This window comes from Actimicrobium antarcticum, assembly GCF_039536745.1.
GTDB classification, from domain to species: Bacteria; Pseudomonadota; Gammaproteobacteria; order Burkholderiales; family Burkholderiaceae_D; genus Actimicrobium; species Actimicrobium antarcticum.
In genome coordinates this window covers 570129-627013 of record NZ_BAAAZE010000008.1, presented here as the reverse complement: position 1 = coordinate 627013, position 56885 = coordinate 570129, and the positions used below count along the sequence as shown (strand labels likewise).

The 56885-nt window shown below is 59.0% G+C and carries 55 protein-coding genes and 1 other RNA gene (1 of these 56 only partly in view); 16 read left to right on the top strand and 40 right to left on the bottom strand.

The annotated features are described in order from the left end of the window. The 9 genes in view from ABD720_RS10800 to ABD720_RS10760 are tightly spaced (at most 58 nt apart) and all read right to left on the bottom strand, a layout consistent with a single transcriptional unit that may run on beyond the window. On the bottom strand, nucleotides 1–307 hold the 5' end (the start) of the coding sequence (locus tag ABD720_RS10800; RefSeq protein WP_344763291.1) for a sigma-54-dependent transcriptional regulator. Its footprint begins 1106 nt before the window's first position; only the first 307 of its 1413 coding nucleotides appear in the window; it begins with the start codon at nucleotides 305–307; its stop codon lies beyond the left edge, outside the window. Between the two features lie 15 nt (nucleotides 308–322). Next, nucleotides 323–2056, bottom strand: a complete 1734-nt coding sequence (locus ABD720_RS10795) for a two-component system sensor histidine kinase NtrB (RefSeq protein ID WP_344763290.1) — start codon at nucleotides 2054–2056, stop codon at nucleotides 323–325. Beyond that, a complete protein-coding gene (locus tag ABD720_RS10790) occupies nucleotides 2056–2301 on the bottom strand; it encodes a PP0621 family protein (protein WP_344763288.1) in 246 nt (81 codons plus the stop codon). Before ABD720_RS10790 ends, ABD720_RS10795 begins: the two co-directional genes overlap by 1 nt. After that, on the bottom strand, nucleotides 2298–3116 hold the full coding sequence (locus tag ABD720_RS10785) for a cytochrome C assembly family protein (RefSeq protein ID WP_344763287.1): 819 nt from the start codon (nucleotides 3114–3116) through the stop codon (nucleotides 2298–2300). The genes ABD720_RS10790 and ABD720_RS10785 overlap by 4 nt, the downstream gene beginning before the upstream one ends. Before the next feature lie 58 nt (nucleotides 3117–3174). Continuing rightward, nucleotides 3175–4530, bottom strand: a complete 1356-nt coding sequence (locus ABD720_RS10780; RefSeq protein ID WP_344763286.1) for a sigma-54-dependent transcriptional regulator — start codon at nucleotides 4528–4530, stop codon at nucleotides 3175–3177. A 1-nt stretch (nucleotide 4531) separates the two neighbouring features. Further along, the gene (locus tag ABD720_RS10775; RefSeq protein WP_344763285.1) at nucleotides 4532–6343 is read right to left on the bottom strand and encodes a sensor histidine kinase; all 1812 of its coding nucleotides are present in this window, start codon (nucleotides 6341–6343) and stop codon (nucleotides 4532–4534) included. Further along, nucleotides 6343–7140, bottom strand: a complete 798-nt coding sequence (locus ABD720_RS10770; protein ID WP_344763284.1) for an ABC transporter ATP-binding protein — start codon at nucleotides 7138–7140, stop codon at nucleotides 6343–6345. Before ABD720_RS10770 ends, ABD720_RS10775 begins: the two co-directional genes overlap by 1 nt. Nucleotide 7141: 1 nt before the next feature. Next, complete coding sequence (locus tag ABD720_RS10765; RefSeq protein WP_344763283.1) at nucleotides 7142–7963, bottom strand: ABC transporter permease; 822 nt, start codon at nucleotides 7961–7963, stop codon at nucleotides 7142–7144. A gap of 10 nt (nucleotides 7964–7973) precedes the next feature. After that, nucleotides 7974–8951: an ABC transporter substrate-binding protein gene (locus ABD720_RS10760; RefSeq protein WP_344763282.1), complete on the bottom strand. Its 978-nt coding sequence runs from the start codon at nucleotides 8949–8951 to the stop codon at nucleotides 7974–7976. Between the two features lie 286 nt (nucleotides 8952–9237). Between ABD720_RS10760 and ffh the strand changes: the two genes are divergently transcribed. Then, entirely contained in the window at nucleotides 9238–10611 is a 1374-nt protein-coding gene (gene ffh, locus ABD720_RS10755) for a signal recognition particle protein (protein ID WP_344763280.1), read from the top strand. A gap of 296 nt (nucleotides 10612–10907) precedes the next feature. After that, the gene (locus ABD720_RS10750; RefSeq protein ID WP_344763278.1) at nucleotides 10908–11279 is read left to right on the top strand and encodes an SWIB/MDM2 domain-containing protein; all 372 of its coding nucleotides are present in this window, start codon (nucleotides 10908–10910) and stop codon (nucleotides 11277–11279) included. Between the two features lie 168 nt (nucleotides 11280–11447). Here ABD720_RS10750 and ABD720_RS10745 read toward each other — a convergent pair whose 3' ends face one another. Together ABD720_RS10745 and ABD720_RS10740 are read right to left on the bottom strand one after the other, a co-directional pair. Continuing rightward, on the bottom strand, nucleotides 11448–12074 hold the full coding sequence (locus tag ABD720_RS10745; RefSeq protein WP_344763277.1) for a lytic transglycosylase domain-containing protein: 627 nt from the start codon (nucleotides 12072–12074) through the stop codon (nucleotides 11448–11450). A gap of 110 nt (nucleotides 12075–12184) precedes the next feature. Continuing rightward, on the bottom strand, nucleotides 12185–13918 hold the full coding sequence (locus ABD720_RS10740; RefSeq protein WP_344763276.1) for a proline--tRNA ligase: 1734 nt from the start codon (nucleotides 13916–13918) through the stop codon (nucleotides 12185–12187). 207 nt (nucleotides 13919–14125) lie between these two features. Here ABD720_RS10740 and ABD720_RS10735 point away from each other — a divergent pair, with 207 nt between their 5' ends. Next, nucleotides 14126–14710, top strand: a complete 585-nt coding sequence (locus tag ABD720_RS10735; protein ID WP_344763275.1) for an RNA pyrophosphohydrolase — start codon at nucleotides 14126–14128, stop codon at nucleotides 14708–14710. 9 nt (nucleotides 14711–14719) lie between these two features. After that, complete coding sequence (locus ABD720_RS10730) at nucleotides 14720–15268, top strand: CNP1-like family protein (RefSeq protein WP_344763274.1); 549 nt, start codon at nucleotides 14720–14722, stop codon at nucleotides 15266–15268. Between the two features lie 20 nt (nucleotides 15269–15288). Here the strand turns inward: ABD720_RS10730 and proB are convergent, their stop codons facing one another. The 4 genes from proB to rplU form a co-directional block, all read right to left on the bottom strand. Continuing rightward, nucleotides 15289–16425 carry a glutamate 5-kinase gene (gene proB, locus ABD720_RS10725; protein WP_344763273.1) on the bottom strand — a complete coding sequence of 379 codons (1137 nt, stop codon included), beginning with the start codon at nucleotides 16423–16425 and terminating at the stop codon, nucleotides 15289–15291. Nucleotides 16426–16527: 102 nt separating this feature from the next. Continuing rightward, nucleotides 16528–17634 (bottom strand): Obg family GTPase CgtA, encoded by a 1107-nt coding sequence (gene cgtA / locus ABD720_RS10720; protein WP_344763272.1) that lies wholly within the window; start codon nucleotides 17632–17634, stop codon nucleotides 16528–16530. A gap of 108 nt (nucleotides 17635–17742) precedes the next feature. Beyond that, the gene (gene rpmA / locus ABD720_RS10715; RefSeq protein ID WP_322126292.1) at nucleotides 17743–18000 is read right to left on the bottom strand and encodes a 50S ribosomal protein L27; all 258 of its coding nucleotides are present in this window, start codon (nucleotides 17998–18000) and stop codon (nucleotides 17743–17745) included. Between the two features lie 48 nt (nucleotides 18001–18048). Further along, a complete protein-coding gene (rplU, locus tag ABD720_RS10710) occupies nucleotides 18049–18360 on the bottom strand; it encodes a 50S ribosomal protein L21 (protein ID WP_009665832.1) in 312 nt (103 codons plus the stop codon). Nucleotides 18361–18614: 254 nt separating this feature from the next. Between rplU and ispB the strand changes: the two genes are divergently transcribed. The 8 genes from ispB to yacG all read left to right on the top strand — a co-directional run bounded on the left by ispB (nucleotide 18615) and on the right by yacG (nucleotide 26774). Beyond that, nucleotides 18615–19604, top strand: coding sequence for an octaprenyl diphosphate synthase (ispB, locus tag ABD720_RS10705; protein WP_344763271.1), 990 nt, complete (start codon nucleotides 18615–18617; stop codon nucleotides 19602–19604). 158 nt (nucleotides 19605–19762) lie between these two features. Further along, nucleotides 19763–21061 carry an HlyC/CorC family transporter gene (locus ABD720_RS10700; RefSeq protein WP_344763270.1) on the top strand — a complete coding sequence of 433 codons (1299 nt, stop codon included), beginning with the start codon at nucleotides 19763–19765 and terminating at the stop codon, nucleotides 21059–21061. 179 nt (nucleotides 21062–21240) lie between these two features. Further along, nucleotides 21241–22965, top strand: a complete 1725-nt coding sequence (gene pilB / locus ABD720_RS10695) for a type IV-A pilus assembly ATPase PilB (RefSeq protein ID WP_344763269.1) — start codon at nucleotides 21241–21243, stop codon at nucleotides 22963–22965. Between the two features lie 12 nt (nucleotides 22966–22977). Beyond that, nucleotides 22978–24210 carry a type II secretion system F family protein gene (locus ABD720_RS10690; RefSeq protein ID WP_344763268.1) on the top strand — a complete coding sequence of 411 codons (1233 nt, stop codon included), beginning with the start codon at nucleotides 22978–22980 and terminating at the stop codon, nucleotides 24208–24210. A 23-nt stretch (nucleotides 24211–24233) separates the two neighbouring features. Then, on the top strand, nucleotides 24234–25100 hold the full coding sequence (locus ABD720_RS10685) for a prepilin peptidase (protein ID WP_344763681.1): 867 nt from the start codon (nucleotides 24234–24236) through the stop codon (nucleotides 25098–25100). Then, complete coding sequence (coaE, locus tag ABD720_RS10680) at nucleotides 25100–25741, top strand: dephospho-CoA kinase (protein WP_344763267.1); 642 nt, start codon at nucleotides 25100–25102, stop codon at nucleotides 25739–25741. The genes ABD720_RS10685 and coaE overlap by 1 nt, the downstream gene beginning before the upstream one ends. Nucleotides 25742–25805: 64 nt before the next feature. After that, nucleotides 25806–26561 carry a cell division protein ZapD gene (zapD, locus tag ABD720_RS10675; RefSeq protein ID WP_344763265.1) on the top strand — a complete coding sequence of 252 codons (756 nt, stop codon included), beginning with the start codon at nucleotides 25806–25808 and terminating at the stop codon, nucleotides 26559–26561. Between the two features lie 15 nt (nucleotides 26562–26576). Further along, complete coding sequence (gene yacG, locus ABD720_RS10670; RefSeq protein ID WP_344763264.1) at nucleotides 26577–26774, top strand: DNA gyrase inhibitor YacG; 198 nt, start codon at nucleotides 26577–26579, stop codon at nucleotides 26772–26774. Nucleotides 26775–26793: 19 nt separating this feature from the next. Here the strand turns inward: yacG and ABD720_RS10665 are convergent, their stop codons facing one another. The 5 genes from ABD720_RS10665 to ABD720_RS10645 form a co-directional block, all read right to left on the bottom strand. Further along, nucleotides 26794–27231, bottom strand: a complete 438-nt coding sequence (locus ABD720_RS10665) for an NUDIX domain-containing protein (RefSeq protein WP_344763263.1) — start codon at nucleotides 27229–27231, stop codon at nucleotides 26794–26796. Further along, complete coding sequence (locus ABD720_RS10660; RefSeq protein WP_344763680.1) at nucleotides 27224–28090, bottom strand: ATP-binding protein; 867 nt, start codon at nucleotides 28088–28090, stop codon at nucleotides 27224–27226. Before ABD720_RS10660 ends, ABD720_RS10665 begins: the two co-directional genes overlap by 8 nt. 13 nt (nucleotides 28091–28103) lie before the next feature. Further along, a complete protein-coding gene (gene argJ, locus ABD720_RS10655) occupies nucleotides 28104–29342 on the bottom strand; it encodes a bifunctional glutamate N-acetyltransferase/amino-acid acetyltransferase ArgJ (protein ID WP_344763262.1) in 1239 nt (412 codons plus the stop codon). A 156-nt stretch (nucleotides 29343–29498) separates the two neighbouring features. Beyond that, nucleotides 29499–32261 carry a preprotein translocase subunit SecA gene (gene secA / locus ABD720_RS10650; protein WP_344763261.1) on the bottom strand — a complete coding sequence of 921 codons (2763 nt, stop codon included), beginning with the start codon at nucleotides 32259–32261 and terminating at the stop codon, nucleotides 29499–29501. Nucleotides 32262–32418: 157 nt separating this feature from the next. Further along, nucleotides 32419–33381, bottom strand: coding sequence for a M23 family metallopeptidase (locus ABD720_RS10645; RefSeq protein ID WP_344763260.1), 963 nt, complete (start codon nucleotides 33379–33381; stop codon nucleotides 32419–32421). 106 nt (nucleotides 33382–33487) lie between these two features. Here ABD720_RS10645 and ABD720_RS10640 point away from each other — a divergent pair, with 106 nt between their 5' ends. Beyond that, nucleotides 33488–33979: a DciA family protein gene (locus tag ABD720_RS10640; RefSeq protein ID WP_344763259.1), complete on the top strand. Its 492-nt coding sequence runs from the start codon at nucleotides 33488–33490 to the stop codon at nucleotides 33977–33979. A gap of 83 nt (nucleotides 33980–34062) precedes the next feature. On the opposite strand, the gene lpxC is transcribed toward ABD720_RS10640, so the two are convergent. The 17 genes from lpxC to mraZ form a co-directional block, all read right to left on the bottom strand. Further along, a complete protein-coding gene (gene lpxC / locus ABD720_RS10635) occupies nucleotides 34063–34998 on the bottom strand; it encodes a UDP-3-O-acyl-N-acetylglucosamine deacetylase (RefSeq protein WP_344763258.1) in 936 nt (311 codons plus the stop codon). A gap of 198 nt (nucleotides 34999–35196) precedes the next feature. Then, on the bottom strand, nucleotides 35197–35703 hold the full coding sequence (locus ABD720_RS10630; protein WP_344763257.1) for a peroxiredoxin: 507 nt from the start codon (nucleotides 35701–35703) through the stop codon (nucleotides 35197–35199). A 234-nt stretch (nucleotides 35704–35937) separates the two neighbouring features. Then, nucleotides 35938–37155, bottom strand: coding sequence for a cell division protein FtsZ (gene ftsZ / locus ABD720_RS10625; protein WP_344763256.1), 1218 nt, complete (start codon nucleotides 37153–37155; stop codon nucleotides 35938–35940). A 203-nt stretch (nucleotides 37156–37358) separates the two neighbouring features. Next, nucleotides 37359–38591, bottom strand: coding sequence for a cell division protein FtsA (gene ftsA / locus ABD720_RS10620; protein ID WP_344763255.1), 1233 nt, complete (start codon nucleotides 38589–38591; stop codon nucleotides 37359–37361). 70 nt (nucleotides 38592–38661) lie between these two features. Then, on the bottom strand, nucleotides 38662–39441 hold the full coding sequence (locus tag ABD720_RS10615) for a cell division protein FtsQ/DivIB (RefSeq protein ID WP_344763253.1): 780 nt from the start codon (nucleotides 39439–39441) through the stop codon (nucleotides 38662–38664). A gap of 21 nt (nucleotides 39442–39462) precedes the next feature. After that, nucleotides 39463–40428 (bottom strand): D-alanine--D-alanine ligase, encoded by a 966-nt coding sequence (locus ABD720_RS10610; RefSeq protein WP_344763252.1) that lies wholly within the window; start codon nucleotides 40426–40428, stop codon nucleotides 39463–39465. Between the two features lie 32 nt (nucleotides 40429–40460). Continuing rightward, a complete protein-coding gene (gene murC, locus ABD720_RS10605; RefSeq protein WP_344763251.1) occupies nucleotides 40461–41876 on the bottom strand; it encodes a UDP-N-acetylmuramate--L-alanine ligase in 1416 nt (471 codons plus the stop codon). Next, a complete protein-coding gene (murG, locus tag ABD720_RS10600) occupies nucleotides 41873–42946 on the bottom strand; it encodes an undecaprenyldiphospho-muramoylpentapeptide beta-N-acetylglucosaminyltransferase (protein WP_344763250.1) in 1074 nt (357 codons plus the stop codon). Before murG ends, murC begins: the two co-directional genes overlap by 4 nt. Then, a complete protein-coding gene (gene ftsW / locus ABD720_RS10595; protein ID WP_344763249.1) occupies nucleotides 42943–44142 on the bottom strand; it encodes a putative lipid II flippase FtsW in 1200 nt (399 codons plus the stop codon). Before ftsW ends, murG begins: the two co-directional genes overlap by 4 nt. Continuing rightward, complete coding sequence (gene murD, locus ABD720_RS10590) at nucleotides 44139–45623, bottom strand: UDP-N-acetylmuramoyl-L-alanine--D-glutamate ligase (RefSeq protein ID WP_344763248.1); 1485 nt, start codon at nucleotides 45621–45623, stop codon at nucleotides 44139–44141. Before murD ends, ftsW begins: the two co-directional genes overlap by 4 nt. Nucleotides 45624–45648: 25 nt before the next feature. Further along, nucleotides 45649–46818: a phospho-N-acetylmuramoyl-pentapeptide-transferase gene (gene mraY, locus ABD720_RS10585; protein ID WP_344763247.1), complete on the bottom strand. Its 1170-nt coding sequence runs from the start codon at nucleotides 46816–46818 to the stop codon at nucleotides 45649–45651. A 1-nt stretch (nucleotide 46819) separates the two neighbouring features. Beyond that, complete coding sequence (locus ABD720_RS10580; RefSeq protein WP_344763679.1) at nucleotides 46820–48196, bottom strand: UDP-N-acetylmuramoyl-tripeptide--D-alanyl-D-alanine ligase; 1377 nt, start codon at nucleotides 48194–48196, stop codon at nucleotides 46820–46822. Next, a complete protein-coding gene (locus tag ABD720_RS10575) occupies nucleotides 48196–49728 on the bottom strand; it encodes a UDP-N-acetylmuramoyl-L-alanyl-D-glutamate--2,6-diaminopimelate ligase (protein ID WP_344763678.1) in 1533 nt (510 codons plus the stop codon). The genes ABD720_RS10580 and ABD720_RS10575 overlap by 1 nt, the downstream gene beginning before the upstream one ends. A gap of 14 nt (nucleotides 49729–49742) precedes the next feature. Continuing rightward, the gene (locus tag ABD720_RS10570; RefSeq protein WP_344763246.1) at nucleotides 49743–51524 is read right to left on the bottom strand and encodes a peptidoglycan D,D-transpeptidase FtsI family protein; all 1782 of its coding nucleotides are present in this window, start codon (nucleotides 51522–51524) and stop codon (nucleotides 49743–49745) included. Continuing rightward, a complete protein-coding gene (ftsL, locus tag ABD720_RS10565) occupies nucleotides 51521–51793 on the bottom strand; it encodes a cell division protein FtsL (RefSeq protein WP_344763245.1) in 273 nt (90 codons plus the stop codon). The genes ABD720_RS10570 and ftsL overlap by 4 nt, the downstream gene beginning before the upstream one ends. After that, a complete protein-coding gene (gene rsmH / locus ABD720_RS10560) occupies nucleotides 51790–52770 on the bottom strand; it encodes a 16S rRNA (cytosine(1402)-N(4))-methyltransferase RsmH (protein ID WP_344763677.1) in 981 nt (326 codons plus the stop codon). The genes ftsL and rsmH overlap by 4 nt, the downstream gene beginning before the upstream one ends. A gap of 14 nt (nucleotides 52771–52784) precedes the next feature. Then, a complete protein-coding gene (gene mraZ, locus ABD720_RS10555) occupies nucleotides 52785–53213 on the bottom strand; it encodes a division/cell wall cluster transcriptional repressor MraZ (protein ID WP_344763244.1) in 429 nt (142 codons plus the stop codon). A 658-nt stretch (nucleotides 53214–53871) separates the two neighbouring features. Here mraZ and ABD720_RS10550 point away from each other — a divergent pair. Further along, the gene (locus ABD720_RS10550; RefSeq protein WP_344763242.1) at nucleotides 53872–54168 is read left to right on the top strand and encodes a DUF4148 domain-containing protein; all 297 of its coding nucleotides are present in this window, start codon (nucleotides 53872–53874) and stop codon (nucleotides 54166–54168) included. 76 nt (nucleotides 54169–54244) lie between these two features. Here ABD720_RS10550 and ABD720_RS10545 read toward each other — a convergent pair whose 3' ends face one another. Together ABD720_RS10545 and rnpB are read right to left on the bottom strand one after the other, a co-directional pair. Beyond that, a complete protein-coding gene (locus tag ABD720_RS10545; protein ID WP_344763241.1) occupies nucleotides 54245–54397 on the bottom strand; it encodes a DUF3096 domain-containing protein in 153 nt (50 codons plus the stop codon). 297 nt (nucleotides 54398–54694) lie between these two features. Beyond that, nucleotides 54695–55028: RNase P RNA component class A (gene rnpB, locus ABD720_RS10540), an RNA gene on the bottom strand. 394 nt (nucleotides 55029–55422) lie between these two features. On the opposite strand from rnpB, the gene ABD720_RS10535 reads away from it, so the two are divergent. Next, nucleotides 55423–55896, top strand: coding sequence for a DUF4148 domain-containing protein (locus ABD720_RS10535; RefSeq protein ID WP_344763240.1), 474 nt, complete (start codon nucleotides 55423–55425; stop codon nucleotides 55894–55896). Between the two features lie 43 nt (nucleotides 55897–55939). On the opposite strand, the gene ABD720_RS10530 is transcribed toward ABD720_RS10535, so the two are convergent. Next, nucleotides 55940–56125, bottom strand: coding sequence for a hypothetical protein (locus ABD720_RS10530; RefSeq protein ID WP_344763239.1), 186 nt, complete (start codon nucleotides 56123–56125; stop codon nucleotides 55940–55942). Here ABD720_RS10530 and ABD720_RS10525 point away from each other — a divergent pair. Next, nucleotides 56124–56810, top strand: a complete 687-nt coding sequence (locus ABD720_RS10525) for a hypothetical protein (protein WP_344763238.1) — start codon at nucleotides 56124–56126, stop codon at nucleotides 56808–56810. The two genes, ABD720_RS10530 and ABD720_RS10525, sit on opposite strands and share 2 nt — an antisense overlap. Nucleotides 56811–56885 lie beyond the last annotated feature (75 nt).

Here is a 56885-nt window from a genome sequence, read left to right as displayed (position 1 = left end):
ACAGGTAATCGAAAGCGCCTGCCTTGAGTGCAGTGACTGCATTATCAGCGCTGCCGAACGCCGTGATGACTGCCACCGGAATAGCGCGTACGCCGGCCACGATTTCATGGACCAGTTCGATGCCGAAGCCGTCCGGCAAACGCATGTCGGTCAGCACCAGCGCATACTCGTGCGCCGCCAGCAGCCCGCGCGCCTGCGTCAGGCTATCGGCGCTATCGACATCGAGCCCCATTTTCAGCAGCGTGATTTCCAGCAGCTCGCGCAGGTCGGCTTCATCATCGACGACCAGGATTCGGGGTGAACTCATCAGGACTGACTCCGGCTAAAGAAGTTGTGCAGTGGCGAACACGATCACGAAGCGACCACTCGACTCGGTCACATGGTTCGCGTCGCCCGCCGCGTCGGCATCGATACGGCACTCGTAATCCAGCATGGCCTGGTTGTTCAGACACAGCTCGCGTGCCAGGTACAAGCCCAGCCCGGTGCCCTTGCTGGAGGTCGTGTAAAACGGCTCGAACAAATGTGCGCGCACCGCCGGCGTGATCGGTACGCCATCATCCCGGACATGCAGCTCGATACGGTTTGGTGCCGACGCGATCACCTCGACGCGAATACTGCCGGCGCCACCACTGGCATAGCGCACGGCGTTCGACAGCAGGTTCATGAGCACTTCGCGCAAATGCAGCGGATCGAAGTGCACCCGATGGCTACCTGCGCCCGAGAACTCGATGAGCAGTTCGGACAGTGCATTCATCGTGATGAACTCCGGCAGAATGTCGGCACAAAACAGCTCCAGCTGCAGCGGCTCGCCGAGCGGCTGCGCCTTGCGCGAGAGCTTCAGGATATCTTCGATCATGCGGTTCAGGCGGCCTACATTGTCATCGACGATACGCAGCAAGCGGGTCTGGGTCGGACTCGGGGATTCTTCTTCCAGCAACGACGAGGCATACGCAATCGCCGACAACGGATTGCGTACTTCGTGGGCAATGCTGGCGGTCAGGCGTCCCATCGATGCCAGCTTCAGCTCTTGCGCCCGGTTCTCGATCTCGCTGACATCCTGCAGAAAGATCACGGTGCGATCCTGCTGCAGGCCAGCTGCCTCGACATTGGCAAAACGCAGCTTCAGGTGGGCACCCAGGTCACGCCGGCCACCGCCGGCCGAGGGTGTCTCGTCACCGGGTTTGAGCATGACGTAACCGGCGTCGGCGTCGTCACCGCGCGCTCGTGCGACAGGACGCGCAGCCCATGCCAGGAATGCCTCGGCAATGGGCACCAGCGCCGTAGTCCCGCTCAGGCGATAGCCGGGTCCGTCAGCGCCCAAGGTCAGTCCCAGCATCAGTTCGGCAGCCGGGTTGCCGGTGACGATGGTGGTATCGCTATCGACCACCAGGATGCCGTCGCCCATGTCGGCAATAACCAGCCGATTGATCGCCTCCTGCAGTTGCAGCGCATTGCCGCGCTGCTCGGCCAGCGCTTCCTGCTTGAGTAACTTCGAGGCCAACCGGTTCAACAGCACGACTGCGGCAAAAAATGCCATGCCGTACAGCCCGGCCGCCGAAATCGAGACATCGGCCGCCAGACGCAACGACTGCCAGACACTGTCGAGCAACAGCAACAGCGACACCAGCGAGGTAAAAAACAGCGCCAGTACCAACGGCGCGAGGATGGCGCCGCCGGCCAGCGGGAACAGGAGCAGGATGGCCAGACCGCCACGGGCGCCGCCAGACAAGACGAATAGTGTCGACAGAATCAGCAGATCGACGGCGATCTGCGTCGACAACTGCAACAGGAAGCGCTCGCGCGACATCGCCGTCAACACCAGAAAAGAAAGTGCGGCCAGCAGGTAGACACTGCACAGCTGCAGATAGTGAATCGAGCTCTCCGACCCTGCCGCTTGAATCTGGTTGAGGCTGACATAGATTAGCAGCAGGACCGCCACCACGATGCGCGTGACGTTGAACGCCTGCAGCGTACGCCAGAGCGCGTTGCGCGATTCGGTCTGCGCCAGCATGCCGCCAGACTCGGCTGCGATGCGGTGATTGCGCAAACCAAACATCAGGAAGAAGCGTTCCGGGTGCGATGCTCCTCACTGCAAAAAACCCGACCACCCGGGCCGGGCAATGCCTCCGACACGGGGATATGGATGCCGCATTCTTCGCAGCGCACCATGGTCTCCCCGTCAAGCTCGGCCGGGCGTTCCTGACGCGCACCCCGCGCTTGCGCGTCGACGGCGTTGCGGATTTTTTTGCGCACGACGTAAATCACCAACACCAGTAGCACCAGCCACGGCAGTAATCTCATGCCAGCCCCCGATGCAACACCACTTCCAGCACAAAGCGGCTGCCGACATAAGCCAGCAACAAGGTAACGAATCCGGTCAGCGTAAAGGTCAGCGCAGTCTTGCCGCGCCAGCCGCGCCAGTGACGTCCGGCCAGCAGAACACCGAACAGCAACCACGACAGCAACGTGAAGATGGTCTTGTGATCCCAGGTCAGTGCCTTACCGAACAGCTGCTCGGAAAACACCAGCCCCGAGACCACCGTCAGCGTCAGCAGCGTGAAGCCCAGACCAATCATGCGAAACAGAATTTTTTCCATGGTCAGCAATGCCGGCAAGCGCGCAATGGCGATCGAGAACCAGCCACCCTTGCGTTCATTGATCATGCCGCGCAATGCGTGCAGATGGGATTCCTGCAATGCCATCAGGACCGCGTGGAAGGCAGCAATGGTCAGCGTGCTGTAGGCCAGCATGGCTACCGCGACATGCCACGGAAACAGCACGGTCTTGCCTTCCAGTGTGATCGCACTACCCGGAAAAGCAATCGGCAACAGCACCGCACAGGCCGCCACCGGCAGGACCAGCACACGCAGGCTATCGAGCGCCCGGTTGCGGTTGTCCAGCCAGTAAAATCCGACCGAAATCCAGAGCGCCGCCGACAGCATCACGGCAAAACCGAGCCGCAGCGAATCGGGCGCGACGACGTCGCCCCATAACGCCAGTCCGTGCAATGTCCAGCCAAGCGCGGTACCAATTGAGATCGCCAGATGCTGGCGCGAGGGCAAGAATGCGCAGATGGCGTAGAGCGCGGCTGCGGCAATGAAGAAGGAAGTTTGCATCGGGCGAGTTTACACCAACACGGCCCCGATCAACGCCATCAGTGGGCCTCATTGCGCCTCAGTCAGACGCCCGGCTGACTGCGATCCGGTATTTTTTCAATTTGTCGTAGAGGGTTTTTTTGGGCAAGCCGAGCCGCTCGGCCGCCAGCGCCACGCTGGCGTCACTGGCCTGCATCGCCGCCGTAATCAGGGTGCATTCGTAGACATCGAGCAGCGCCGGCAAATTACTTTCTGGCGCTGCCGCTGTTGCCGCTGCTGCCTCTGCCGGCGCGTCGTCGACAATCCCGAGCACCAGTCGCTCGGCAAAATTACGCAGTTCGCGCACATTGCCGGGCCAGTCGCGCGACTGCCATTGCGCCATCTGAGCGGCCGTCCAGGCGGGTCGCGCGCGCTGGAATCGCACTGCGGCAGACTGGACGAAATGCGCCAGCAGCAGCGCAATATCGTCGCGCCGCTGCGACAACCGGGGCAAGCCGATACTGACCACGCCAAGTCGGTAATACAGGTCTTCTCGAAAACTACCAGCAGCACTCAGCTGCAGCAAATCCACCTTGGTGGCAGCGATCACGCGGCAATCAAACGGCACTGCCTCGTTACCGCCGAGTCGTTCCAGCGTGCGCTCCTGCAGTACCCGCAACAGCTTGACTTGCAGGTTCAGCGGCATGCTTTCGATTTCATCCAGGAACAGCGTGCCGCCGTGCGCGTATTCGAGCTTGCCGATACGCCGTTTGAGCGCGCTGGTAAATGCGCCGGCTTCATGACCGAATATCTCGGATTCGAACACCGATTCCGGCAACGCGCCGCAATTGATCGCGACAAAATGGCCTTTGCGCCCGCTGGCGGCATGCAGGTGGCGTGCGACGACTTCCTTGCCGCTGCCGGTCTGGCCGTTGATCAGCACATCGACCGGCGCTGGTCCGAGCGAGGCGATCAGCGCACGCACCCGCTCGATTGCCGGCGATTGTCCGAGCAAGGGCGGCAAATCAGGATGCTGCGACCATGCCGCCAGCAAGCGCCGGTTGGCCAGAATCAGGCTGCGCTTTTCCTGCGCGCGCCGCACGGTGGCCAGCAGGCGCTCGGCGGCAAACGGCTTTTCAATGAAATCGTAGGCACCGGCGCGCATTGCCTCGACCGCCATCTCGACATCACCATGTCCGGTCACCACCACTACCGGCAAATCCGGGTCAAGCGCCGTCACTTGCGCCAGCAACTGCAAACCGGAGCGACCGGGCAAGCGCACGTCGGTCACCAGTACACCGGGATAGTCGATGTTCAGATAGGCCACTGCCGGTTCGGCGCTGGCGCATGCCTGCACCGTGAAGCCGCCCAGCTCCAGCGTCTGGCCGGTAGCGAGACGCAGCGCGGGTTCGTCCTCAACCAGCACCACCTGAGACACGCGCAGGGATTGGTTCATGTCATCTCTCGTTGGATTCTTTGGCCAGTGGCAAACGCAACTGGAATTCGGCACCGCCATCGGCATGGTTACTGGCCGACAATTGGCCGCGCATCGCCTGCACGATCGACGACGAAATCGCCAGTCCCAGCCCGAGTCCCTTGCCACTCGGCTTGGTCGTGAAAAACGGTTCGAACAATTGCGCCGCCACTTCCCCGGCGATGCCCGGACCCGAATCGCGTATGCGCACCAGTGCCTGGTCACCGTCGCGTTCAAGGCGCAGCCAGATCTGCCGTTGCGGCGTGTCTTCAACGGCATCGAGCGCGTTGCGCAGCAAATTAATCAGCACCTGCTCGGTCCGCACCGCGTCGCCGGTAATCTGCAACGCCGCATCGAGGTCGATCTGCAGGCTCACGCCATGGCGATCGAAGTCAGCCTGCAGCAATAGTGCCGATGCATGGATCGATCGTGTCAGGTCGACCACGGCGACCTTGCCCTGGCTCTTGCGGGCAAAGCCCTTGAGCTGGCCGATGATGATCCCCATGCGCGCGCTGGCATCGCTGATATGCAACAGGTTGGCGCTGGCCTGGTCGGCCTGGCCGCGCGCGAGGTAGGTCACGGCATTCTCGGCGAATGCCCGGATGGCTGCCAGCGGCTGGTTCAGTTCGTGCGTCACGCCCGCTGCCATCTGGCCCAGCATCGCCAGTTTGCCGGCCTGCACCAGCTCGTTCTGCGTCGAGCGCAACAGCTGTTCGGCATGTTCGAGGCGGGCATATTTGTCACCCAGATCCTGGTTCGCCTGTGTCAGCTCGCCGGTACGCAGGGTGATCTGGCGGTCGAGGTCGTCGGCTGCCTGCTGCAGCGCAGTGCGTGCTGCCTGCCGCTCTTCCAGACGACGGCGACGCTGGTGCCGCGCCCAGACCAGCAGCATCCCGCTCAGCAGCACCAGCGCAACCGCGCCGGACCAGAGCAGCGCAATCCGGGCAATCCGGGCCTGCGCCGGGAACAGCAGAATTTGCCAGCCGAGTCGACCGACCGCGCGCGCCACCGGCTGATCGTAGCCCCTGCGCGCTGCCGTCGGCAGACTGGCGATGGGCTCGACAATTTTGCCGACATATTGCAAGGTCGCCGCCATCCTGGCCCGTGTGGCAGAATCGACCGGCGCCAGACTGCGATATTGCCAGGCCGGGCGATTGCCGAGAAACACCACCCCATGTTGATCGACCAGCACGATCGGCTCGTCGCTGGTCGACCAGGTACGCTCGAATTCATTCAGGCTGATCTTGACGGCCAGCACACCCAGCGGTGTGCCGCCCTCCCGCTGCCCCGGCGCAAACACCGGTTGCGCAATGAAGTACCCGGGCTCGGCCGTGGTACTGCCGATGCCATAAAAGCGCCCTGCACTGCCATTGAGCGCATCACGGAAATACGGTCGAAAGCCGAAGTTGCGGCCGATGTAGTTTTGCGGTTCGTCCCAGTTGCTGGCGGCGATGGTCAGGCCCTGCCGGTCCATCAGGTAGATTGCCGCCACGCGGGCTTGTTGCTGGACGGTTTTGAGCGTCCGGTTGACGTTGCCAGCCAGCGCCGGCTGATCGGGTGCGCGTAGCGCCGCTGCCAGATCCGGATGAACCGACAGGGCAAACGGCAGCGTCTCGAATTTTTCCAGCATCGATTGCAGGTCGAGCGCGATGATCTGCAATTGCTGCTCGGCCTGCCGGTCGATATCGCTGCGTGCCTTGCGGGCCGCCAGCGCATAGGTCAGCGCGATCGCCATCACCAGCCCGACGGCAGCCAGCAGCAGGAACAAGCGGCGGCGATCGGACCCGCCCATCATCAGTCGACCGCAGCCATCCTGATTTCATCGTTGTGATGGCGCTGCTGCTCTTCCATCACCAGCTGGCCCAGTTCGCGCTTGAGCGCATTGAATTCGGCCGAGGCCGGATCGCGCAAGCGTGGCAGGTCGATGAGGATATCGCGCTTGACCGTGCCCGGCCGGTACGTCATGACGACGATGCGGTCGGCCAGATAGATCGCCTCTTCGATACTGTGCGTGACGAACAGGATGGTTTTTTTCAGGTCAGCCCAGATACGCAGCAACTCATCCTGCAGATTGCGGCGGGTCAGTGCATCGAGCGCACCGAACGGCTCATCCATCAACATGATCGGCGAATCCAGCGCCAACACTCGGGCAATTGCCACGCGCTGGCGCATGCCACCCGACAGGTCTTTTGGAAAGCGGCTGCGGAAATCCTTCAGGCCCAGCGTCTCCAGCAGGGCCAGCACGCGTGGCGCGATGGCGGCCTTGTCCATGCCCTTGATTTCGAGACCGAAAGCGACGTTCTGCTCGACGGTCATCCACGGGAACAGCGCATATTCCTGGAACACCATGCCGCGATCCGGACCGGGGCCCGTGACGGTCGCGCCGCCGGTGACGATGCTGCCCGAGGTCGGCAGCGCAAAGCCGGCTACGGCATTGAGCAGTGTCGACTTGCCGCAACCGGACGGCCCCAGCAGGCAGACGAACTGGCCGCTCGGAATCTCGATGTCGATGTCTTTCAGGGCGACCACCTCGCGCTCGCCGGTACTGAAGATCTTGTTGACGCCTTTGATGCTGATAGGGGATGCACTCATTTCAATTCTCCAGACCACGATGCCAGCGCAGCAAATGATTGTTCAGGCGCGTCACTGCCAGGTCGATGACCAGGCCCAGCATGCCGATACTGATCATGCCGGCGATAATTTTGTCGGACCAGAAATACTCGCGCGCTTCCAGGATACGGAAGCCAAGGCCGTTATTGACCGCAATCATTTCCGCCACGATCACGACGATGAACGAGGTACCGATACCGATCCGCACACCGGACAGGATGTACGGCACCGCGGCCGGCAACATCACGCGCAGGAATAACGTGCTCTGGCTGGCGCCGAGATTGCGCGCGGCACGCAGATAGATGCTGTCAACGTTGCGCACGCCGGCGATGGTATTGATCAGCACCGGGAAGAATGCGCCGATCGCGATCAGGAACACCGCTGGCGGATTGCCGAGGCCGAACCAGAGGATAGACAACGGGATGTAGGCGATCGGCGGAATCGGCCGCAACACCTGCATCAGCGGATTGAGCCACCGGTAGACCCGGTTGCTCGCACCCATCGACAGGCCCAGCGGCAAGGCCAGACCGGCCCCGACCGCAAACCCCACCACCACGCGGTACATGCTGTTGAAGGTATCGATGATCAACTCACCCGAAAACAGCCACGTCAGCCAGCTACCGGACTCCGGCGTGTAGGCCGTCAGCGGCATCAGGTATTCGAACCACTTGTGCATCACCGCGTACGGCGAAGGCAGCACCAGCGCGTTGACCCAGCCCATCGAGGAAAACGTTTGCCAGATCGCGATGGCCACGACGGGCACGATCAGCCCGGTGCCGGCTTGACGCCATTGGAAATGTGCCATGACGCTGCCCTTACTTGACGTTCAGGGATTTTTTGGCCAGATCGAGCAGGTCGGTCTTGACGAAATCCTTGGCCACCGGCGGCTTGGACATTTTGCCGACGCCGTACTTGAACATGGTGTCGGTGGTGATCTGGATATGCTCGGGCGTGATGTCGAACGAGTACGGCGAATTGCCGATCGCATCATTGAAATCGCTCTTGCTGATCTGGCCCTTGAAGATGGTTTCGGTCACGTATTTTTCGGCCGCACCCTTGGTGTCGATGAAAGTTTTGGTGGCTTGCACGAAGCAGCGCATGAACTTCTCGGCGAGAGGACGTTTCTCGTTGTAAAACTTTTCGGTCATCACCAGCGTGCGGATCGGCTCGCCGATCGGGGTGTCGTACGGCTTCATCACCGACACGCCAAAACCCTTGTTGACGGCCTGCGATGATTGCGGCTCGGTCTGCATGATGGCATCGAGGTTCTTGCCCAGTAGTGCCTGATTCAGGTCGGGATAGGCGAGGTAAATCAGTTGCACATCCTTGCCCGGCGAATCCGATGAGGTCAAACCGTTCTGTCCCAGCTCGGCTGCCAGCAGCACTTCCTGGATGCCGCCACGCGTCACGCCGACTTTCTTGCCCTTCAAATCCTTGACCGACTTGATGCCGGAGTCGGGCCGGGCAATCAGTTGCGCACCACCCTTGGCGAAACCGGCCACGATGTAAATCGGAGTGCCGTTGGCACGCCCCGAGATCGCCGCTTCGGAGGCGGTCGCGCCGACATCGAGTTCACCGGCAATGATCGCCTGCATCACATCGAGACCCTTGGCGAAGGTACGCTCTTCGATCTTGATGCCGCACTGGGGTGCGATTTCCTTGATGTAAGAAACAGCGCCAAAATGCGCCAGCTTGAGGTTGCCGAGACGGACCACTTCCTGTGCCTGGGCGGCGATGGACATACCGGCAAGGGCAACGGCGAGGCAGAGTTGGGGAACGATGTTTTTGGTCATGCTGGTCTCCTGATGGAAAAATATGTTGTTATGTGCCTGAGCTCTTATGCAGGCTTCGTGCCAGCACGGCGCCAACTACCGGGACGACGTCAGGGCGCTGATTCTGTGCCTGCTAGCATACGGGATGCGGGCTTGATTGCGCGAAAATCCGGACACACTGCGGATCCGGCTGCGAAAATCCGCACAAGCTATCGCTGCCGATGGCCACACCGCATCGGGTAAAATGCGACTACTCCACGCGATTGCCGCGCCCTTTCACCACACTCCTTTTTTCGATGGCTCTCCGATGCTAGACAATCTGACCCAACGCCTCGCCAAGGTCGTCAAGACCATGCGTGGCGAAGCCCGCCTGACGGAAACCAATACTGCCGAAATGCTGCGCGAAGTACGCCTGGCGCTACTCGAAGCCGACGTGGCGCTACCGGCCGTGCGCGACTTCATCGCCAAGGTCAAACAAAAAGCCATGGGCGAGGAAGTCCTCGCTGCGTTGTCACCAGGCCAGGCGCTGGTCGGCGTGGTCCAGCGCGAACTGGCAGCGATGATGGGTGGTGACCTCGGTCCGGAAGCCTCGTTGCTGAGTTTTGCAACGCAGCCGCCGGCAGTGATCCTGATGGCCGGTCTGCAAGGTGCCGGCAAGACCACCACAGTCGGCAAGCTGGCCAAATTCCTGAAAGAAAAGCACAAGAAAAAAGTCCTGACCGTGTCGGCAGACGTGTATCGTCCGGCCGCCATCGGGCAGTTGCAGACGGTGACGGCGCAAGTCGGCGCGGATTTTTTCCCGTCATTGCCGACCGACAAGCCGGTCGACATCGCGCTGGCAGCACTGGATTTTGCGAAGCGTCATTATCACGACGTACTGATCATCGACACCGCCGGTCGCCTTGGCATCGATGCCGACATGATGGCCGAGATCGCTGCGCTGCATGCGGCGGTCAAGCCGATCGAAACCCTGTTCGTGGTCGATGCGATGCTGGGGCAGGATGCGATCAATACCGCCAAGGCCTTCAATGACGCGCTGCCGCTGACCGGTATCGTGCTGACCAAGCTCGATGGCGATGCGCGCGGTGGCGCGGCGTTGTCGGTACGCCATATCACCGGCAAGCCGATCAAGTTTGCCGGCGTGGCCGAAAAACTCGATGGTCTGGAAGCCTTTGATCCACAGCGGATGGCCAACCGGATTCTCGGCATGGGCGACATCCTGGCGCTGGTCGAGGAAGCGCAAAAAGGCGTCGACATGGCGGCCGCGCAGGACATGGCACAGAAGATCAAATCAGGTGGTCGCTTCGACCTGAACGACTTCAAGGCCCAGCTCGGGCAAATGAAAAAAATGGGTGGCATGGCCAGCATGATGGACAAGCTGCCAGCGCAATTCCAGCAAGCCGCTACTGGCGCCAACATGGGCAATGCCGACAAGCAGGTGCGGCGCATGGAAGGCATGATCAACTCGATGACCAAACAGGAGCGCGCCAAGCCGGAACTGATCAAGGCCACGCGCAAGCGACGTATTGCTGCCGGCGCCGGTGTCCAGGTGCAGGAAGTCAACCGGATGCTGGCCCAGTTCGATCAGATGCAAACCATGATGAAGAAGCTCAAGGGCGGCGGCATGATGAAGATGATGCGCAGCATGAAGGGCATGATGCCCGGCGGCGGCATGCGCTGACCGGTCGCCCGATACCACGTTGTCAGTACCATCACAAAACACGACGCCGTTCTGCGCTGATCAGCCGGAACGGCGTGATAACTTGTGGTCACCCTGATTTCACGAAATTCAGGGCAATTGCAAGGGCTGACGTTTTCGAAAAGTGGCAAACACCCGCACTTTTCCCGTCGGGAACGGGGCAAAAAATAGCGCTACAAACACTCAAAAAAGGCTTGCATCGCTGGAAAATCCAAACCACTATAAGCGCTGCGTGATACGGCGCGATATCCGAACACTTTTGTGAAGGAGGTTTGAAGATGGCAATAGCAAAAAAACCCGCAGCCGCGAAACCGGCCGCAGTTGTCAAGGCAGCACCAGCAGCAAAGCCGGCGGCAAAAAAAGCCGCCGCGCCAGCAGCAGCAAAACCGGCAGCACCACGCAAGCCCAATGCAGCCTTCATGAAGCCCATGACACCGTCGGCTGTCCTGGCAGCAGTAATCGGCGCCGATCCGTTACCACGGACCGAAGTCACCAAAAAAGTATGGGAATACATCAAGAAGAATTCGCTGCAGGATGATGCCAATCGACGCATGATCAACGGCGATGCCAAACTAGTTGCCGTATTTGGCGGCAAAGCGCAAGTATCGATGTTCGAGATGACCAAGCTGATCTCTGACCATCTGAAATAACAGATAGAGATTGGCTACGCTGAGAACAAAAAACTGATATCGGGTTTTTCTGACAGTAACGCGAGATTGTGGTTGTATCCAGGAACGCCCGCAGATTGCGGGCTTTTTTGTTTTTGTGGCACTTGATGGAGCAATGTCCGAAGCGACGTCCAGCAGTCGCCATCACAGTCAGACCGTACTGAATTCCCAGCGTCGCCACGCAGACAGCACGGCATTGGGATACTCCGGCCGGCCGCGACTGCCGTTGTAGCGGCCCAGCGCCAGATACAGATCACCGCGCTCCATATCGATATACATGCGCAGAATCGCGCAGCCATAGCGCAAATTGGCCTGCATGTTGAACAGCTTGCTGCGATCACTATCGCCTATCACGCGCGACCAGAACGGCATGACCTGCATGTAGCCATGCGCTCCGACTGGTGACACTGCATATTTGCGGAAGGCCGATTCGACCTGGATCAACCCCAGCACGAGTGCCGGGTCGAGCCCCGCACGACGGGCCTCGTACCATGCCGTTTCAAGGAATTCGAGACGAACCTGAACGTCAGGCAGCTTTTTTTTCAGGCGCTCGGACATTTCACCGAGCCAGTACAGGTACTGGATGCGCTCCTGAATGTTGACGAACTTGACTTTGGGTGGACGCGATTCGCTGATGGCACGCGACAAGGCGATGCGCACCGAATCTGCCATCGCCTCCTCTTTCTGGTTGCCCGCCACGGCACTGCCACCGGCTACCAGCAACAGTGCGCACAGGCTGCATCGCAGTGCGATGGCGATCAGTGTCAGTCTGTTCATCACATGTCCGCCGTTTTCAGCATGGTCATACTCCCGTAGTTCGACAGCGAAGACATCCCCACGTCGTTAAGTGGCGCTCGACGACGACGGAGTTCCATGCACACGTCGCATCAGGCCGGCAGTCGTGCCCGGATAAACGCGATGATCCCGGTCAGGTCGACGGCAGTGGCCGCGGTTTCCTGACGGCCCTGATACTCCAGCTTGCCATCTTTCAGACCGCGGTCACCAATGACGATACGGTGCGGCACGCCGATCAGCTCCCAGTCTGCAAACATCGCCCCCGGCCGCTCGCCCCGGTCATCGAGGATCGCATCGACACCGGCCTCCAGCAACCCCGCCAGCAAATTGTCGGCAGCAGTCTTGACCGCCTCGTTGCGGTCATAGCCCATCGGGCACAGGACCACTTCAAACGGCGCAATCGAGACTGGCCAGACGATGCCTTTGGCGTCGAAGTTCTGTTCGATCGCCGCACCCAGGATGCGCGTAACACCAATGCCGTAGCAGCCCATCTGCAGTAACTGCGGTTTGCCATTTTCGTCGAGGAAGGTGGCTTTCATGTCTTCCGAATAACGGGTACCCAACTGGAACACGTGGCCAACCTCGATCCCGCGCTGGATCGCCAGCACGCCCTTGCCATCCGGCGAGGCATCGCCAGCCACCACATTGCGCAAGTCGAACGTCACCGGCTCGGGCAAGTCACGACCCCAATTGGCACCGGTGAAGTGAAAGTCGGCTTCGTTGGCACCGCAAATGAAATCACTCATAGGGGCCACGCTCAGGTCAGCGACTACATGCACGGGCTTGACGGTATTGATCGGTCCCAGATAACCGGGTGGCGTACCGAACCATTCGACGATCTCGGCTTCGGTCGAAAAACGATAATCGGCCAGGCCAGGTACCTTGCCAGCCTTGACTTCATTGAGGTCATGGTCACCGCGCAGCAGCAACAGCCAGACCTGCTTGTCGAGCTTGCCATCAACTTCCTTTTCTACCGTCAGGACGATGGACTTCACGGTCTGGTTCAGTGGCACGGCCAACAAGGCGGCAACGTCTTCACACTTGGCCTTGCCCGGCGTCGCTGTTTTGGTCAGTGCCAGGGTCGGCGCAGCACGCGGCAAGGTGATCGGGGCAGCTTCGGCCGCTTCCATGTTGGCCGCGTAGTCCGAGGTCGGGCAATAGACAATGGCATCTTCGCCGGTATCAGCGATGACATGGAATTCGTGCGAACCCGAACCACCAATGGCGCCATTGTCGGCAGCAACCGGACGGAACTCCAGACCGAAGCGCGTGAAGATGCGGATATAGGCGTCGTACATGATCTGATACGACACCTTCATCGACGCGGCATCGCGGTCGAACGAATAGGCATCCTTCATCGTGAATTCACGGCCGCGCATCAGGCCGAAACGTGGACGGCGCTCATCGCGAAACTTGGTCTGGACATGATAAAAATTGACCGGCAACTGGCGGTACGACTTGATCTCGGTACGGGCGATATCCGTGATCACTTCTTCCGAGGTCGGCTGGATGATGAAGTCACGACCGTGACGGTCTTTCACGCGCATCAGCTCGGCGCCGTACTTCTGCCAGCGGCCAGTTTCTTGCCAGAGTTCGGCGGGCTGCACCACCGGCATCAGCAATTCGACGGCGCCGGCACGATTCATTTCATCGCGCACGATGGCTTCCACCTTGCGAATGACGCGCAGGCCCATTGGCATGTAAGTGTAGATACCGGAACCGAGACGCTTGATCATACCGGCCCGCATCATCAATTGATGACTGACGATTTCGGCGTCGGCGGGTGCTTCTTTGAGAGTGGAAATAAAAAACCGGGAGGCGCGCATGGACGATGAATTCTTTTTAAAAAGAGAGAGTTATAATCAATCCCAATTTTAAAGGATTAGTTGGCTGATGCGCCCACTCTTCGCACATTTGGCAGTATTTGAGTTTGTCGCTTGCCGTAGGAGCATCGCGGCAACGGGTTAGCTTGACCGCATGTGGCATGACTCGGAGTTTGGCGCACCGGACCGCAGAAAGTTTTGAGGTGCACTATGCTGGACCGCGAAGGCTTTCGCCCGAACGTCGGCATCATTCTGCTCAACACCCATAACGAGGTGTGGTGGGGAAAACGGGTCCGCGAGCATTCGTGGCAGTTCCCTCAGGGCGGAATCAAATATGGCGAAACGCCAGAACAAGCGATGTTCCGCGAACTCGAAGAAGAGATCGGGCTTCGTGCCGAGCATGTCAAGATCGTCGGTCGTACTCGCGACTGGCTACGCTATGAAGTTCCCGATCGTTTCATCAAACGCGATATTCGCGGACATTACCGTGGCCAGAAGCAGATCTGGTTTTTGCTGCGGATGGTGGGACGTGACTGCGACGTCAACCTGCGCCTGACCAGCCATCCGGAATTCGACGCCTGGCGCTGGCATGATTACTGGGTGCCGCTTGATGTCGTGATCGAGTTCAAACGTGACGTCTACCAGCGTGCGCTGCAGGAACTGTCGCGCTACCTGACCCGTCCTCTGGTGGACATGCATCAGCGTCCGGCAGTCCGGCATGTGCGACAGGACCAGACCACGCGTCCTGAATCAATCATTGATCCCTTGATCGCGCCCGAACCTAACAGTGAATGACTTTTTATCATGACGATCCCGAGTTTGCGCCGCAGCGCCTGCCTCAGCCTTGCCATCGCGGCCCTGGCCCTGCATGTTCCCGCGCATGCAGAATCACAATTTGACGAAGACTTCGACGATACCAGCAAAGCCTGGCAGGAAATTGCCGTACAACTGCCGAGACTGCCTGCAACGATCGCGTTAATGCCGTTCGACGTGAGCGCGACTGCGACGCAGACTTTCGGGATCGCCAGGGACACGCTGACAGTGGGTGCGGATGGCGTCATCCGGTACGTGATGGTCTCGCGCAGCGCCAGCGGGGCCGAAAATATCAGCTACGAAGGCCTGCGCTGTGCGTCGCTGGAAAAAAAACTGTATGCCTTCGGACACAAGGACGGCAGCTGGTCACGTTCGCGACGCGACCGCTGGGAACCGATCAGCGGCAACGCCGCCAATCGCCCGCATGCGGCATTGGCGGGCGATTATTTTTGTGACGGCAATACCGTAGCCGGCAACGCTGCAAGCATCCTGCGACGACTGGACGCCAGGCAATCGCTGGTCAGGCATCTGGCCCAGTAACTGTCAGAGACACCTGCTGGTCAGAGCAGCACCATGTTATCCCGATGAATCAGCTCGGGCTCTTCCACAAATCCCAGGATGGCGAGGATTTCGCCGGATGGGTGGCGCATGATACGTCGCGCATCCGAGCTGGCGTAGTTGGTGATGCCGCGCGCGACGGCGCGGCCGCCCGAGTCGACACAAGTAATGACGTCGCCACGGCCAAACTTGCCATCGACTGCGGTTACCCCGATGGGCAACAACGACTTGCCTTCTGCCGTGAGTTTTTTTACTGCACCATCGTCCAGAACGACTTTTCCGGCAGTTTGCAAATGGTCTGCCATCCATTGCTTGCGCGCGGTCAACTGGGCCGTTTGTGCCTGCAAGTGGGTACCGATGGCTTCGCCCGCAGCCAATCTGACCAGGACATTTTCTTCTCGACCCGAAGCGATCACCGTATGCGCGCCCGATGCGGCAGCGCGCCTCGCAGCCAGCACCTTGGTCAGCATGCCGCCCCGTCCGATGCTGGAGCCCGCGCCGCCAGCCATGGCTTCCAGCGTGACATCACCGGCAGCGGCATGACTGATAAATCGCGCGCTGGCATCTCTGCGCGGATCGGCGCTGAACAGCCCACGCTGATCGGTCAGAATCACGAGCACATCGCCCTCGATCAGGTTCGCCACCAATGCACCGAGCGTGTCGTTGTCGCCGAACTTGATTTCATCCGTGACGACCGTATCGTTTTCATTGATCACCGGGACCACGCCAAAGCGCAACAAGGTAAACAGTGTCGAGCGGGCATTCAGATAACGCTCACGATCAGCCAGATCGGCGTGCGTCAGCAGTACTTGCGCCGTACCCAGGCCGTGCGCCCGGAAACTGGTTTCATAAACCTGCGCCAGGCCCATCTGTCCGACTGCAGCACACGCCTGCAACTCATGTATGCCGGTCGGTCGCTTGTCGAAACCCAGCCGTTGCATGCCTTCGGCGATCGCGCCCGAACTGACCAGCACCACTTCTTTTCCCAATGCGCGCAATTGCGCAATCTGCGCCGCCCAATTGGCAATGGCGGCATGGTCCAGGCCCTTGCCGTCGTTGGTCACCAGCGATGAACCCACTTTGATGACGAGGCGCCTGGCGTGCTGGACCAGGGAAGGAAAGTTATCTGTTGCAGTCATCGGGCGTCGGCGTGGTCAGGTAGTAGATCTCAGAGGCCGCACGCGGTGCGGCAGGCGTAAAAAAAGCGCGAGAAATTCTCGCGCCGGGCATTGCGTTGCAACTCAATCCATTACCTTGAAACGCGGATCGTCCGCATCGATGGAAACGATGCCACGTGCTTCTTCCGTCATCTGCGTTTCTTCGGCACGGTATTCGAGCGCGCGCTGTTCGGCCAGATAATTGTAGATGGCAATGACCAGTTCCGGGCAACCATCGTGGTTCAAAGCCGAAATCTCGAAGGTCGGACCTTTCCAGCCAAAGCGCTTGATGAAATCCTTGACGCGCTTCTTGCGCTCTTCGTCCGGCACCATGTCGAGCTTGTTGAGCACCAGCCAACGCGGCTTGTCGAACAGCGACTCGTCATACTTCTGGAGTTCCTTGACGATCGCCTTGGCCTCCTTGACGGGATCCACGTTATCGAACGGTGCCAGATCGACAATGTGCAGCAAAACGCGTGTGCGCTGCAAATGACGCAAGAACTGGATACCCAAACCGGCACCCTCCGCAGCACCTTCGATCAGACCCGGAATGTCCGCAATCACGAAACTCTTTTCGTGGCTGACACGCACTACACCGAGGTTCGGGTGCAGGGTGGTGAACGGGTAGTCGGCGATTTTCGGCCGTGCGTTTGACACCGCCGAGATGAACGTGGACTTACCGGCGTTCGGCATGCCGAGCAAACCGACGTCCGCGAGTACTTTCAGCTCCAGTCGCAATTCGCGGCGTTCGCCTTCCTTGCCATCGCCTTTTTGGCGTGGTGCACGATTCGTCGACGTCTTGAAATGGATGTTGCCCCAGCCGCCTTCGCCGCCTTTGGCGAGCATGGCTTGCTGGCCATGTTCGGTCATGTCGGCAATGACTTCGCCATTGACATGATCGATGATCAGGGTCCCTACTGGCATGCGCAGGAAAATATCATCCGCACCCTTGCCGTAGCAATCCGCGCCGCGACCGTTCTCGCCGTTGCGCGCCTTGTGCATTTTGGAAAAACGGTAGTCGACCAATGTATTGATGTTGCGATCCGCAACCGCCCAGATGGTGCCGCCCTTGCCGCCGTCACCGCCGTCCGGACCACCAAATGGCCTGAACTTTTCCCGACAAAAGGAGGCGACGCCGTTGCCGCCGTCACCAGCAATGACTTCGATTTTTGCTTCGTCGATAAACTTCATGATGTCCCGCCATAAACTAAAAAGGCTCTACCGGGGGCAGAGCCTTTTGATTGAAGGCTTGCGCCTTGCTTGATGCAAATCCAGCAATCGCTTTTCAGCGATGGCTATTTATGCAGGTACTACGGTCACGAACTGACGCTGTGTAGCGCCCTTGACGACGAACTGCACCTTGCCTGGGATGAGCGCGAACAGGGTGTGATCCTTGCCCATGCCAACATTTTCACCAGGATGGGTCTTCGTGCCGCGTTGGCGAATGATGATGCCGCCTGCGTTGATAGCCTGGCCGCCGTAGACCTTGACGCCTAAGCGTTTTGATTCCGAGTCACGACCATTGCGCGTAGTGCCGCCGCCTTTTTTGTGTGCCATTTCAAACTCCTTGGGATTCTGGTTATCTGATCAACTGTGCTAATTGGATTAGCCGTTGATCGAGACGATTTGCAACTCGGTATAGTTCTGACGATGGCCTTGGTGCTTCTGGTAATGCTTACGACGGCGCATCTTGAAAATCTTTACCTTGTCGTGTCGACCATGCGACAAAACCGTCACCAGGACCGTAGCACCTTCAACCAAGGGCGCACCAAACTTAATGGTTTCGCCAGAGCCCACTGCGAGCACTTGATCAATGGTGATTTCGGAACCTATGTCTGCCGGTATCTGTTCTACTTTAAATTTTTCGCCAGCGACAACTTTGTATTGCTTGCCACCGGTTTTTATGACCGCGTACATATGAAACCTCATCAATTATTAAGGGACTTTTTCTCGCTAAAACCGCTTTGAATCACGCCAGACTTCACGCACGGATTCGGGAAAACCGCAAATTATACATGGTGTCGACAGCATGGTCAAAAACCTTCCGAAATAAACCAATATGCCTCTCACCTGCACCGATCGATCGTGCAGCATCAGAAACATGGGGCGACTGATCGCCATCGCCCGGCATCGTATAATCAACCCAATTTCAGATACCTAGCAGGCCTACCGTGTTCGCAGCTCAAGCCCCCGCAATCCGACCGCCCGCCACGCAGGCCGTTGCCACCGACATGGACGCCGTCAATCTGGTGATCCGGCAGCAGCTCCACTCCGATGTCGCACTGGTCAACCAGATCGCCGAATACATCATCAGCGCCGGCGGCAAACGCATTCGTCCGGTGCTCGTGCTACTGGTCGCCAATGCGTTCGGTTACCGCGGCACCCACCATCACCATCTCGCGGCCGTGGTCGAGTTCATTCATACCGCGACCCTGCTGCACGACGACGTGGTCGACGAGTCTTCGCTACGGCGGGGGCGCCAGACCGCCAATGCCCTGTTCGGCAATGCGGCTTCCGTACTGGTCGGCGACTTTGTCTATTCGCGTGCTTTTCAGATGATGGTATCGATTGATGACATGCGCGTCATGCGCATCCTGTCCGACGCCACCAATGTGATCGCCGAAGGAGAAGTGCTGCAACTGCTGAACATGCATGATCCGGATGTCACGGAAGCGCGCTACCTCGACGTGATCCGCTCGAAGACCGCAAAATTGTTCGAGGCAGCCGCGCAGCTCGGCGCCCTGGTGGCTGGCGCTACCGAACTGGAAGTCGAGGCCGCCGCCGAATACGGCCGCTCGCTGGGCACCGCATTCCAGCTCATCGATGACGTACTGGATTACTCGGGCAACGCTGGCGAAACAGGCAAGAACGTGGGTGATGATTTACGTGAAGGCAAACCGACGCTGCCACTGATTCACCTGATGCACAACGGCACACCCGAGCAACGGGAACTGGTCAGAACGTGCATCGAGCATGGCGACGAACAGCATTTTGATGTCATTCTTGCCGCAATCAGCAGCTCGGGTGCGCTTGACTACACCCGCCGGGCCGCCGAAAAAGCCGCCTCCCGCGCCAGTCAGGCAATCGCGGGGCTGCCCGATAGTCAGTACAAAAATTCCCTGCTAGACTTGTGTTCATTCGCAGTTGACCGCAATCATTGAGCCAGAAGCGGCCGGCTGCCGGGGCCAGCATGGCTCCGCTGAGCGCGACGTCCGGAGCGCTAAAGCCGATGATTCGACTCCTCTGATACCCGACCAGCCGATCACACCAACCTCCCTGACCTCTTTGTTCATGATGCCAACCTCTTTACGGTGACCCTGTGGATACCGTCCCTTTCTGGGTGCAATTTCTTGCCCTCGCCGTCCTGATTTTTCTTTCAGCTTTTTTTGCCATGACGGAGACCGCGTTGATGTCAGCCAATCGACATCGTCTGCGCCATCTCGCCAAACGCGGCAGCAGCAAAGCGGTCACCACGCTCTGGTTGCTGGACCGTACCGACAAGGTGCTTTCTCTGGTCCTCATTGCCAACACGCTGATCAATGCATTGGCCACGGCACTGGTAACAGCAATGGCCATTTCGGCGTTCGGCAACGAAGAAAGCGTGATTGCCATCACGACTGCCGCCGTCGCATTCCTGCTGATCGTCTGCGCCGAAATTTCGCCCAAGATCATCGGCGCTGCTTTCCCGGAGCGTATTGCGTTACCCGCCAGCGTCATCCTGAAACCCCTGATGTCGATTGGCAAACCGGTGCTGTGGTTCGTGAACCTGTTCGTATCCGCGCTGCTCTGGATGCTGCGGGTGAAACAGGGAGTACGGCGCGACCATCGACTGTCGCCGGAAGAACTGCGTTCGATTGTGCTGGAGGGTGGCAATTTCATCCCGAAAAAACACCAGAGTATTTTGCTGAACCTGTTTGACCTCGAACACATGTCAGTCGAAGACGTCATGACGCCGCGTGCGCAAGTCGAAACATTAAACCTGTCGATGCCAATCGAAGAAATCAAGCGCCAACTGACGACTTGCTATCACAACAAATTGCTCGTTCATGAAGGCGAAATCAATCAGATCCTCGGCATCCTGCATGTACGAAAAGCCATCGGCCTGCTCAATGAAGACGAGGAATTGACCAGCGACCACTTTCGCGCGCTGCTGACACCGCCCTACTTCATTCCCGAAGACACCGATGTCCTGACCCAGTTACAGTATTTCCAGGAAAACCATGAACGTCTGGCGATCATCGTCGACGAATACGGCGAGGTGCAGGGACTCGTTACCCTCGAAGACATCATCGAGGAAATAGTGGGGGAATTCACCACCTCCACACCGGCCGCAGCGCGCGCCGATAATGTGGCGTGGAATGAGCAGGGTGAAAGCCTGATTGAAGGATCGACAACACTGCGCGACATCAACAAACACCTGAACTTGCAGTTCCCGCTCGACGGGCCGAAAACCATCAATGGCCTGTTACTGGAATATTTGCAGGACATCCCCGACGCCAGCGTGTGCATCAAGATCAATGAGTGCGTGATTGAAATCGTCCAGGTCAAAAACCAGTCGATCAAGGTCGTCAAACTGATCAAGCCAAAGTCGGAATTCGCCGCAATCACACGAGATTGACTTCTGTCGTCACCAATACACGGATCATCGGTGGCGTCGGGGCCATTCCCTTTACAATAAGGGTGCTGGTAGGCATCATCGCTTCTACCAAATCATCAAGAATTACATACGTTGGCTCGGCAAACAGACCGTCCGAGCCCAGATGCAGGAACAAGACCCCACTTTGAGTCGATAAAGTTATGGCTGCAGTACTGTCCAATCCGGGTTCGAGCGCGGCAATGCCAGGATTGGCAAGAGCACTGCTGCAAGCGGGCCGCATGACCGCATTGCAAGCGGACGTGATCGGCAAACAGGCTGTCAGCGAAAAAACACCGTTCATCGATGCGCTGCTGGCTTCCGGCATTATCGACGCATGGTCGCTGGCGACATTTTGTTCGGAAACGTTCGGCTATCCGATCCTCGACGTTGCCTCTTTCAACATCGCCTCGCGCCCCGAGGGCGTCATCGATAACAAGTTGATGCAAGGACAACGCGTCATTGCCCTGGCCAAACGCGGCAACAAGATTTCGGTTGCCATTTCCGACCCCACCAACACCACCGCGCTCGATCAGATCAAGTTCCAGACCGAGCTCACGGTGGAACCGGTCATCGTCGAACACACGGTACTGCTCAAACTGATCGAGCTGTACGGCGAGAGCGCCGAACAAAGCCTGAACAAACTTAACGATGACGGCCTCGATCTCGAATTTGCGACCGAGGAGCCAGAGGCACAGAACGCACAGGGTGCCGCCGATATCGACGATGCACCGGTGGTCAAATTTTTGCAGAAGATGCTGATCGACGCGATCAACCTTGGCGCTTCCGACCTGCATTTCGAGCCGTTCGAAAAATTCTACCGAATCCGTTTCCGCGTCGATGGCGTCCTGCGCGAAATCGCACAGCCGCCACTGGCCATCAAGGAAAAGCTGGCATCGCGCATCAAGGTCATTTCCAAGCTGGACATTTCCGAAAAGCGCGTACCGCAAGACGGCCGCATGAAGCTGGTACTGAGCAAGACACGCTCGATCGACTTCCGGGTCAGCACCCTGCCGACGCTGTTTGGCGAAAAAATCGTGATGCGTATCCTCGACGGGTCGCAGGCCCAGATGGGTATCGAGGCACTCGGTTACGACCCGGACCAAAAAGAGACATTGATGAAAGCCATCCAGCGTCCCTATGGCATGGTGCTGGTCACAGGCCCGACGGGTTCGGGCAAAACGGTGTCGTTGTACACCTGCCTGAATATCCTGAATCAACCCGGCATCAATATTGCCACCGCCGAAGATCCGGCCGAAATCAACTTGCCCGGTGTCAACCAGGTCAACATCAACGACCGTGCAGGACTGACTTTTCCGGTCGCGCTAAAAGCCTTCCTGCGGCAAGACCCCGATATCATCATGGTCGGCGAAATTCGCGACCTCGAAACGGCAGACATCGCGATCAAGGCTGCGCAGACCGGCCACATGGTGTTCTCGACGCTGCACACCAATGATGCCCCTTCCACCCTGACGCGCCTGATGAACATGGGCGTAGCCCCCTTCAATATCGCCTCGTCGGTGATCCTGATTACCGCCCAGCGACTTGCGCGCCGGTTGTGCGTGTGCAAACAGCCCACCGATATTCCGGCGCAAACGCTGCTGGAAGCGGGCTTCAAGGAAGCCGACCTGGAAGGAGACTGGAAGCCTTACATGGCCGTCGGCTGCGAACGCTGCAGTGGCAGTGGCTACAAGGGTCGGCTCGGTATTTACCAGATCATGCCGATCACGGAAGCCATCGAAAAAGTGATTCTGACGCACGGTACCGCACTTGAAATCGAAGCCCAGGCGCGGCTGGATGGCGTACGCACGCTGCGCGAATCCGGTCTGGTCAAGGTCAAGCTGGGACTGACCAGTCTCGAGGAAATCCTCGGCTGCACCAATGAATAATCAGGAGTAATCATGGCAACTGCATCCAGTAAATCGGTCACTGCGCTGGCAATCAAGGAATCGATCTATGCCTGGGAAGGCAAAGACAAGTCCGGCAAGATGATCAGAGGCGAACTGCGGGCCAATGGCGTGGCCATCGTCAATGCCACGCTGCGTCGTCAGGGTGTCATGGTGACCAAGGTCAAGAAAAAGACCTTCCGCAGCGGAAAAAAAATTACCGACAAGGACATCAGCCTGTTTACGCGCCAGTTGGCAACCATGATGAAGGCCGGCGTGCCGCTGTTGCAGTCATTCGATATCGTGGCGAAAGGCCATTCGAATCCCTCCATGTCCAAGCTGATCATGGACATCCGCGGCGACGTCGAAACCGGCACCAGCCTGAACCAGGCATTCCGCAAATTCCCGCTGTACTTCGACCCGTTGTTTTGCAATCTGGTCGGCGCAGGCGAACAGGCCGGTATCCTGGAAGACTTGCTGACCCGCCTCGCCATCTACAAGGAAAAGACGATTGCCATCAAAGGCAAGATCAAGTCGGCTCTGTTTTATCCGATCTCGATTCTGGTGGTGGCGTTTGTGGTGACGGCCGTGATCATGATTTTCGTGGTGCCCGCGTTCAAGGAAGTGTTCAAGAGTTTTGGTGCCGACTTGCCTGCACCGACGCTGATCGTGATGGCGATCTCGGACTTTTTCGTGTCGTATTGGTACCTGATTTTCGGCTTGATGTTCGCGGCGTTCTACCTGTTTTTCCAGGCATGGCGCCGGTCACTGAACGTGCAGCGTTTCATGGACCGAATGCTGCTGAACGCGCCGATTTTCGGTGCCGTGATACGCAAGGCCACGATTGCACGCTGGACCCGTACCCTGGCCACCATGTTTGCCGCAGGTGTACCGCTGGTCGAATCGCTCGACTCGGTTGGCGGCGCCGCCGGTAACGCGGTCTACCTCGATGCCACCAAAAAAATCCAGAATGAAGTCAGTACCGGTACCAGCCTGACGGTGGCGATGCAAAATTCAAATGTGTTTCCGAACATGGTGACGCAAATGGTGTCGATCGGTGAAGAGTCGGGTTCGCTCGACAACATGCTGGGCAAAGTAGCGGACTTCTATGAAAACGAAGTCGACGATGCGGTCGCCTCGATCTCCAGCCTGATGGAGCCGTTGATCATGGTGGTGCTCGGCGTCATTATCGGTGGACTGGTGATTGCCATGTATCTGCCTATCTTCAAGCTGGGGTCGGTGGTTTGATGCCAGATCTGATGCAAGGCCTGATGCAGGATTATGTGTTTTTGACGGTGCCCGGCACGGTGACGGGTGCAGTCATGGCCGGTATAGTCGGCTTGCTGATCGGTAGCTTCCTGAATGTAGTGATCCATCGCGTGCCAAAAATGATGCAACGCGAATCCGACAATTACGTCGCGAATGAAAGCGGCAAGCCGCTGCCCCATACGGATCACTACAACCTGATGGTGCCGCGCTCGGCGTGTCCGACCTGCGGCCACGCGATCAGTGCCATCGAGAATGTGCCTGTCCTCAGCTATCTGGCACTGCGCGGGAAATGCCGTGCGTGCAAGACGCCTATCTCCATGCGCTATCCCCTCATCGAACTGGCCACGGGCCTGATATCGGCCGGGCTGGTCTGGCACTTTGGTGCCGGCATCAGCGGGCTGGCCACACTGGTATTTGCCTGGCTGCTCATTGCGATGAGCTGTATCGATGCCGATACCCAGCTGCTGCCCGATGACCTGACCTATCCGCTGCTGTGGTGCGGCTTGCTGCTGAACCTGAACGCCACCTTTGTGCCTCTCGGCGACGCGGTCATCGGTGCGGCTGCCGGCTACCTGTGCCTGTGGACGATTTACTGGGCCTTCAAACTGCTGACGGGCAAGGAAGGCATGGGCTACGGCGACTTCAAGCTGCTGGCAGCACTGGGAGCCTGGCTGGGCTGGCAAATGCTGCCAGTGGTCGTGCTGCTGTCGTCTTTGGTTGGTGCTACGGTCGGGATTGCGCTGATTGTCTTTCGCAAACACGGGCGGGACAATCCCATCCCGTTCGGTCCGTATCTGGCCGCAGCTGGCTTGCTGGCGATGGTCTATGGCGATGCGATCACGCGCGGTTATCTGAAGTTCCTGGCCTGATGTCGCCCACGTTTCCGGGCTTTTCCGTTGGACTGACCGGTGGTATCGGTAGCGGCAAGAGTACCGTGGCAAACCTGTTCGCCGAGCGCGGTGCAACATTGGTCGACACTGACCAGATCGCCCATCAGCTGACAGCACCGGGGGGCATCGCACTTGGCCCGATCGTGGCAGCATTCGGCGCTGATAGCCTGCAGACTGACGGCGCCATGAACCGTGCCCTGATGCGGGAGCGCGTCTTCAGCAATCCTCTGGCAAAAAAACAGCTCGAAGCCATCCTGCATCCGCTGATACGCAGCGAGGTCGACCGTGCAGCGCAGCAGGCGCACGGTCCGTACACCATGTTTGTAGTTCCGCTGCTGGTCGAATCCGGTCAATGGAAAAGTCGGGTCGGAAGGATTCTGGTGGTCGACTGCGCCGAAGCACTGCAAGTCGCGCGGGTGATGCAGCGCAGCGGCCTGCCGGTGCAGCAGGTCCACGCAATCATGGCCAGCCAGGTGACGCGGGCACAGCGTTGCGCCGCCGCCGATGATGTCATCCTCAACGACACCGATGCCGACGCGCTGGTTCCTCAGGTTGATCGCTTGCATGCGCTGTATTGCACATTGGCTGGCCAGGCAGCGAACCAGAAGTCGAATTTGTAATTTCACGCCGCATCGTTCAGAATCGTGTAAATATCGGTTAGCAGAACTTTTTAGGGACTCCATTTTGATTGTCTACGAATACCCTTTCAACGAGCGTATTCGCACGTTGTTGCGGCTGGAAGACCTTTACCAGAAATTCACGTTCTTTTTGCAGCAAGAACATCCGCTGCAACATCACGTCGCGCTGTCGACCATTTTCGATATGCTTGAAGTGGCGGGTCGGGCCGATCTCAAATCCGATTTATTGCAGGAACTCGAACGGCAAAAGCAAACCCTGCTGGGCTTCCGCACTAATCCCAATGTACAGCCAGAGCGCCTCGATGCAGTGCTGTCCGAGGTCGACCAGATCAGCTCGGCGCTCGTTGCAGCACAAGGCAAGACCGGCCAGAATGTACGCGACAATGAGTGGCTGATGAGTATTCGCGGGCGCACCATCATCCCGGGTGGCGCTTGCGAATTCGATTTGCCGTCCTACTATGCATGGCAGCACCGGCCGGCCCAGCAGCGCTTCGACGACATCGCGGCCTGGTTTGCACCGCTGGCGCCCTTGTTCGGCGCGATCAACCTGGTACTGCGACTGCTGCGTGAATCCGGTCGCTCGCATGCGATGATCGCCCAAGCCGGCAGTTACCAGCAAATGCTGCAAGGCAAGGTGTATCAGATGCTCAGGCTATCCCTCGACGAATCGCTCGGCGCGATTCCGGAAATCTCTGCCAACAAATACATGTTGTGGGTCCGCTTTACCTCGCAGGACGGCGACATGAAACCAAAACCCAGCGAGGCCGATGTTCCGTTCGAACTGACCCTCTGCAATTTTTAAGAAGAACACCAGCACATGGCAACCGTAGTCAATTGCCCGACCTGCGCCACCAAGGTGGAATGGTCGGAAAAAAACAAGTACCGCCCATTCTGTTCGGAGCGCTGCAAGCAGATCGATCTGGGCGCATGGGCCGAAGAGAAATACACGATACCGGCAGTCACACCGCTGGATGATCCGGACGACGAAGAGACATCGCCACCGCGGCAATACTGATCCTCTGACAGCCTTCAGTTCAGCCGAAACGCATCCGGTCCAGCCAGGCGATCAACGGTATCGTCGCCGGCAATAACGGCGTGCATTCGACGCTGCCCTGCCACGCAAACGCCTGTCCTTCCAGGCTTTGCGGTTCGCCGCGCCAGTCGTGGCTGATATAAAAATGCAGGCGTACGTGGGCATGCGGATAGGCGTAATCGACACAGCACCAAGGCTCGGCACTGCGCACCTCGATACCAAGTTCCTCGACAAATTCACGCTGTAGCGCGGCAAAAATGCTTTCCCCGGCCTCGACCTTCCCGCCCGGGAATTCCCAGTAGCCCGCGTACGGTTTTCCAGCCGGGCGCTGCCCCAGCAAGACATCGCCATTGGCTTGCATCAGAATGCCTACCGCCACGTCGATCGGCGCGGTGTTAGCCATCTCGTTAGCCATCGTATTCGCCACCTCGTCAGCCATGCAATTTGCCCGCATGGTCCCGCGCAAATTGCCACGCAACCCGACCAGAACGCGATCCGCGTTGCAATGCCCAGCGCAACGCGTCTCCCCGCGCTGCCTCGACCTGTTGCGGGGTGCAGCCAAAATACGCCAGCCAGTGCGCCGCGATGAGCAGGTAATCGTCCTGCTTGAACGGATAGAACGAAACCCACAAACCGAAGCGCTCGGACAGCGATATTTTTTCCTCGACGGTTTCGCCGGGGTGCAGGTCGCCCTCGTCGCCGTGGGTATAACTGGCGTTGTCCGACATCCGTTCCGGCAGCAGGTGACGACGGTTTGACGTGGCATAAATCAGCACGTTGTCCGATTGCGCCGCGATGCTGCCGTCGAGCGCCACTTTCAGCGCCTTGTAACCGCGCTCGCCCTCTTCGAACGACAGGTCATCGCAAAAGACAATGAAGCGCTCGGGACGCCCTGCCACCAGGTCGACGATATCCGCCAGATCGGCAAGGTCATCCTTGTCGACTTCGATCAAACGCAGGCCCTGGTCAGAAAACTGATTCAGACAGGCCTTGATCAGCGATGACTTGCCCGTGCCGCGTGCGCCGGTCAGCAGGACATTGTTGGCGGGCAGGCCGCGCACGAATTGCAGCGTGTTCTGTTCAATTTGCTGCTTCTGTATGGTGATGTTTTGCAGGTCAGACAGTGCAATCGGGGCGATTTGCCGTACCGGTTGCAAGCTGCCCGCATCGCCGCGCTTGCGCCAGCGAAATGCCACGCCGGCCTGCCAGTCGATGGCGGTCGGTGGCTGCGGCAGGATGGCTTCAAGCCGGGTCATCAGGTGTTCGGCGCGTTGCAGGAACTGGTCGAGCTGGAACATGGTCATTGCCCTCTCAAGACCGGTAATCGGCGTTGATGGTCACGTAATCGTGCGACAGGTCACAGGTCCAGATGGTGGCGCAGGCAGTGCCGCGTCCCAGCTTCACGCGTACCGTGATTTCGCTTTGTTTCATCACGCGCTGGCCGTCCTGTTCCTGATAGGCAGGATTGCGACCACCGTTGCGCGCCACCAGCACGTCATCGAGATACAGATCGAGTTTGCTGACATCCAGATCATCGACACCGGCGTAACCGATCGCCGCGAGGATGCGCCCCAGGTTCGGGTCCGACGCGAAGAAGGCGGTCTTGACCAGTGGCGAGTGACCGATCGAATACGCAATCTTGCGGCACTCCTCGACCGAGACTCCGTCTTCCACCGTGATGGTGATGAACTTGGTCGCGCCTTCGCCATCGCGCACGATCATTTGCGCGAGCTGGCGCGAAATCGTCGTAACCGCCTCGGCCAGTACGGCGTAGTCGGGGGAGGCGATGTCGGTCACCTGCAGGCTGGCGGTGCCGGTGGCAATCAGCATGAACGAGTCGTTGGTCGAGGTGTCGCCATCGATGGTGATGCAGTTGAAGGATTGATCTGCAGCTTGCTTGACCATGTGCTCCAGCACGTTTTGCGCCACGCCCGCATCGGTCGCCAGAAAGCCGAGCATGGTCGCCATGTTCGGTTTGATCATGCCGGCGCCCTTGCTGATGCCAGTCAGGGTAATGGTCTCGCCGTTGATCACGACCGTGGCGGACGCCGCCTTGGGCTGAGTGTCGGTCGTCATGATGGTTTCGGCCGCGTTGTACCAGTTATCTGCCTTCAAGTTGGTCAGCGCCTGCGGCAAGCCGGCGGTGACGCGATCGACCGGCAGCGGCTCAAGGATCACGCCGGTCGAAAATGGCAATACCTGCGACGCTTCACACCCCAGCAAATCGGCCAGCGCGCTACAGACGGCGTTGGCGCTGGCGAGCCCGGTTTCACCGGTGCCGGCATTGGCATTCCCGGTATTGATCACCAGCGCGCGGATCGGCGCGCCAGAGATATGCAAGCCCTCCAGATGCGCCTTGCACACCTGGACTGGCGCGGCACAAAACCGGTTGGTCGTGAAGACACCGGCGACCGTCGCCGTCGGCGCCAGCGTCATCACCAATACGTCCTTGCGATGCGCTTTGCGCACGCCCGCTTCGGCGTGGCCGAGTTCGATGCCGGTAACTGGTTTCAGGTTCGCTGCGATTGGAAGGGGAGAATTGACGGCCATGGGATTTAACTTGTCGGTGAGAGTGAAGGTGAAAGCGAAAGTGAACGGCGTGTTGGACGATCAGGAAAGCACATTGTAAATTCTGTGCCGCCGTCCGGATCAAAATTCAGGCGAAAAAAAAGGCAGGAAATCCTGCCTTTTTTATGACCAGCCGAATCAGGTCAGCTTGCCGTGGCACAGCTTGTATTTCTTGCCGCTGCCACACGGACATGGATCGTTACGGCCGACCTTCATCCCGTTGATCAGCGGCTCTTGCTGGTCGCTAGCCGGATTGGCGGTCGGTGCCAGCAATTCTTCGGGCGCTGCATCAGGATCAAAATCAGCATGCTGGTAGCTGACGTTCTCGACCTGCGAACGGGCCAGCTGCTCTTCGGCGGCATCGATTTCTTCGCGCGACTGGATGCGTACCGTCATCACGGTCTTGACGACATCGTTCTTGATCATCTCCAGCATCTGACCGAACAGTTCGAAGGCTTCGCGCTTGTATTCCTGCTTCGGGTTTTTCTGGGCATAACCGCGCAGGTGAATACCCTGGCGCAGATGGTCCAGTGCCGCCAGATGTTCGCGCCAATGGGTATCGACGCTCTGCAACATCACACTGCGCTCGAAGCCGGCAAACGATTCCTTGCCAACAATCGCGATCTTGCTGTCGTACGACGCATCCGCCTCGTGCACGACTTTTTCCAGCAATTCTTCGTCGGTGATGTTCGGGCTCGACGCCAGGATCTCGGCGACCGGCACCTTCAGTTGCCACTCAAGGTCCAGGGTGTTTTCGAGGGCAGGGATATTCCACTGCTCTTCCACCGACTCGGCCGGCACATGTTCACGGAACAGATCCGTAAATACGCCATGGCGCAGCGAGGCCACCAGCGGCGACACATCCTGCGACTCCAGCAACTCGTTACGCTGGGTGTAGATCACCTTGCGCTGGTCGTTGGCAACGTCATCGTATTCCAGCAGCTGTTTGCGGATATCGAAGTTGCGGGCTTCCACCTTGCGCTGGGCCGATTCGATCGAGCGCGACACGATGCCTGCTTCGATCGGCTCGCCTTCCGGCATCTTCAAGCGGTCCATGATCGCGCGCACGCGGTCACCGGCAAAAATACGCAGCAAGGCATCATCCAGCGACAGATAGAAACGGGATGAACCCGGATCTCCCTGACGCGCCGAACGACCACGCAACTGGTTGTCGACGCGGCGCGATTCATGCCGTTCGGTACCGATGATATGCAGGCCACCCGCTTTCACGACATGGTCATGCAACAACTGCCACTCGTCTTTCAATTTCTGGATACCAGCTTGCCGTTGTGCGTCGCTCAGTGCGGCATCGGCTTCGGACAATTGCGCCTGCTTTTCAACGCTCCCGCCCAGCACGATGTCGGTACCACGACCTGCCATGTTGGTGGCGATCGTAATGGCTTTCGGACGGCCGGCCTGCGCGATGATCTCTGCTTCACGGGCATGCTGCTTCGCATTGAGCACGTTGTGCGGCAGCTTCGCCGTGTCGAGAATGCCCGACAACAGTTCCGAGTTTTCGATCGAGGTGGTGCCGACCAGCACCGGCTGACCACGCTCGTAGCAATCCTGGATATCCACCAGCATTGCCTTGTATTTTTCTTCGTTGGTCTTGTAGACCTGATCTTGCCGGTCCTTGCGTTGATTCGGGCGATTCTGCGGAATGACCACGGTTTCCAGTCCGTAAATTTCCTGGAATTCGTAGGCTTCGGTATCGGCAGTGCCTGTCATGCCGGCCAGCTTGCCGTACATGCGGAAATAGTTCTGGAACGTGATCGACGCCAGCGTCTGATTTTCGTTTTGAATCTTGACATGCTCTTTGGCTTCGACGGCCTGATGCAAGCCGTCCGACCAACGCCGTCCTGTCATCAGGCGACCGGTAAATTCATCGACGATGACGACTTCGTTGTCCTGCACCACGTAATGCTGATCCTTGTGATACAGCGTGTGCGCACGCAGGGCGGCGTACAGGTGATGGATCAGCGTGATGTTGGCCGAGTCATACAGCGACGCGCCTTCCGGCAGCAAGCCCATGCGCGTCAGGATCTGTTCCGCTTTTTCGTGGCCGGCTTCGGTCAGCAGCACCTGATGGGCTTTTTCATCCTTGGTGTAGTCACCTGGGACGTCCACCTTGCTCTTGCCATCCGGCGTTTCTTCGCCGATCTGCAACGTCAGCAGCGGCGGCACGGCATCGATCTTGTGATACAGCTCGGTGTGGTTCTCGGCCTGGCCGGAAATGATCAGCGGCGTACGGGCTTCATCGATCAGGATCGAATCGACTTCATCGACGATCGCAAAGTTCAGGCTGCGCTGTACGCGGTCGCCGGCATCGAACACCATGTTGTCGCGCAGGTAGTCGAAACCGAATTCGTTGTTCGTGCCGTAAGTGATGTCGGCGGCGTAGGCGACCTGCTTGTCGTCGTGATCCATCTGCGACAGATTGACGCCGCTCGACAGGCCAAGCCAGCCATACAGGCGCCCCATCCATTCGGCATCACGCTGGGCCAGGTAATCATTGACGGTCACCACATGCACGCCTTTGTCGGACAGCGCATTGAGGTAGGCCGGCAGCGTTGCCATCAACGTCTTGCCTTCGCCGGTTCCCATCTCCGCGATTTTTCCGAAGTGCAAAACCATACCGCCCACCAGCTGCACATCGAAGTGGCGCATCTTCAGCACGCGACGACTGGCTTCGCGACAGACCGCAAAGGCTTCGGGCAGGAGATCGTCGAGCTTTTCGCCATTGGCGATGCGCGCCTTGAACGCTGGCGTTTTCGCCTGCAATTCTGCATCCGACAATTTCTCGATGGAGGGTTCCATGGCGTTGATTTCGCGCACGGTTTTTTGGTATTGCTTAAGCAGTCGCTGGTTGCGGCTACCGAAAATCTGGGTCAGTAATGACATGCTTGGATCTTAAATTAGGCGCCGGAAAAATTTCGGATGCGTAAAGACAGTTTGCGCAGCACGAACGGACTTTGGATAAAGGGACGGAGTTTATCATGGTGCTTCAGTAACGTTGGGGTTACCGGCCGCGAAACAATAGCGCATGACCAATGATCTTCTATCTTTGCGTCAGTGCCGGCAGTTTTGACTGGTTCGAACCGGCGATCAGAAACTTATGCGGATTCTGCTGTATGCCCTTGACCAGCACTTCAAAATGCAGATGCGCCCCCGTGGAACGGCCGGTCGAACCGACGTCGGCCACATGCTGGGCACGCTGGACGATATCGCCGACTTTGACCAGCAGCCTGGATGCATGCGCATAGCGGGTGACGATGTCGTTGCCATGATCGATCTCCAGCATGTTGCCGAACTGATGGTGGAATTCCGCGGCGATGACAACGCCGCCTGCTGCGGCAATGATCGGGGTTCCGGTCGACGCAGGGAAATCAATGCCTTCATGAAAGGCACTGTGGCCGGTAAACGGGTCGAAGCGCCAGCCAAAACCGGACGCGTTGTAGGACACGTTGACTGGCTGGATGGTCGGCAATAGTTTGGAGCGGATCTTGTCGAACATCAGTGTTGTTTCGACGACGTTCATGTAGTCGGAGCGATGCTCGACGTCCAGCACCAGCACCTCGATTGCACGCTGGAACTGGTTAATGCTTAACGGCGTGGCGGGAGGGCGCAGCGGATTGACGGGCTCGGCGCCACCGCGGCCTGGCAATTCCTTGAAATTGAATTCTTCCGGCTTGACGCCGGACAGGCCCTGAACACGCTCGCCGAGCGCATCGAGCCGCATCAGCTGCGCCTGCATTTCTCCCAGCTTGATGGCCATCGCCGAGAGGTTTTCGCGCAGGTACCGGTCATTTTTTTTGGCATCATCCTGGCCGTTCGCTTTCAGCAGTGTCTGCACCATCGGCACATTGATCTCACTGGCGTGACGCAAGATCAGCCACGACAGCAACGCCGCACCTGCGCTCAAGGCGATGAGCGCCACCAGACCCGCCAGCAACCAGTGCTTCAGGGTCAGCGTGACAGACCGCGCCTTGTTGAAACGGGGGTGCACAAAAATGATTTGCATCTCGACTCCATTGACTCGTTCGGATGAACTGTGCAGCAGGGTGTGCGAACAACTTGGCGCTCTGTAAACGGGTTAGTGCTGGCCGCCGGTATGGTAAGGTTTCGCCATGCTGCGACCTTCCACTTTTGTGCCGGCCAAAAAGGGCCTGCGATACGTACCGACATCGCGCGGCGCGACCGATTTTTTGCAAGTTCACGATAAGCTGGCTGCGCTGATGCCGTCGATTACGCGCATGGCGACATTGCAGCACGATTGCGCGGAAACCTTGCCCTCGATGTTTTCCGCATGCGGTGTGTTGCAGTTCGAATCTGGCCAACTGGTGCTGTCGACACCGAATGCCGCCATCGCTTCCAAGCTCAAGCAGCAGCTCCCGAAATTGCAGGAAGCACTACAGAAGCGGGGCTGGCAGGTTAGTGCAATCCGGTTGAAAGTGCAAGTTGGCAAGACTCTCGACAAGCCGCCCATCGTCAAGCAACTCAGGCTACCAGACCCGGCACTGTCGGCTTTGATGGAGCTCGAAACTACGCTCGAAAACACGCCACGCAACGCAACATTGCTGGCGGCAATCAGCGTCATGGTCAAACGCCGACGGACCTGAAGGACGTCGGCGCTGAATGGTGTGGGTTTAGTGCTGCATGACCTGCATGGTGACGGCAGCAAATCCGCCCTGACGGCATCTGCTTAATTCAATGCCCATTCTTCTGCGGCCTGACGGACGTACGTCGCGGGTGCTGTATCGAGTGTATCGAAGCTGACGACGTCGTAGGCATCAGGTTGCGCCAGCAAGGCGCGCAACAACTGATTGTTGAGGCCATGTCCGGATTTGTGCGCAACGTAACTGGCCAGCAGCGGATGACCGATCAGGTAGAGGTCGCCGATCGCATCGAGTATCTTGTGACGCACGAACTCGTTTTCATACCGCAGCCCATCCGAATTCAGAATCCGGTACTCATCCATCACGATGGCATTTTCGAGCGAGCCGCCACGCGCCAGGCCCATGCCGCGCAGGGTTTCGACATCCTGCATGAAACCGAACGTACGCGCCCGCGAGACTTCCCTGACATACGATTCAATGCCAAAGTCGACCTCGGCAGTCTGGCCAGTGCCATCCACGGCGGGATGATTGAACTCGATGAAGAACTTCAGTTTGAAACCGTTGAAGGGTTCCAGTCGCGCCCATTTGCGCTTGTCGCCTTCGCCATCGGAGACTTCAATGGCGCGCGTGACCCGAATGAATTTTTTAGCCGCATTTTGTTCCTGCAAACCGGCTTGCTGCAACAGATACACGAACGACGAGGCCGATCCATCCATGATCGGAATTTCTTCGGCGGTCACGTCGACAACCAAATTGTCGATGCCCAGACCGGCACAGGCAGACATCAGATGCTCGACCGTCGACACCTTCACGCCATGATTGTCGAGCGTCGATGCCATGCGGGTATCACCGACACCCAGTGCGCTGGCGGGCAAATCGACCGGCGGATCGAGATCGACACGGCGAAAAATAATCCCGGTATCCGGCGCGGCAGGGCGCAACGTCAGCGAGACTTTGGTCCCGGAATGCAGGCCGACGCCAGTGGTCTTGACCAGTTGTTTGACAGTACGTTGTTTTAGCATGGCGCGATTATAGCAATGTGCGCGCAAAGCAATTCCGTGCGGGCAACCGGACGTAACAATGTGAACCACAACGAACGTGCCGTCTTTCACATCAAACCATGTACCGATCTCAGGATAGACATCGCGCCACTGCTGCGAACGCGAAACGGGCAAAAAAAAGACGCATTTCTGCGCCAGTTTTTTCAAGATTGAGACAGATCAACCCAGCTGTGCGAGCAAGGCTTCTGCAGACGACACCTCAAACTTACCGCCCTGTTCCACATTCAACTGCTTGACCACGCCATCCTGGACCAGCATGGAATAGCGCTGCGACCGTGTACCCATGCCATGCTTGCTGAAGTCGGCATCGAGTCCCAGCGCCTTGCAGAATGCAGCATTGCCATCGGCCATCATGCGGATCGTGCCGGTGGCTTTCTGGTCACGGCCCCATGCACCCATCACGAAAGCGTCGTTCACCGCGATGCACCAGATTTCATCGACGCCCTTGGCTTTCAGGTCAGCGGCATGCTTGAGGTAACCGGGGACATGCTGCGCCGAGCAGGTCGGCGTGTAGGCGCCAGGCAGTCCGAAGATCGCGATGGTCTTGCCTTTGGTCAGGCCCGATACCGCGAAAGTATTCGGGCCGAGCGAACAACCAGCCAATTCGACTTCGATGAATTCTGCAAGCGTACCTTCTGGCAAACGGTCGCCAATATTGATGGTCATGGTATTTCCTTCCGAGTGAAATAGGTGGGGTCAAATGGAACGCCGGCATGACCGGCGCGGAGTGCGCAGTATGCCTCGTTCTGTTTTTTTTCGCAGGGAAAAGCCATCACGGGCCGCAATGCCAAACCGGGGCCGCGTGCACAACGCCATGGTCTGACGTGGTTCACGTGGCCCCGGTCGGGGATGTACTGCCGGCGTAACGTTGCAACTACAACCGGTACGGACTACACCAAATCAGTCCGCCTGCTTGCGCAGAAAAGCAGGAATGTCATACGTTTCCATGCCGTTCTTTTCCAGCGCCCGCACGGTTTCGGAAGCTGATTCGCGACGCCATACTGCCGGCGCTTTCAGGCCGTCGAACGAGCCGGCTTGCTTGCCGCCCTGGTGCATGCCGCTTGCCATGCCTGCGCCCATGCCCGAGTTGATAGCCGCATGCGCGATCATTGGTTCGTTGTGGGTGCCGGTACGCAGCATCGGGGTTTGTACCAGTTGCACGTTCTTGCGTGCACGGCCCAGACCGGTCGCGACCACGGTGACGCGAATATCGTCGCCCATGGTTTCGTCGTAGGCGATGCCTTGCGCAATGAACGCATCGGTTGCTGCAAAAGCGCGCACGGTGCCCATGACTTCCTTGATTTCCTTGCCCTTGAGGCTGCGGCTCGCTGTCACGTTGACCAGCACGCCACGTGCACCCGACAAGTCGATGCCGTCGAGCAGTGGCGAGGCCACGGCCTGTTCGGCAGCGATGCGTGCGCGATCCACGCCGGACGCCGTTGCGGTCCCCATCATGGCCTTGCCCTGCTCGCCCATGATGGTCTTGACGTCATTGAAGTCGACGTTGATGTGACCCTGCACATTGATGATCTCGGCAATCCCGGCCACCGCATTGTTGAGCACATCGTCGGCGTGCTGCAGCCATTCGATCATGCTGTCGTCTTCATAAATCTCTTCGAGCTTTTCGTTGAGAATGATGATCAGCGAATCGACGTGCTGCGACAGCGCTTCCAGACCTTCTTCGGCGATTTCCATGCACTTCTGGCCTTCGTACGAGAACGGCTTGGACACCACCGCCACCGTCAATGCGCCCTGCTCCTTGGCGATCTGCGCAATGATCGGTGCGGCACCGGTGCCGGTCCCGCCGCCCATGCCGGCAGCAATGAAGACCATGTGCGCACCGCGCAATGCATCTTCGATACGGCCACGCGATTCTTCCGCCAGCTGGCGACCGACTGCCGGCTTCATCCCGGCGCCCAGGCCTGTCTCGCCGATCTGGATCACGTTGTGGGCTTTTGAATTTTTCAGTGCTTGTGCGTCGGTGTTGGCGGCGATGAACTCGACCCCCATCACGCCCTTGTTGATCATGTGCTGAACAGCATTGCCGCCAGCGCCGCCAATACCGACGACCTTGATCACGGTTCCCAGTGTTACGTTTTCAACCAGTTCGATTTCCATGGCAATTCCTTAAAGGGTAGGCAGTTGTCAGTCGATAGTCATCACGCGCTGTGTGACAACTAGCAACTGCAAACTGCGGTGTAATTCAATGTGGTGCAATTCAAAAAAGGACGACAACTAATGGACGACTACTTCATTTCATTCAGATCTATTTCAACTGCCAATCAGCTTCCTGCAACGGACGTCATGTCGTTAGTGCGTCCTTAAAAATTCCCCAAAAACCATTCCTTCATACGCTGCCAGATCGCCTTCACCGAACCATCCTGGCGGGTGACGACATTGCCGCGCACGTACTGTTTTTTTGCTTCAAGCAGCAGGCCCAGCACAGTGGCATAGCGTGGGCTGCGAACCACGTCGGCCAGTTGACCGCTGTAATCCGGTGTGCCCAGACGCGCCGGTTTCAAAAAAATATCTTCGGCCAGTTCGACCATGCCCGGCATCATTGCCGAGCCGCCGGTGAGCACGATGCCCGACGACAGCACTTCTTCGTAACCGGACTCGCGCACCACCTGATGCACCAGCGCGAACAATTCTTCGATGCGCGGTTCGATCACGGCGGCCAGCGCCTGGCGCGACAGGTTACGCGGACCACGATCGCCCAGGCCCGGCACTTCCAGGGTTTCGCCCGGATCGGCCAGAACCTGCTTGGCCACGCCATAGCGCAGCTTGATTTCTTCAGCTTCGGAAGTCGGCGTGCGCAGGGCCATCGCGATGTCGTTGGTGATCTGGTCACCGGCAATCGGGATCACGGCGGTGTGACGAATCGCGCCTTCGGTAAAGATCGCCACGTCGGTGGTGCCACCACCAATATCGATCAGCACCACGCCAAGTTCTTTTTCATCCGGCGTCAGCACCGCGTCGGCCGAGGCCATCGGTTGCAGAATCAGGTCGGACACTTCCAGCCCGCAACGGCGTACGCACTTGACAATGTTCTGTACAGCCGACACCGCACCGGTGACGATGTGCACCTTGACCTCAAGTCGGATTCCGCTCATCCCAATTGGTTCGCGCACATCCTCCTGGTTATCGACGATAAATTCCTGCGGCACCGTGTGCAGCAATTGCTGGTCGGTCGGGATGTTGACCGCCTTCGCGGTTTCGATCACGCGGGCCACGTCGGCAGCCGTGACTTCCTTGTCCTTGATGGCGACCATCCCGCTGGAATTGAAACTGCGGATGTGGCTGCCGGCGATGCCGGTATAAACATTGCGGATCTTGCAGTCGGCCATCAGCTCGGCTTCTTCGAGAGCGCGCTGGATCGATTCGACGGTCGCCTCGATATTGACGACGACACCCTTCTTCAGGCCTTTCGACTCGTGCTGCCCGAGGCCGATCACTTCGTGCCGGCCATTCGGCATCACTTCAGCGACGACCGCCACCACTTTCGAGGTGCCGATATCGAGTCCGACGATCAGGTTTTTCGCGTCTTTTGTCATGGTGTTGTTCTTGCCGTTCCGGGTGTGCCGCTGTGGAGTAAGAGGTAAATCAGAAAATCAGGTAAGTGGCTCATTGTTTTCGCGGTGCGCCTTTCTTGTCCGGTCCGAATGCAATGCCACTGGCTTGCAGCGCCAGACCGTTCGGATAGCGCATGTCGACGCGCTCGATGCGGTCCTGCAGGCGCGCCACCAGTTGCGGATACACCGTGATCAGCCGTGCCACGCGCTCCTGCAGCGTGGTCCTGGTCTGCTCGCGACCCAGCTCGACGGTCATGCCGTTATTGAGCTTGACCGACCAGGCATAGCGACTCGACAGGGTCAGGCTTTCCGGCCTCAGATTGACCGCCGCGAACCAGGCGGTCAATTCGGCAAAGCGCGCCACGACTTCTTTTTCGGTACCGCTCGGGCCACTGAATTCGGGCAACTGGCCAGCTTCTTCGGCTTCGGCCAGATTGGCCGTAAAGACATCACCCGCCACCGATACCAGCCGGCCTTCATCGCCCCAGGTACCGAGCGGCTCGTGTTCTTCCAGTGTGACGATCAGGCGGTTTGGCCATTCGCGCCGCACGGTGGCCTTGCGTACCCATGGCACGGCTTCGAACGCCAGCCGCACGGCACTCAGATTGGCCGTGAAAAAATTCCCGCGAATCCGTGGCAGCGCCGTGCTCTTGATGGTGAGAGGATTGACGTGCAACAGCTGGCGCTCGGCCACGCCATCGACACGGATCACCTTCAGCGTAAACATCGGCCGCTGCGCCACCCACCAGACGCCCGATGCCAGCAGCGCGATCATCAGCGCACCGAGCAGGGTGTTGGCGGTTGCGTTAAGCAATTTGATGTCTTGCCACATGATGGTCTGCGTCGCTCCGGGTCAGTTGGTCTGGTCGGCATTGAGCCGGGCCGATTGCAGGATGTCGACGCACAGGTCTTCGTAACTCATGCCGGCCGCCTTGCCCGCCATCGGCACCAGCGAGTGGCCAGTCATGCCGGGCGAGGTGTTGACCTCCAGCAGGAACGGCGCGTCGTCACCGGCGCGCAGCATGAGGTCGACCCGGGCCCAGCCCGAACAGCCGACCGCATTGTAGGCGCGCACCGCGATGTCCTGCAGGCGCAGCGTGGTGGCTGCATCGAATGGCGCCGGGCATAGGTATTCGGTGTCGTCGCTGAAGTACTTGTGTTCGTAATCGTAGTTGCCTTGCGGCGCGCGAATCTCGACGATCGGCAGTGCGCGGGCGGTGCGTCCGGTACCCAGCACCGGCACCGTGATCTCGCGTCCGCTGATAAATTCTTCGGCCAGCACAACGCTGTCGTACTTGGCACACAGCGCAAAGCCGGCATGCATCTCGGCGCTCGTGACCACCTTGCTGATACCGATGGTCGAGCCTTCGTGCGGGGCTTTGAGCATCAGCGGCAGGCCAAGTTCTTCCGGCACGTCATCCAGTACATTGTTCGGCGTATCAGCATCCAGCACCAGAAAGCGTGGCGTCGGCAGGTCGTGGCTGAGCCAGATACGCTTGGTCATGACCTTGTCCATCGCGATCGACGACGCCATCACGCCGGAACCGGTGTACGGAATGCCCAGCAGTTCGAGCGCGCCCTGCAAGGTGCCGTCTTCGCCAAAGCGGCCATGCAACGCAATGAAGACGCGATCGAATTGCTCGGCGGCGAGTTCGGCCAGCGACCGTTCGGCCGGGTCAAATGCGTGCGCATCGATGCCCTTGCTGCGCAGCGCCGCCAGCACGCCCTGCCCCGACATCAGCGAAACTTCGCGCTCGGCCGAGCGACCGCCGAGCAGGACGCCGACCTTGCCGAATTGCTGCGCTGTTGCTGTGCTCATTGGTGTAGTCGCTGCTGTGCTCGTCGTTGTGCTCATGCTGTTTCCTGTACTGAAAATTGCGCCAGCTTTGCCGGTACGCCGCTGATCGATCCGGCCCCCATGGTGATGACGACATCGCCATCACGCAGCATGTTCATGATGGTTTCGGGCATGTCGGCGATGGCTTCGACGAAGACCGGTTCGACCTTGCCGGCCACGCGCAAGGCATGCGCCAGCGCACGGCCATCGGCGGCCACGATCGGTTGTTCGCCGGCGGCATAGACCTCGGCCAGTACCAGCATGTCGGTGCTGGAGAGGACCTTGACGAAGTCTTCGAACAGGTCGCGGGTGCGGGTGTAGCGATGCGGCTGAAAGGCCAGCACCAGCCGGCGCCCCGGATACGCGCCGCGCGCAGCCGACAGCGTGGCGGCGGTCTCGACCGGATGGTGGCCATAGTCATCGACCAGCGCAAAGCTGCCACCGGGTTTGCCGTCGCGACCGGCGAACGCGATCTCGCCATAGCGGGTGAAGCGGCGGCCAACACCGTTGAATTCGGCCAGTGCCTTTTGCGTGTCGCTATCGGCCACGCTCAGTTCGCGCGCAATCGCGATTGCGGCGCAGGCATTCTGGACGTTGTGCATGCCGGGCTGGTTCAGGCTGATCGGCAAGGGCGCATAGCCTTCCTGGATCACCGTGAATTGCATCAGGCCACCGACTGCCCTGGCATCGATGGCGCGCACATCGGCTTCTTCATGGAAGCCATACGTCATGATCGGCTTGGCTACCCGCGGCATGATTTCACGCACATGGACATCGTCGATGCAGAGCACCGCGATGCCATAAAACGGCAGACGCAGCGTGAAATCGACAAACGCCTGCTTCAACTTGTTGAAGTCGTGTTCGTAGGTCTCCATGTGATCGGCATCGATGTTGGTGATGACTTCGATCACGGGTGACAGGTTCAGGAAGGACGCATCGGATTCATCCGCTTCGGCCACGATGAAGTCTCCGGAACCGAGTTTGGCATTGGCGCCGGCACTGGTCAGGCGACCGCCGATGACAAAGGTCGGGTCCAGCCCGCCCTGCGCCAGCACGCTGGCGACCAGACTGGTGGTGGTGGTCTTGCCGTGCGTGCCGGCGATGGCAATGCCGCGTTTCAGGCGCATCAATTCGGCCAGCATCAGCGCGCGCGGGACGATCGGAATATGCCGTTCGCGGGCAGCGACGACTTCCGGATTGTCATCCTTGACGGCGGTCGATGTGACAATGGCATCGGCCTTGCCGAGGTTACCGGCATCATGCCCGAGCTGAACGCTGGCACCGAGTTCGGCGAGCCGTTTGGTGGCAGCGTTGCTGCCGAGGTCCGAGCCGGAGATGGTGTAGCCGAGATTGAGCAGCACTTCGGCAATGCCGCTCATGCCGCTTCCGCCGATGCCGACGAAATGAATGTGTTTGACTTTGTGTTTCATGATTGGGCCATGTGTTCGAGGACAGTCGCGATCGCTTCGTTGGCGTCGCGCCGTCCGTTGTCATACGCTGCCTGCGCCATCGTTGCGCATTGTGTGCGGGTGATATGGCGCAGGAGTTCGGCTAATACGGGTGGCGTCATGTCGGCCTGCGGCAAGTGGATCGCCGCTTGCTGGTTTTCCATCCAGCGGGCGTTGTCGCGCTGGTGTGTGGTGGTGGATGCCAGCAGCGGCACCAGCACACTGGCGACACCTGCCGCGGTCAGTTCCGACAAGGTGATGGCACCGGCACGGCAGATCACCAGGTCGGCGCTGGCGTAGCGGCGTGGCATGTCGTCGATGAAGGCCACGACGTCGGCCTCGACACCGGCACTGGCATACGCGGCAGTCAACGCGACGATGTGCTGCTTGCCGGACTGATGCGTGATGCGCGGGCGCTGCGCAACCGGGATCAGCGCCAGCGCTGCCGGCAAACAGTCATTGAGTGCTTTGGCACCCAGACTGCCGCCGACCACCAGCAATTGCAGCACGCCGCTGCGACCGGCGTAGCGCACCGCAGGCAATGGCAACTGCAGGATTTCGGCCCGCACCGGATTACCGGTCACGGTGGACTTGCCGGCAGCACGACCGAAGTCGGCCGGAAAGCCGAACAGCACGCGTTTCGCCAGCGGCACCAGCGCCTTGTTCGACAACAGCAGCGCGGCATCGGCATTGAGCAGCACCAGCGGTATGCCGCGCAAACGCGCCATTGCGCCGCCGGGTACCGTCACGTAGCCGCCCATGCCGAGTACCACGTCCGGCTGACGTCGACCGAGGAGCTTGAAGCAGGTCGCAAAACTGGCCAGCAAACGCCATGCACCACGCAGCGAATGCTGCCAGCCCTTGCCGCGCAAACCGCTGAAGGCAATCTGATCCATCTCGATGCCGTGCGCGGGCACCAGCTCGCGCTCCATCCCGTGTTCGGTACCGAGCCAGCTGATTTGCCAGCCGCGCGCGCGCATGGTGTCGGCAATCGCCAGTCCCGGGAAGATGTGGCCACCGGTACCTGCAGCCATGATCAGCAGTTTTTTCATGGCCGGCCTCCGCGCATGCGCAGGCGATTTTCGTAATCGATGCGCAGCAGGATGGCCAGCCCGATGCAGTTGATCAGCACGCCGGAACCGCCGTAGCTCATCAGCGGCAACGTCAGGCCCTTGGTCGGCAACAGGCCGAGGTTCACGCCCATGTTGATGAAGGCCTGCACGCCGATCCAGATACCGATCCCCTTGGCAGTCAGTCCGGCAAAGGTCAGGTCGATGGCGATGGCCTGACGGCCGATATCGAAAGAGCGCTTGATAATCCAGTAAAACATCACGACGACTGCCAGCACGCCGACAAAACCGAGTTCTTCACCGATCACGGCGAGCAGGAAGTCGGTATGCGCTTCGGGCAGGTAATGCAGTTTTTCGACGCTGCCACCGAGACCGACGCCAAACAGTTCGCCGCGACCAAACGCAATCAGCGAGTGCGATAACTGGTAGGCCTTGCCGAGGGCATTTTCTTCGGTCCAGGGATTGAGATACGCAAAAATCCGTTCGCGCCGCCACGGCGACAACATGATCACCAGGCTGAACGTGGCCACCAGCGTGGCGCCGATGCCGCCAAACCAGACGCCATTGATGCCACCCAAAAACAGGATACCCATCGCGATACAGACGATCACGCCGAATGCACCCAGGTCAGGTTCGAGCAACAGCAGCAGGCCGACCAGCCCGACCGCACCCGCCATCGGTAAAAAGCCCTTGGTCAGTTTATGCATGAACTGCTGCTTGCGCACCGTGTAATCGGCGGCGTACAACACCACGAACAGTTTCATCAGTTCGGACGGTTGCAGGTTGAAGACCTTGAACGACAACCAGCGCTTGGCCCCGTTGACGCCTTTGCCGATACCCGGCACCAGCACCAGGAACAACAGGATCAGGGTACCGACGAACAGGTAGGGCGCCAGCTTTTGCCAGTCTTCGATGCGCACCCGGAACGCCAGCAAGCCGGCGACCAGCGAGATGGCGATGAAGGTGGCCTGGCGGATCAGGAAATGGGCATTCTTGTATTGCGCGTACTTGGGCGAATCGGGCAGCGAGATCGAGGCCGAATACACCATCACCATGCCGAACAGCATCAGCAGGATCACCACCCAGACCAGCGGCTGGTCGTACTCCATCATTTTGGAGCGCTGCGCCAGCGACTTGCCGGCAGTCGCCCCGTTGAAGTCAGGCGCGGCAAATTTCATAACACCACCTCGCCGCGCGACAGCGCCAGCTCACGCACCGCCGCAACGAACACATCGGCGCGGTGCGCATAATTGCGGAACATATCGAGGCTGGCACAGGCCGGTGACAGCAGGACCGCGTCGCCTGCCTGCGCCAGCGCGGCGGCGCGTTCGACGGCCTCTTCCAGCGTGCTGCAGTCGATCAGCTCGACACGATTGCCCAGCGCCAGCCGCAGCGCCGCCGCGTCCTTGCCGATCAACACGACCGCGCGCGCATGGCGCGCGACCGGCGCGGCCAGCGGACTGAAATCCTGCCCTTTGCCATCACCACCGGCGATCAGCACCAGCTTGCCCTGCTGCTGCATGCCCAGGCCATTGATTGCAGCAACCGTGGCACCGACGTTGGTGCCTTTGCTGTCGTCGTAATACGCGACATCGCCAAAGGCCATCACCAGTTCGACCCGATGCGGCTCGCCGTGATAGTCACGCAAGCCATGCAGCAACGGCGCCAGCGGCAAGCCGATGGCGCGGCAGAGTGCCAAGGCAGCCAGTGCATTGAGCGCGTTGTGCTGTCCGCGAATTTTCAGGGCGTCGGTTGGCATCAGGCGATTGCTGCTGACTTCCGGGATCTCGACCACGCCTTTTCTGGCGCGCTTTTTTTCGGATTCTGCGGCGACCGCCAGGGCCAGCCATTGCATGCCGCTTTCCTGCAGCAGGCCGAAGCAGTCCGGCGCCTGCGCTTCGTCGCTGCCGAAGGTGATGACGGTCGCGCCGGGTGCGTTCATCTGCAGCACGGTGGCATCGTCGCGGTTCAGTATGCGTATCGTGCCCGCGCCAAAAATGCGCGCCTTGTCCGCCACGTAGGCCGCCATGTCGCCATGCCAGTCGAGATGGTCCTGCGAAATATTGAGTACCGTCGCAGCATCGGCCTGCAGGCTGTGCGTGGTGTGCAACTGGAAACTCGACAGTTCGAGCACCCAGACTTGCGGCAGGCTGTTGCTGTCAAGGCAGCCGCGCAGCACATCAAGCGCCGACGGACTGATATTGCCCGCCACCTGCACGCTCAGTCCGGCGCGCTGGCACAGCAATCCGGTCAGGCTGGTGACCGTGGTCTTGCCGTTGGTGCCGGTAATGGCGATCAGTTTCGGCGTGTGGGCTTGCGTGTCGCGCAGGCTGGCCAGTGCTTGTGCGAAGAGTTCGATCTCACCCCACACCGGAATCGCCAGTGCGGTCGCCGCAGGCAAAATCTCCGCCAGCTCGCGTCCCGGTGCCAGACCCGGACTGACCGCGACGAGATCGATCTGGTCGAGCAGCGCGGCGGTGAACGGACCTGCACGGAAGTCGACTTGCGGCACGGCCTCGCGCAACGCAGCCAGGCGCTGCGGCATGGCGCGGGTATCGGCCACGCGCAGGCTTGCGCCGCAGCGAGCCAGCCACAATGCCATTGCCAGTCCCGACTCACCGAGCCCGAGCACCAGTACCTGTTTGCCTGCGTAATTCATGGTCGCTTGCCGTTGCCTTTCATGGTCAGCGTAATTTCAGGGTGGACAGGCCGAACAGCACCAGCATCATCGTGATGATCCAGAAGCGCACGACGACCTGGGTTTCTTTCCAGCCTTTTTGTTCGAAATGGTGGTGCAGCGGCGCCATCAGCAAGACCCGCCTGCCGGTGCCGAAACGCTTTTTCGTGTACTTGAAATAAATCACTTGCAGCATCACTGACAGCGTCTCGACCACGAAGATGCCACCCATGATGAACAGCACGATTTCCTGCCGCACGATGACGGCGATGGTGCCGAGTGCGCCGCCGAGCGCCAGTGCGCCAACGTCGCCCATGAACACTTGTGCCGGATGCGCGTTGTACCAGAGGAAGGCCAGTCCGGCCCCCGCCATCGCACCACAAAAAATCAGCAGTTCGCCGGCGCCCGGGATGTGCGGGATGAACAGGTATTTTGAGTACGAGGCGCTACCTGTGAGGTAGGCAAAAATCCCCAGCGCGGTGCCGACCATCACGGTCGGCATGATCGCCAGGCCATCCAGCCCATCGGTCAGGTTGACCGCATTGCTGGTGCCGACGATGACAAAGTACGTCAGGGCGATGAAGCCCCAGACACCCAGCGGATAGCTGATGGTCTTGAAGAACGGCACGATCAGGTCGGCCTTGGGTGGCAGGTCCATGCTGAAACCCGACCTGATCCAGGCCACGAACAGTTCCCAGAACTGGGCGGTGCTGGGGGCCGACACGGAGAACGCCAGATACAGCGCGGCGGCAATACCGATCAGCGATTGCCAGAAATATTTTTCGCGCGATGGCATGCCGTTCGGGTCTTTGTAGACCACCTTGCGGTAATCATCGACCCAGCCGATGGCGCCGAAACCCAGAGTCACGACCAGCACCGGCCAGATGAAACGGTTGCTCAGATCCGCCCACAGCAAGGTGGAAATACCGATCGAGATCAGGATCAGCAAGCCGCCCATGGTGGGTGTGCCGTTTTTGATCAGATGGGTTTGCGGACCATCATGGCGCACCGCCTGGCCGACCTTCAGCCGGGCCAGCATGCGAATGACGGCAGGACCGGCGATCAGGCCGATCGCCAGCGCGGTCATGGTGGCAAAGGCCGCCCTGAACGTGATGAAGTTGAAGACCCGCAGCGGGCCGAGTTCCTGTTGAAAATATTGGGCTAACCATAGCAGCATGTCAGTGTGCGTCCTGTGCGGAGTGACCGGCGAGGTGAGCGACCACACGTTCCATTTGCATGAAACGCGAGCCCTTCACCAGGACGGTGGAATCGGGTGAGACAACGGCGTCGAGTGCTTGTTGCAGCGCGTCGATGTCATTGAAATGTTGGGAAGGAATGCCGAATGCGCTGCTGCTGTGTTGCGCCAGCGTTCCCAGCGTGTACAGGTAACCGATACCGCGAGTGCGGGCGTAGGCGCCGACTTCCTCGTGATACTGGCGACCATCGTTACCGACTTCGCCCATATCGCCCAGCACCAGGATGCGCGGCGCAGAAGACTGCGCCAACACGTCGATGGCAGCGCGCACGGAATCCGGATTGGCGTTGTAGGTGTCATCGATGAGCTGGGCACCGTTGGCCGCCGACTTGCGCTGCAGGCGGCCATGGACCGGCGAGAACGCAGCCAGTCCGCGGCGGATGGCGTCCGTGTCGATACCAATCGCCAGCGCACAGGTGATCGCCGCCAATGCATTGCGCACGTTGTGCTGGCCGGCAGCGGCAAGCACCACATCGAAGGTCTGCCGGCCCGCACGCACCTGCAGATCGCTACCGAAACCGTTGGCCTGCCAGGTACAACTGACATCGGCTTCGGCATTCAGGCCGAAGGTCATCACGGTGCGCTGGCCGATGCTGGCAGCACAGTCGCGCCAGAGCTGCGTGTACGGATCATCGGCCGGAAATACCGCAATGCCGTTGACCGGCAACGTACTGATGACGGCACCGTTTTCTATTGCGACGGCCTCGACGCTGACCATGAATTCCTGATGCTCGCGCTGGGCGTTGTTGACCAGCCCGACGCTCGGCTGCGCGATCGCCGCCAGCTGGGCGATTTCGCCGGGATGGTTCATGCCCAGTTCGATCACGGCAGCCCGGCAAGCGGTATCCAGACGCAGCACGGTGAGCGGCACGCCGATGTCATTGTTCAGGTTGCCGCGCGTGGCCAGAAACTGTCCGGCACCGACAGCGGCGTCCAGGATGGCGCTGAGCATTTCCTTGACGGTGGTCTTGCCGTTGCTGCCGGTGACGCCGATCACCGGCACCGAAAACTGCTTACGCCAATGGGCAGCGAGCGCGGCCAGTGCCAGACGCGTGTCGGGCACAACCAATGCCGGAATCATCAGGCCGGGCGGAATCTGCTCGACCACGACAGCCGCGACGCCGCGTGCAGAGAGTCTATCCATGTACTGGTGGGCGTCGAATTTTTCACCGCGCAAGGCAACGAAGAGGCAACCGGCCGGTGCAGTGCGGCTATCGGTCGAGACGCCGGCGAACGACGCGTCGGTCCGGGCGAACGCGCCGGTAATCGCTGGCTGCACGGCAAACAGGGTCGATTGCATCATTGCCGGCTCCCTTTTGAGGTCGCGCGGGTTGCCAGGGCCAGTGCGGCGTGATCGGCGTCCAGAAAGGGCAATTTCTTGCCGCGAATCTCCTGGTAATTTTCGTGGCCTTTACCGGCCAGCAAAATCACGTCCGCCTTGCCGGCATGGCGCACTGCCCGCAGGATGGCGGCGGCGCGGTCTTCGATGACTTGCGGGATCGGTGGTGTGGTCGATCCGTCATCGGCGGAACCCATGCCCTGCAAGGTCTGCGCAATGATGTGCTCCGGCGCTTCGTTGCGCGGGTTGTCGCTGGTCAGAATGACTTCATCGGCGGCCATCGCAACCGCCCCCATTTGCGGCCGCTTGCCGGGATCGCGGTCGCCACCGCAACCGAAGATGCACCACAATTTGCCGTGCCGTTGCAGGGCGACTTGTCGCAGAGCCGCCAGGGTTTTTTCGAGGGCATCGGGCGTGTGGGCGTAATCAATCACGACCAGCGGCGCATCCTGGCCACCGAATTGCTGCATGCGGCCCGGCACGGCAGTGAGTGCTTCGATCGCATCCACCGTGGCGCGCAATGCATGGCCCTTGCCCAGCAACACACCAATGATGCCAAGCACATTGCTGACATTGAAATTGCCCACCAGACGGGTCTTGACGAGCATGGTTCCGGTGGAGGTCGTCAGCTGAAAACTGGTACCGGCATGGCTGGTGCGGATCTCGGTGGCACGCACACTTTCCAGCCCCGGGAAGCCGACACCGTGGAGCGAATAACCGGTGATGGCCACCTGCGGCGCGGTCTTTTGCACATGCGCCAGCAGTCGCAATCCCATCGCATCGTCGAGGTTCAGGACGACGTGCTGCAGGCCGGGCCAATCGAACAGCGCAGTCTTGGCGGCTTCATAAGCCGCCATGTCGCCGTGATAATCCAGATGATCGCGGGTGAAATTGGTAAAGAGCGCCACGTCGACATGCAGGCCATTGAGTCGGCCCTGATCCAGTCCGATGGACGAGGCTTCGATCGCCAGCGAGGTGGCACCGACCTGCTGCAAGTCGCGCAGCCGGCGCTGCAGCAGCACCGCATCTGGCGTGGTGTAACCGGTCTGGGCAAATTGCTCGGCCATGCCGCGCCGGAACAGGCCCGTGCCTAGGGTACCGATGACGGCACCCGGACCAGCGAGGCGCGACAGCGCACTGGCCAGCCACTGACTGCACGAGGTCTTGCCGTTGGTGCCCGTCACCGCCACAGAAAACAGGTCGGCATCCGATGTCTGGTACCACAGGCTGGCGATGATGCCGGCACACGCCTTCAAATTGGCAACGAGCAGCATCGGCACGGCGTTCTGGCGGTCCGGGCTGACATTGTCTGCCTCGACCAGTACCGCGACGGCGCCACGCTCGATCGCATCGTCGATGAACTGGCGACCATCGGCGGCGTCACCGGGATACGCCACGAACACGTCCCCGGCACTGATCTGGCGCGAGTCGGAAGACAGCTCGGCGGCTGGCGCCAATGCGCGCAACCAGGCAACGATTTGTTCAGGGGTCATGTCAGGTGCGGTGTTCACAAGCTCTCCTGAAGCGGATTATCAGGAATCACGATCTGCGTGACCGACGAGTCTGGCGGCACGTTCAGTGCCCGCAAGACGTTCGCCGTGACCGTGGCAAACACCGGCGCAGCGACATCGCCGCCGTAATGGCCATAGGCAGTCGGTTCATCGACCATGACGGCGACGATGATGCGTGGATTCGACATCGGCGCGATGCCGACAAACGAGGCTACGTACTTGTTGACGTAGCGGCCACCGACGACCTTCAAGGCGGTTCCGGTCTTGCCGCCGACGCGGTATCCGGGCACTTGTGCCTTGGCGGCAGTGCCTTCCGGCCCCACTACCGACTCCAGCATCACGCGCATTTCCTGTGCGGTCTTTTCAGAGATGACATGCTGGCTGACGGGCGGCTTGGTCACCTTCGAAAAGGACAGCGGAATCAGGTCGCCATTGCGGGCGAAGATCATGTAGGAACGCGCCAACTGGATCAGCGACACGGAAATTCCGTGGCCATAGCTCATGGTGGCCTGTTCGATCGGACGCCAGGTCTTGAACGAGCGCACTCGGCCGGCTACCGCGCCGGGGAAGCCGAGCTTTGGCTGCTGACCGAATCCGACCGTGGTGAACATTTCCCACATTTCCTGCGGCGGCATCTGCAAGGCAATTTTTGCGGTGCCGATGTTGGATGACTTCTGGATGATCTGTGAGACGGTCAGGATGCCATGCGCATGCGAGTCGCCGATGGTGGCGGTGCCGATGGTCATTTTTCCGGGCGAGGTCTGGAACGTGGTCGACGGCTTGATGCGACCGGTGTCGAGCGACAGGGCAATCGTGAACGGCTTGAGCGTCGAGCCCGGCTCGAAGGTGTCGGTCAGAACCCGGTTGCGCAGTTGCGCACCCGTCAGGATGGAACGGTCGTTCGGGTTGTACGTCGGCAAATTAACCATTGCCAGCACTTCGCCCGTTTTCACATCGAGGACGACGATGCCACCGGCTTTCGCCTTCGATTTTTCGACCGCTTCCTTGAGCTGCGTGAAGGCAATGTACTGGATCTTGCTATCGATCGACAAAGTCAGGTCGCTGCCATCGTGCGGCTCGCGTATCGAACCGATGTCTTCGACGATGCGTCCAAGCCGGTCCTTGATGACACGGCGGCTGCCCACTCGGCCGGCCAGACTTTTTTGCGATGACAGTTCCATCCCGTCCTGGCCTGCGTCTTCCACATTCGTGAAGCCAACCACGTGCGCCATCACGTCGCCCTCGGGATAGAAGCGCTTGTATTCCTTGCGGGTTTCGATGCCCGGAATCATCAATGCGGCGATCTTGTCGGAGGTCTCTTTTTCGACCTGGCGCTTCAGATATACAAAGTTGCGATCCGAATCAAGTTTGCGATTGAGCTCGGACTCGCTCATGTCGAGCAATTTCGCCAGCTGCTGCAGTTTGGCCTTGGGCGCTTCCTGGACATCATCCGGAATCGCCCAGATCGCCTTGACAGGAACCGACGACGCCAGCACAAGACCATTGCGGTCGGTGATCTTGCCGCGTGTGGCAGGCAATTCCAGCGTGCGCGCATAGCGCGAGGCACCCTGCTTCTGCAGGAATTCGGTGGAAATTCCCTGCAGCCACAGTGCCCGACCAGCCAGCGCCACGAAGGCAGAAAACAGCACGAACAGGACGATACGCGAACGCCAGACCGACAGTCTCACCGCCAGCACCGGGCTGGTCGAAAACGGTACGCCCTTGGCAGCGGCTACCCGGGCACCGGCGGCACTATGTCGGCTTGGCGGACGCGTCACTTGGCACCCGCCGTCAGGTATTGAATCCGTGCAGACGTCAGCGCGACCATGTTCAGGTCGCGCCGGGCAATGGCTTCGATGCGGGCATGTTTGCCCAGCGTGGATTGGTCCAGCTGCAGCTGTGACCATTCGATATCGAGCTGACGTGCCAGCGCTTGGGCACTTTCCAGTTCGATAAACAGGCGGCGCGCCTGATATTGCGCATTCACCAGCGACAACGCGCACAGCACCAGCAGAATCGTCATCACCAGATTCAGCCGCCCGCTCATGGCGCCGTCCCTGCAGGCAAGCGCTGCGCGACGCGCATGACGGCAGAGCGCGAGCGCGGATTGGCGGCGACTTCCTCGGCGGAAGGCTTGCACTTCGCAATCAGGATCATCTCGGGCTGCGGCAGATCTACCGCGCGGATCGGCAGGCGCCGGTCGGGTTGCTCGACATGGGCTTTGGATGCCATGAAGCGCTTGACCATGCGGTCTTCCAGCGAATGAAAGCTGATCACGACCAGTCGCCCGTGCGGGGCCAGGCGTGCATAGGCTTGCTGCAGAACTATTTCGAGTGCTTCAAGCTCCTGATTGATGTGAATCCGGACAGCCTGAAAGGTACGAGTAGCCGGGTCCTTGCCCTTTTCGCGGGTTTTGACGGCGCCTGCCACGATCTGGGCAAGCTGTCGTGTGCTTGAAATTGGCGCGACTGTCCGGCTAGCAGCAATCGCCTTTGCAATCTGAAAAGCAAACCGTTCTTCCCCATAATTGCGAATCACTTTCTCGATGTTTTCTTCGGTTTCGGTAGCCAGCCATTCGGCGGCGGACATGCCACGGGTGGTGTCCATGCGCATATCGAGCGGGCCATCAGCACGGAAGCTGAAACCCCGGGTTGCGTCATCGACTTGCGGAGATGAAATACCCAAGTCCAGCAACACGCCATCGACCGCACCGACACTGCGGGCTGCCAATGCGCTGTCCAGCGTAGCGAAGCTGTCATGGACGATGCAAAAACGCGGATCAGCGATCTGGCTTGCTGCCGCGATTGCCTGCGGGTCCTTGTCAAACGCGATCAGTCGCCCGGCGGCGCTCAGCGACGTCAGAATCAGGCGGCTATGGCCGCCGCGACCGAACGTGCCATCAATGTAGATACCATCGGCGCGCGCACCGCTCAGGGATAGTGCCTCGATAGCTTCTTCCAGCAACACGGTACGGTGCTGATAGTCGGGCAGACCTTCGGGCTGGCATTCGGGCACCACTTGCAAATTAGTCACGGCAGTCAGAAGGAAAAATTGTTCAATACGTCGGGCATGCCATTGGCAACAGCAGCGGATTCACTTTCCGCCAGCTTCGCCGCATCCCAGATTTCAAAATGGCTGCCCATTCCGAGAAGCATCACGTCACGTGACAGCCCGACGGCGGTACGCAATTCGGGAGCGATCAAGATCCGCCCGGCCGAGTCCATATCCACATCCGACGCGTTGCCCAGGAAAATCCGCTGCCAGGAGCGTGCCGACATCGGCCATGACGCAATTTGTTCACGATGCAATTCCCAGACAGGGCGAGGAAAAAACAGCAGGCAACCGTGGGGGTGCTTGGTCAGCGTGACGCGACCTTCGCACTGCAACGCCAGCGCGTCACGGTGCCGGGCCGGAATTGACATCCGTCCCTTGGCATCGAGATTCAGTGCCGAAGCGCCTTGAAACACCCTGTATTCCCCTTGTCTTTTTATCGAAGTCTGATTGCGTGGCAGGCTCTTTTTTGCGCTTGTAAATGCAGCTCAATAAGGCGTCGCAACAAAAAAGTATATGAGATCAACACCGAATTCATCCCACAAAAGTACACTTTTTCACACTGCCACCCACTTTAGTGGAAGCTGTATTTTCGGTCAAGTAATAAAGGAGACAAGAAACGGCATTTTTATCAATGAAGTCAACGACTTAGCGCATTTGCTTAATAGACACTTTAAAGAGTTAAGCCTGCAGAATGAAAGACTTAAGAGAGATAGTGAAAGTACCGCCTGAGCTATTCACATGTGTTTTCGAGCCCGATAGCGGCGAAAGATATTAGGCGGCACGGGTGATGCAGTAACAGCACGACTGGTACACGCTGTCTCTTTCATGCGTTAACACGCCCAGGACAATTCAGGAATGTCCTGTAGAAGAAAAGGAATTGTTGCTCAAACAGGAATAGTAAATTGCGAATATTCGACTTTTTTGCGGATAACGCAACAGCTAGACTACGCTTCATCGATGAGCACACAGCAACATGAGTGCGACTCACCGGGGCGCGATCCAGCAGTCAGCAGCAGAGACAGGAGCGCCGAGACGAGAGTCACCCCCTATTTACTTTTTTGGAGAAACACCATGAATGTCAAAAAATTGATCGCCGCAGTTGCCGTGTTCGCCGCCGCTGGTTCCGTATTTGCCGGTGACCTGATGCCTTTCACCGAACTTGATAACTTCAAATCGACCAAAACCCGCGCTGATGTTGTAGCTGAAGTCAACCGTGACCGTGCCGAAATTGCATTGGCACGTGGTGACATCGGACTCGTGCCTGCCGTGGCACCGACCAGCACCCGTACCCGACTCGCTGTCCGCAAAGAAGCCATCGAATCGGCACACAACCAGAAATCGCTTTCCCGCAGTGATATCGGGGGCTAACAAGCCGCCGGATAGCCGCAAAAAAAAACGCCACTATTCGTGGCGTTTTTTTTGCGTGAAGCTGAATGAATTAAATTCAGTGAAGAAATTTCCCTGTTCCAAACAAGCCAATCAAACCAATCAGAATCAAATAGATCGCAACAATAAAATTCAAAAGTCGCGGCATGACAAGAATCAGGATGCCGGCAATCAGTGACACCAGCGGCGCAAGGGTGAGGTTAATGTTCATTCGAGTGTCCTTTCGGTATTCCGGAGAAGTGCTAAGCGCTCGCTGAAGATACTCGGGTTATCCCATATTGAGCGTACGGTGGCGTACACAGGCAACTTTGCCGGTCGAACATGAAACACTGCCGGTCGGGTTGTCAATTCTGACATGGCGGCATTCATGCAAATGCCGTTTTTCTGTTTGCGCGCAGCCCAATCAGGCCGGGCAACTGTCTGCTGATCAGGAGCGCGTTGGTCACGGATTATTCCCCGCACCACCGCATTTGACTTAGCGCCGAATCGGTCTCTGAAAACTGAATATAAGTGAAGCAAGCCGATAGGCCGGATTCTGTTACGACTCCCGGGCAAGCCCGTTTGTTATGACAGCCATTCCTCTAGGCCGTGAATTACTCCACGGCTCAAGCTTTCTACCCGCACGCTCCGCGAGTCACATCAACGCGTGCCTATTTGAAATTGCTCCGGATGGAGGTTACCGCGTTTCACCGTAACTAAATACGCTCGTCTCTGTGGCCCTATTCCTCGCCTCACGGCGGACGGCCATTAACCGTCATCCTGCTCTATGGAGTCCGGACCTTCCTCCCGCCACTGCCGCAACCGAAATCGCAGCACCGGCCAGCGACTGTCTGGCTTGCTTCGGTGCGCATTGTATCCTCTGGCCGGGAATTTACGGGAGATTCATGCAGGAGCAGATACCAGAACATCCCGCCTCTGCTCTAATGCGCGCTGCTCTGTTAGGTCGCCGCTTGACTTCAAGTGGCTTTATTCCTATTAATAAGCGCGATATTAATTTTCTTCATTCTTGAGGTAAATGGTGTCAACGACGCAAGAACATAAGCGTTTTGAGTGAACCAGCCAGAGCCGGAAAAATAAACGCGACTCAGGTCGCGTGCGAACCGGCTTATGGTGTAACAGGTCTGGTATATGTCCACTCTCGCTGATGCCTGGTCACCAGCAGGGTAACTGGGCGATTACACAGTAGCGTCTATTGCATGTTTTGAATGTTTTTTATTTCCCACACGGAGAATCAAGATGAAAAAAGCACTTTTGTTGTTAGCCCTCGTACAAGGCATCACCCTCTCGGCATTTGCGCAGACCGCAGCGCCGGCTGATGCAGCAAAGACCCGCACCGAAGTGAAAACCGAAGCAAAAGCAGCCAACATGGCTGGTGAGCTGAACAAAGGTGGCAATGTTGGCGTCACAGCACCAGCGGCGTCAACCACCAGCACCAAAGCACGCGCAGACGTCAAGGCCGAGGCCAAAGCAGCGGTTAAATCGGGCGACATGAAAAGCAGCGAAATTGCAGCACCAGCCAAGGCCATGCCAGTCGCTGCCGAAGATAAAAAAACCCGCGCTGAAGTCAAAGCAGAAGCCAAAGCTGCCAACAAGGCCGGCGAACTCACCGACGGCAATATCGGCAAGCAGCCAGCTCCAGTCGTGAAAAAAGCCCGCGCTAAAAAGCCAGCCAAGGCAGCAATGCCAGCCGCAGCCGAAGCAGCGAAGTAATTTTCAGGCAGTCCCATCGCACAAATGCGATGGGACTTAGTACTCAAGCAGCCCGCACCCGCATTTCATTGCCGGTGCGGGCTGATTCGTTTTCAGGTGCTTTTATCTGTCCGTTTTTCGTATTTGTTGGCATGTGTTCAATGGAACCCGTAACGCGTCGGCGCCACTCAACGACAGTTACGGTTTTCGCAGCCCGCGAAAATCCCCTTCCATCTGTGAATACTGCCATGAGAATTCCTGCTCTTCGCTCTATCCTGACGTCGCCGATTCCGGTATCGAATAGTCTGCTGGCAGACGCCGCCCAGGCTGCCACACGCAATGACCCGTTGTCCCGCATCGCACCTGTTGCTACACCAAGAGAACAGCAGCCGGGATTGCGGATGAGCGATGGCTCACCAATGAAATCTTACCTGTATGCACGAATGAGTCAGCGCATGGCAACAGACGAACGCCGCCCGCTGGCGACTGCAGCATTGCGCACCGAGCGTGATGGCAGCCTGCCCGACATGCCCATGCTGCGGCTGGCCGCATCGGCCCCATTACAGACACGTTCGCTGTCGCAACAAAACCAGTTGCGCTTTTTCATCCTGCACGCCGGTGATGACGAGTCGACCAATCACGCTCCGCCAAAGTCGAAAACGCTTGCCGTGAATGTGCGCAGGTTAGTTACCCAGCCGCCGCGTCGCCGCAATGAAACCCGTCGTTCCAGCGCGACCGAACGCAATAATCTGATGGATTTCGACGGCCTGCCGAAAATCGAAAACAAAAACAGCACGGAAGATTCGGTCACCGGCAGCATATCGCCCTATGTCACCGTGCCTGTCGGGGACCCGTTACCCCTCTCGAAATCGACACAGACCTTATCCAAAGAAGACTTCTTGCGACGCAATCCGGCAGGAATCGTGTTCCGGTGATTTCTCCAGGGCGTAATTTCGGCGCCTCAAACACCGCTTGTGCAGCGACTCGATGCCCCATGAATCGTAACCACA

Excerpts from the sequence above, each read along its gene's own strand:
- ABD720_RS10610 (WP_344763252.1), bottom strand. The coding sequence starts at position 40,428 with ATGAGCACAGCAACAGCGCAGCAATTCGGCAAGGTCGGCGTCCTGCTC.
- ABD720_RS10580 (WP_344763679.1), bottom strand. The coding sequence starts at position 48,196 with ATGCAATCGACCCTGTTTGCCGTGCAGCCAGCGATTACCGGCGCGTTC.
- ABD720_RS10615 (WP_344763253.1), bottom strand. The coding sequence starts at position 39,441 with ATGTGGCAAGACATCAAATTGCTTAACGCAACCGCCAACACCCTGCTC.
- ABD720_RS10640 (WP_344763259.1), top strand. The coding sequence starts at position 33,488 with ATGCTGCGACCTTCCACTTTTGTGCCGGCCAAAAAGGGCCTGCGATAC.
- ABD720_RS10760 (WP_344763282.1), bottom strand. The coding sequence starts at position 8,951 with ATGACCAAAAACATCGTTCCCCAACTCTGCCTCGCCGTTGCCCTTGCC.
- murC (WP_344763251.1), bottom strand. The coding sequence starts at position 41,876 with ATGAAACACAAAGTCAAACACATTCATTTCGTCGGCATCGGCGGAAGC.
- rpmA (WP_322126292.1), bottom strand. The coding sequence starts at position 18,000 with ATGGCACACAAAAAAGGCGGCGGCACTACGCGCAATGGTCGTGACTCG.
- ABD720_RS10775 (WP_344763285.1), bottom strand. The coding sequence starts at position 6,343 with ATGATGGGCGGGTCCGATCGCCGCCGCTTGTTCCTGCTGCTGGCTGCC.
- coaE (WP_344763267.1), top strand. The coding sequence starts at position 25,100 with ATGTCGCCCACGTTTCCGGGCTTTTCCGTTGGACTGACCGGTGGTATC.
- ftsW (WP_344763249.1), bottom strand. The coding sequence starts at position 44,142 with ATGAAATTTGCCGCGCCTGACTTCAACGGGGCGACTGCCGGCAAGTCG.
- mraY (WP_344763247.1), bottom strand. The coding sequence starts at position 46,818 with ATGCTGCTATGGTTAGCCCAATATTTTCAACAGGAACTCGGCCCGCTG.
- ffh (WP_344763280.1), top strand. The coding sequence starts at position 9,238 with ATGCTAGACAATCTGACCCAACGCCTCGCCAAGGTCGTCAAGACCATG.
- ABD720_RS10645 (WP_344763260.1), bottom strand. The coding sequence starts at position 33,381 with ATGCAAATCATTTTTGTGCACCCCCGTTTCAACAAGGCGCGGTCTGTC.
- ABD720_RS10525 (WP_344763238.1), top strand. The coding sequence starts at position 56,124 with ATGAGAATTCCTGCTCTTCGCTCTATCCTGACGTCGCCGATTCCGGTA.
- ABD720_RS10530 (WP_344763239.1), bottom strand. The coding sequence starts at position 56,125 with ATGGCAGTATTCACAGATGGAAGGGGATTTTCGCGGGCTGCGAAAACC.
- ABD720_RS10665 (WP_344763263.1), bottom strand. The coding sequence starts at position 27,231 with ATGGCTGACGAGGTGGCGAATACGATGGCTAACGAGATGGCTAACACC.
- ABD720_RS10685 (WP_344763681.1), top strand. The coding sequence starts at position 24,234 with ATGCAGGATTATGTGTTTTTGACGGTGCCCGGCACGGTGACGGGTGCA.
- ABD720_RS10750 (WP_344763278.1), top strand. The coding sequence starts at position 10,908 with ATGGCAATAGCAAAAAAACCCGCAGCCGCGAAACCGGCCGCAGTTGTC.
- murG (WP_344763250.1), bottom strand. The coding sequence starts at position 42,946 with ATGAAAAAACTGCTGATCATGGCTGCAGGTACCGGTGGCCACATCTTC.
- ftsA (WP_344763255.1), bottom strand. The coding sequence starts at position 38,591 with ATGACAAAAGACGCGAAAAACCTGATCGTCGGACTCGATATCGGCACC.
- proB (WP_344763273.1), bottom strand. The coding sequence starts at position 16,425 with ATGACTGCAACAGATAACTTTCCTTCCCTGGTCCAGCACGCCAGGCGC.
- ABD720_RS10690 (WP_344763268.1), top strand. The coding sequence starts at position 22,978 with ATGGCAACTGCATCCAGTAAATCGGTCACTGCGCTGGCAATCAAGGAA.
- lpxC (WP_344763258.1), bottom strand. The coding sequence starts at position 34,998 with ATGCTAAAACAACGTACTGTCAAACAACTGGTCAAGACCACTGGCGTC.
- ftsL (WP_344763245.1), bottom strand. The coding sequence starts at position 51,793 with ATGAGCGGGCGGCTGAATCTGGTGATGACGATTCTGCTGGTGCTGTGC.
- ABD720_RS10795 (WP_344763290.1), bottom strand. The coding sequence starts at position 2,056 with ATGTTTGGTTTGCGCAATCACCGCATCGCAGCCGAGTCTGGCGGCATG.
- ABD720_RS10780 (WP_344763286.1), bottom strand. The coding sequence starts at position 4,530 with ATGAACCAATCCCTGCGCGTGTCTCAGGTGGTGCTGGTTGAGGACGAA.
- ABD720_RS10735 (WP_344763275.1), top strand. The coding sequence starts at position 14,126 with ATGCTGGACCGCGAAGGCTTTCGCCCGAACGTCGGCATCATTCTGCTC.
- ABD720_RS10790 (WP_344763288.1), bottom strand. The coding sequence starts at position 2,301 with ATGAGATTACTGCCGTGGCTGGTGCTACTGGTGTTGGTGATTTACGTC.
- ABD720_RS10630 (WP_344763257.1), bottom strand. The coding sequence starts at position 35,703 with ATGACCATCAATATTGGCGACCGTTTGCCAGAAGGTACGCTTGCAGAA.
- secA (WP_344763261.1), bottom strand. The coding sequence starts at position 32,261 with ATGTCATTACTGACCCAGATTTTCGGTAGCCGCAACCAGCGACTGCTT.
- murD (WP_344763248.1), bottom strand. The coding sequence starts at position 45,623 with ATGAATTACGCAGGCAAACAGGTACTGGTGCTCGGGCTCGGTGAGTCG.
- ABD720_RS10770 (WP_344763284.1), bottom strand. The coding sequence starts at position 7,140 with ATGAGTGCATCCCCTATCAGCATCAAAGGCGTCAACAAGATCTTCAGT.
- rplU (WP_009665832.1), bottom strand. The coding sequence starts at position 18,360 with ATGTACGCGGTCATAAAAACCGGTGGCAAGCAATACAAAGTTGTCGCT.
- ABD720_RS10575 (WP_344763678.1), bottom strand. The coding sequence starts at position 49,728 with ATGACCCCTGAACAAATCGTTGCCTGGTTGCGCGCATTGGCGCCAGCC.
- ABD720_RS10745 (WP_344763277.1), bottom strand. The coding sequence starts at position 12,074 with ATGAACAGACTGACACTGATCGCCATCGCACTGCGATGCAGCCTGTGC.
- pilB (WP_344763269.1), top strand. The coding sequence starts at position 21,241 with ATGGCTGCAGTACTGTCCAATCCGGGTTCGAGCGCGGCAATGCCAGGA.
- ABD720_RS10785 (WP_344763287.1), bottom strand. The coding sequence starts at position 3,116 with ATGCAAACTTCCTTCTTCATTGCCGCAGCCGCGCTCTACGCCATCTGC.
- ABD720_RS10660 (WP_344763680.1), bottom strand. The coding sequence starts at position 28,090 with ATGTTCCAGCTCGACCAGTTCCTGCAACGCGCCGAACACCTGATGACC.
- argJ (WP_344763262.1), bottom strand. The coding sequence starts at position 29,342 with ATGGCCGTCAATTCTCCCCTTCCAATCGCAGCGAACCTGAAACCAGTT.
- ABD720_RS10545 (WP_344763241.1), bottom strand. The coding sequence starts at position 54,397 with ATGAACATTAACCTCACCCTTGCGCCGCTGGTGTCACTGATTGCCGGC.
- cgtA (WP_344763272.1), bottom strand. The coding sequence starts at position 17,634 with ATGAAGTTTATCGACGAAGCAAAAATCGAAGTCATTGCTGGTGACGGC.
- ABD720_RS10740 (WP_344763276.1), bottom strand. The coding sequence starts at position 13,918 with ATGCGCGCCTCCCGGTTTTTTATTTCCACTCTCAAAGAAGCACCCGCC.
- yacG (WP_344763264.1), top strand. The coding sequence starts at position 26,577 with ATGGCAACCGTAGTCAATTGCCCGACCTGCGCCACCAAGGTGGAATGG.
- ABD720_RS10535 (WP_344763240.1), top strand. The coding sequence starts at position 55,423 with ATGAAAAAAGCACTTTTGTTGTTAGCCCTCGTACAAGGCATCACCCTC.
- ABD720_RS10765 (WP_344763283.1), bottom strand. The coding sequence starts at position 7,963 with ATGGCACATTTCCAATGGCGTCAAGCCGGCACCGGGCTGATCGTGCCC.
- ABD720_RS10730 (WP_344763274.1), top strand. The coding sequence starts at position 14,720 with ATGACGATCCCGAGTTTGCGCCGCAGCGCCTGCCTCAGCCTTGCCATC.
- ftsZ (WP_344763256.1), bottom strand. The coding sequence starts at position 37,155 with ATGGAAATCGAACTGGTTGAAAACGTAACACTGGGAACCGTGATCAAG.
- ABD720_RS10550 (WP_344763242.1), top strand. The coding sequence starts at position 53,872 with ATGAATGTCAAAAAATTGATCGCCGCAGTTGCCGTGTTCGCCGCCGCT.